Origin of the sequence: Winogradskyella sp. PC-19 (genome assembly GCF_002163855.1) — a bacterium.
Classification (GTDB): Bacteria; Bacteroidota; Bacteroidia; order Flavobacteriales; family Flavobacteriaceae; genus Winogradskyella.
On record NZ_CP019332.1, the window covers coordinates 1,415,203 to 1,472,873 of the forward strand.

Annotated in this window: 49 protein-coding genes and 1 riboswitch (2 of these 50 only partly in view); of the genes, 16 read left to right on the forward strand and 33 right to left on the reverse strand. The window is 32.6% G+C overall.

Annotated elements, in window-relative coordinates; translation table 11 throughout:
• Positions 1–1,795, reverse strand: partial view of a DNA primase gene (dnaG, locus tag BTO05_RS06615; RefSeq protein ID WP_087491899.1) — the 5' portion only. Its footprint begins 173 nt before the window's first position; the window shows 1,795 of its 1,968 coding nt (coding positions 1–1,795); the start codon lies at positions 1,793–1,795; the stop codon falls past the left edge of the window.
• Positions 1,796–2,121: 326 nt separating this feature from the next.
• Here dnaG and BTO05_RS06620 point away from each other — a divergent pair, with 326 nt between their 5' ends.
• From BTO05_RS06620 to BTO05_RS06625, 3 genes are read left to right on the forward strand one after another with little or no spacing between them, the layout of a single operon-like run.
• Positions 2,122–2,424 carry a hypothetical protein gene (locus tag BTO05_RS06620; RefSeq protein ID WP_087491900.1) on the forward strand — a complete coding sequence of 101 codons (303 nt, stop codon included), beginning with the start codon at positions 2,122–2,124 and terminating at the stop codon, positions 2,422–2,424.
• 9 nt (positions 2,425–2,433) lie between these two features.
• Positions 2,434–2,739: a hypothetical protein gene (locus tag BTO05_RS14190; RefSeq protein ID WP_232459792.1), complete on the forward strand. Its 306-nt coding sequence runs from the start codon at positions 2,434–2,436 to the stop codon at positions 2,737–2,739.
• Positions 2,740–2,748: 9 nt separating this feature from the next.
• A complete protein-coding gene (locus BTO05_RS06625) occupies positions 2,749–3,711 on the forward strand; it encodes a M20/M25/M40 family metallo-hydrolase (RefSeq protein ID WP_232459793.1) in 963 nt (320 codons plus the stop codon).
• 92 nt (positions 3,712–3,803) lie between these two features.
• Here the strand turns inward: BTO05_RS06625 and BTO05_RS06630 are convergent, their stop codons facing one another.
• The 4 genes from BTO05_RS06630 to BTO05_RS06645 form a co-directional block, all read right to left on the reverse strand.
• Positions 3,804–4,922, reverse strand: coding sequence for a hypothetical protein (locus tag BTO05_RS06630; RefSeq protein WP_087491901.1), 1,119 nt, complete (start codon positions 4,920–4,922; stop codon positions 3,804–3,806).
• 55 nt (positions 4,923–4,977) lie between these two features.
• Complete coding sequence (locus BTO05_RS06635; protein ID WP_087491902.1) at positions 4,978–5,772, reverse strand: hypothetical protein; 795 nt, start codon at positions 5,770–5,772, stop codon at positions 4,978–4,980.
• On the reverse strand, positions 5,759–6,322 hold the full coding sequence (locus BTO05_RS06640; RefSeq protein WP_087493304.1) for an RNA polymerase sigma factor: 564 nt from the start codon (positions 6,320–6,322) through the stop codon (positions 5,759–5,761). The genes BTO05_RS06635 and BTO05_RS06640 overlap by 14 nt, the downstream gene beginning before the upstream one ends.
• A 203-nt stretch (positions 6,323–6,525) precedes the next feature.
• Positions 6,526–7,503 (reverse strand): polyprenyl synthetase family protein, encoded by a 978-nt coding sequence (locus BTO05_RS06645; protein WP_087491903.1) that lies wholly within the window; start codon positions 7,501–7,503, stop codon positions 6,526–6,528.
• A gap of 242 nt (positions 7,504–7,745) precedes the next feature.
• Here BTO05_RS06645 and BTO05_RS06650 point away from each other — a divergent pair, with 242 nt between their 5' ends.
• Positions 7,746–9,182 (forward strand): T9SS type A sorting domain-containing protein, encoded by a 1,437-nt coding sequence (locus BTO05_RS06650; RefSeq protein ID WP_087491904.1) that lies wholly within the window; start codon positions 7,746–7,748, stop codon positions 9,180–9,182.
• A 46-nt stretch (positions 9,183–9,228) separates the two neighbouring features.
• On the opposite strand, the gene rlmN is transcribed toward BTO05_RS06650, so the two are convergent.
• The 8 genes from rlmN to rsgA form a co-directional block, all read right to left on the reverse strand.
• Complete coding sequence (gene rlmN / locus BTO05_RS06655; RefSeq protein WP_087491905.1) at positions 9,229–10,269, reverse strand: 23S rRNA (adenine(2503)-C(2))-methyltransferase RlmN; 1,041 nt, start codon at positions 10,267–10,269, stop codon at positions 9,229–9,231.
• A gap of 103 nt (positions 10,270–10,372) precedes the next feature.
• Positions 10,373–11,422 (reverse strand): tRNA preQ1(34) S-adenosylmethionine ribosyltransferase-isomerase QueA, encoded by a 1,050-nt coding sequence (gene queA / locus BTO05_RS06660; RefSeq protein ID WP_087491906.1) that lies wholly within the window; start codon positions 11,420–11,422, stop codon positions 10,373–10,375.
• Between the two features lie 69 nt (positions 11,423–11,491).
• Complete coding sequence (locus BTO05_RS06665) at positions 11,492–12,718, reverse strand: 3-phosphoshikimate 1-carboxyvinyltransferase (RefSeq protein ID WP_087491907.1); 1,227 nt, start codon at positions 12,716–12,718, stop codon at positions 11,492–11,494.
• 67 nt (positions 12,719–12,785) lie between these two features.
• Entirely contained in the window at positions 12,786–13,112 is a 327-nt protein-coding gene (locus tag BTO05_RS06670) for a nucleotide pyrophosphohydrolase (RefSeq protein ID WP_087491908.1), read from the reverse strand.
• Positions 13,113–13,118: 6 nt separating this feature from the next.
• Positions 13,119–15,134, reverse strand: coding sequence for a transglutaminase domain-containing protein (locus BTO05_RS06675; protein WP_087491909.1), 2,016 nt, complete (start codon positions 15,132–15,134; stop codon positions 13,119–13,121).
• A 21-nt stretch (positions 15,135–15,155) separates the two neighbouring features.
• The gene (locus tag BTO05_RS06680; protein ID WP_087491910.1) at positions 15,156–17,060 is read right to left on the reverse strand and encodes a DUF3857 domain-containing protein; all 1,905 of its coding nucleotides are present in this window, start codon (positions 17,058–17,060) and stop codon (positions 15,156–15,158) included.
• Positions 17,061–17,131: 71 nt separating this feature from the next.
• Positions 17,132–17,584, reverse strand: a complete 453-nt coding sequence (gene dtd, locus BTO05_RS06685; protein WP_087491911.1) for a D-aminoacyl-tRNA deacylase — start codon at positions 17,582–17,584, stop codon at positions 17,132–17,134.
• A gap of 16 nt (positions 17,585–17,600) precedes the next feature.
• A complete protein-coding gene (gene rsgA, locus BTO05_RS06690; protein ID WP_087491912.1) occupies positions 17,601–18,554 on the reverse strand; it encodes a ribosome small subunit-dependent GTPase A in 954 nt (317 codons plus the stop codon).
• Positions 18,555–18,647: 93 nt separating this feature from the next.
• Here rsgA and BTO05_RS06695 point away from each other — a divergent pair, with 93 nt between their 5' ends.
• The 5 genes from BTO05_RS06695 to BTO05_RS06715 all read left to right on the forward strand — a co-directional run bounded on the left by BTO05_RS06695 (position 18,648) and on the right by BTO05_RS06715 (position 26,568).
• Positions 18,648–19,103, forward strand: a complete 456-nt coding sequence (locus tag BTO05_RS06695; RefSeq protein ID WP_087491913.1) for a hypothetical protein — start codon at positions 18,648–18,650, stop codon at positions 19,101–19,103.
• A 212-nt stretch (positions 19,104–19,315) separates the two neighbouring features.
• Positions 19,316–21,655 (forward strand): TolC family protein, encoded by a 2,340-nt coding sequence (locus BTO05_RS06700; protein ID WP_087491914.1) that lies wholly within the window; start codon positions 19,316–19,318, stop codon positions 21,653–21,655.
• Between the two features lie 14 nt (positions 21,656–21,669).
• Positions 21,670–22,764, forward strand: coding sequence for an efflux RND transporter periplasmic adaptor subunit (locus BTO05_RS06705; RefSeq protein WP_087491915.1), 1,095 nt, complete (start codon positions 21,670–21,672; stop codon positions 22,762–22,764).
• 6 nt (positions 22,765–22,770) lie between these two features.
• Positions 22,771–25,884 (forward strand): efflux RND transporter permease subunit, encoded by a 3,114-nt coding sequence (locus BTO05_RS06710; protein WP_087491916.1) that lies wholly within the window; start codon positions 22,771–22,773, stop codon positions 25,882–25,884.
• A gap of 9 nt (positions 25,885–25,893) precedes the next feature.
• Positions 25,894–26,568 (forward strand): ion channel, encoded by a 675-nt coding sequence (locus tag BTO05_RS06715; RefSeq protein ID WP_087491917.1) that lies wholly within the window; start codon positions 25,894–25,896, stop codon positions 26,566–26,568.
• Positions 26,569–26,658: 90 nt separating this feature from the next.
• Here BTO05_RS06715 and BTO05_RS06720 read toward each other — a convergent pair whose 3' ends face one another.
• From BTO05_RS06720 to BTO05_RS06745, 6 genes are all read right to left on the reverse strand, one after another.
• Entirely contained in the window at positions 26,659–27,963 is a 1,305-nt protein-coding gene (locus BTO05_RS06720; protein ID WP_087491918.1) for an acetyl-CoA hydrolase/transferase family protein, read from the reverse strand.
• 24 nt (positions 27,964–27,987) lie between these two features.
• Positions 27,988–29,826: an SLC13 family permease gene (locus BTO05_RS06725; protein ID WP_087491919.1), complete on the reverse strand. Its 1,839-nt coding sequence runs from the start codon at positions 29,824–29,826 to the stop codon at positions 27,988–27,990.
• A gap of 171 nt (positions 29,827–29,997) precedes the next feature.
• A complete protein-coding gene (locus tag BTO05_RS06730) occupies positions 29,998–31,080 on the reverse strand; it encodes a bifunctional 3-deoxy-7-phosphoheptulonate synthase/chorismate mutase type II (protein ID WP_087491920.1) in 1,083 nt (360 codons plus the stop codon).
• An 18-nt stretch (positions 31,081–31,098) separates the two neighbouring features.
• Positions 31,099–31,950 carry a prephenate dehydrogenase gene (locus BTO05_RS06735; protein WP_087491921.1) on the reverse strand — a complete coding sequence of 284 codons (852 nt, stop codon included), beginning with the start codon at positions 31,948–31,950 and terminating at the stop codon, positions 31,099–31,101.
• Between the two features lies 1 nt (position 31,951).
• Positions 31,952–33,097: a pyridoxal phosphate-dependent aminotransferase gene (locus BTO05_RS06740; protein WP_087491922.1), complete on the reverse strand. Its 1,146-nt coding sequence runs from the start codon at positions 33,095–33,097 to the stop codon at positions 31,952–31,954.
• A complete protein-coding gene (locus BTO05_RS06745; protein ID WP_087491923.1) occupies positions 33,094–33,927 on the reverse strand; it encodes a prephenate dehydratase in 834 nt (277 codons plus the stop codon). The genes BTO05_RS06740 and BTO05_RS06745 overlap by 4 nt, the downstream gene beginning before the upstream one ends.
• Before the next feature lie 295 nt (positions 33,928–34,222).
• On the opposite strand from BTO05_RS06745, the gene gldA reads away from it, so the two are divergent.
• Both gldA and BTO05_RS06755 read left to right on the forward strand, forming a co-directional pair.
• Complete coding sequence (gldA, locus tag BTO05_RS06750; RefSeq protein WP_087491924.1) at positions 34,223–35,116, forward strand: gliding motility-associated ABC transporter ATP-binding subunit GldA; 894 nt, start codon at positions 34,223–34,225, stop codon at positions 35,114–35,116.
• Positions 35,117–35,119: 3 nt separating this feature from the next.
• Positions 35,120–35,329 (forward strand): hypothetical protein, encoded by a 210-nt coding sequence (locus BTO05_RS06755; protein ID WP_087491925.1) that lies wholly within the window; start codon positions 35,120–35,122, stop codon positions 35,327–35,329.
• Here the strand turns inward: BTO05_RS06755 and BTO05_RS06760 are convergent, their stop codons facing one another.
• The 8 genes from BTO05_RS06760 to BTO05_RS06795 form a co-directional block, all read right to left on the reverse strand.
• Positions 35,330–36,076: a head GIN domain-containing protein gene (locus BTO05_RS06760; protein WP_087491926.1), complete on the reverse strand. Its 747-nt coding sequence runs from the start codon at positions 36,074–36,076 to the stop codon at positions 35,330–35,332.
• Positions 36,073–37,164, reverse strand: a complete 1,092-nt coding sequence (locus BTO05_RS06765; protein ID WP_087491927.1) for an acyloxyacyl hydrolase — start codon at positions 37,162–37,164, stop codon at positions 36,073–36,075. The genes BTO05_RS06760 and BTO05_RS06765 overlap by 4 nt, the downstream gene beginning before the upstream one ends.
• A gap of 240 nt (positions 37,165–37,404) precedes the next feature.
• Positions 37,405–38,361, reverse strand: a complete 957-nt coding sequence (metF, locus tag BTO05_RS06770; protein WP_087491928.1) for a methylenetetrahydrofolate reductase [NAD(P)H] — start codon at positions 38,359–38,361, stop codon at positions 37,405–37,407.
• Between the two features lie 10 nt (positions 38,362–38,371).
• Positions 38,372–41,080 (reverse strand): methionine synthase, encoded by a 2,709-nt coding sequence (metH, locus tag BTO05_RS06775; protein WP_087491929.1) that lies wholly within the window; start codon positions 41,078–41,080, stop codon positions 38,372–38,374.
• The gene (locus tag BTO05_RS06780; protein ID WP_087491930.1) at positions 41,080–42,081 is read right to left on the reverse strand and encodes a homocysteine S-methyltransferase family protein; all 1,002 of its coding nucleotides are present in this window, start codon (positions 42,079–42,081) and stop codon (positions 41,080–41,082) included. Before BTO05_RS06780 ends, metH begins: the two co-directional genes overlap by 1 nt.
• Before the next feature lie 4 nt (positions 42,082–42,085).
• On the reverse strand, positions 42,086–43,153 hold the full coding sequence (locus BTO05_RS06785) for an aspartate kinase (RefSeq protein ID WP_087491931.1): 1,068 nt from the start codon (positions 43,151–43,153) through the stop codon (positions 42,086–42,088).
• The gene (locus BTO05_RS06790; RefSeq protein WP_087491932.1) at positions 43,116–44,132 is read right to left on the reverse strand and encodes an alpha/beta fold hydrolase; all 1,017 of its coding nucleotides are present in this window, start codon (positions 44,130–44,132) and stop codon (positions 43,116–43,118) included. Before BTO05_RS06790 ends, BTO05_RS06785 begins: the two co-directional genes overlap by 38 nt.
• Before the next feature lie 91 nt (positions 44,133–44,223).
• Positions 44,224–45,516, reverse strand: coding sequence for an O-acetylhomoserine aminocarboxypropyltransferase/cysteine synthase family protein (locus tag BTO05_RS06795; protein WP_087491933.1), 1,293 nt, complete (start codon positions 45,514–45,516; stop codon positions 44,224–44,226).
• A gap of 123 nt (positions 45,517–45,639) precedes the next feature.
• Positions 45,640–45,764: riboswitch (SAM riboswitch) on the reverse strand.
• Positions 45,765–46,052: 288 nt separating this feature from the next.
• Here BTO05_RS06795 and metK point away from each other — a divergent pair.
• Entirely contained in the window at positions 46,053–47,309 is a 1,257-nt protein-coding gene (gene metK / locus BTO05_RS06800) for a methionine adenosyltransferase (RefSeq protein ID WP_087491934.1), read from the forward strand.
• A gap of 69 nt (positions 47,310–47,378) precedes the next feature.
• Here metK and BTO05_RS06805 read toward each other — a convergent pair whose 3' ends face one another.
• From BTO05_RS06805 to BTO05_RS06825, 5 genes are all read right to left on the reverse strand, one after another.
• Positions 47,379–50,159 (reverse strand): TonB-dependent receptor, encoded by a 2,781-nt coding sequence (locus tag BTO05_RS06805; protein WP_087491935.1) that lies wholly within the window; start codon positions 50,157–50,159, stop codon positions 47,379–47,381.
• A gap of 42 nt (positions 50,160–50,201) precedes the next feature.
• Complete coding sequence (locus BTO05_RS06810; RefSeq protein ID WP_087491936.1) at positions 50,202–51,077, reverse strand: GLPGLI family protein; 876 nt, start codon at positions 51,075–51,077, stop codon at positions 50,202–50,204.
• A gap of 89 nt (positions 51,078–51,166) precedes the next feature.
• A complete protein-coding gene (locus tag BTO05_RS06815; RefSeq protein WP_087491937.1) occupies positions 51,167–51,997 on the reverse strand; it encodes a GLPGLI family protein in 831 nt (276 codons plus the stop codon).
• A gap of 94 nt (positions 51,998–52,091) precedes the next feature.
• Positions 52,092–52,970, reverse strand: coding sequence for a GLPGLI family protein (locus BTO05_RS06820; protein ID WP_087491938.1), 879 nt, complete (start codon positions 52,968–52,970; stop codon positions 52,092–52,094).
• A gap of 21 nt (positions 52,971–52,991) precedes the next feature.
• Positions 52,992–53,363, reverse strand: coding sequence for a hypothetical protein (locus BTO05_RS06825; RefSeq protein ID WP_087491939.1), 372 nt, complete (start codon positions 53,361–53,363; stop codon positions 52,992–52,994).
• A gap of 125 nt (positions 53,364–53,488) precedes the next feature.
• Here BTO05_RS06825 and BTO05_RS06830 point away from each other — a divergent pair, with 125 nt between their 5' ends.
• From BTO05_RS06830 to BTO05_RS06845, 4 genes are read left to right on the forward strand one after another with little or no spacing between them, the layout of a single operon-like run.
• Positions 53,489–55,027 carry a sensor histidine kinase gene (locus tag BTO05_RS06830; RefSeq protein ID WP_087491940.1) on the forward strand — a complete coding sequence of 513 codons (1,539 nt, stop codon included), beginning with the start codon at positions 53,489–53,491 and terminating at the stop codon, positions 55,025–55,027.
• The gene (locus tag BTO05_RS06835; protein WP_087491941.1) at positions 55,020–55,703 is read left to right on the forward strand and encodes a response regulator transcription factor; all 684 of its coding nucleotides are present in this window, start codon (positions 55,020–55,022) and stop codon (positions 55,701–55,703) included. Before BTO05_RS06830 ends, BTO05_RS06835 begins: the two co-directional genes overlap by 8 nt.
• A gap of 56 nt (positions 55,704–55,759) precedes the next feature.
• Positions 55,760–56,542 carry a hypothetical protein gene (locus BTO05_RS06840; protein ID WP_087491942.1) on the forward strand — a complete coding sequence of 261 codons (783 nt, stop codon included), beginning with the start codon at positions 55,760–55,762 and terminating at the stop codon, positions 56,540–56,542.
• Positions 56,543–56,545: 3 nt separating this feature from the next.
• Entirely contained in the window at positions 56,546–57,160 is a 615-nt protein-coding gene (locus BTO05_RS06845) for a deoxynucleoside kinase (RefSeq protein WP_087491943.1), read from the forward strand.
• On the opposite strand, the gene BTO05_RS06850 is transcribed toward BTO05_RS06845, so the two are convergent.
• Positions 57,157–57,671, reverse strand: partial view of an App1 family protein gene (locus BTO05_RS06850; RefSeq protein ID WP_087491944.1) — the 3' portion only. It continues 463 nt past the right edge of the window; 515 of the gene's 978 nt are visible here — the last part of the coding sequence; its start codon lies beyond the right edge, outside the window — the gene reads right to left on this strand; the stop codon is at positions 57,157–57,159. The genes BTO05_RS06845 and BTO05_RS06850 overlap by 4 nt on opposite strands.

Below are 57,671 nucleotides of genomic sequence, written 5' to 3' on the forward strand. Positions count from 1 at the left end.
TTACCAATTGCGGGACTGTATGACCTTTTTCTTTTGGTATAATTTGATTACGCTCCCAATCATGCAGACTGTACTTTTCATCATCCATTAAAATATTAGTCACCAAAGGCGCCATATTTTGGTCTAGGTTATTTATAAAGTCTTTTGCAGAAAACGCTTCGTTTTGATTTAAATTATCAATAATAGAATAGTATAAGGTTTTAAACTGAGCGTCACTAAATTGCATTTCATCTTCCTGAAGATCTAGATATACTTTTTCAAAAACCCGAGCTTCGTGTACAACAGGTTCTAAAATCAAATCACCTGAAGTTTCATCTTCTTTAAGTACTAAATCTTCAAATTTTTCGGTTTTGTTACCATACAGTAATAATATTTCGATGATTTTTCGCTCTAACTCGTACTGTATATCAACTTTTATTGTTGGTTTTGGCTCAGACTTTACAATATCAAACGCCTTACGTTCTTGCTTATAATTTTTATTAGCATCTTGAGCTTCCTTTTTATTAATCTGAGCCAAGGTGCTAAATAAAACAGACTCACTAATATCCATAATTCGAGCACACTCTTGGATATAAACTTCCTTTTTTATCTGATCAGGAATTTTTGCTATACTATTTACAATATCACGAATTGTCTCTGCCTTTTTTATGGGGTCGTTTTTAGTATCTTCAAATAAAAGTGATGCTTTAAACTGAATAAAATCTTTAGCATTTTCACTCAAATACTCAGTAACTTCTTGTAGTGTATTATTTTTAGCAAAACTGTCTGGGTCTTCGCCATCAGGAAATGTACAAACACGCACATTCATACCTTGCTCTAATATTAAGTCTATACCACGGATTGAAGCACGCATACCTGCTGCATCTCCATCAAAAAGAACAGTAATATTGTTTGTCAGACGTTTTATTAGTCTAATCTGATCTGGTGTTAAAGCTGTACCGGAAGACGATACTACGTTGGTAATACCACGTTGGTAAAACTGTATCACGTCTGTGTAACCTTCGACCAAATAACAGTTATCCTCTTTTGCAATGGTTTGCTTAGCAAAGTATAGACCATAAAGCACTTTACTTTTGTGGTAGATTTCACTTTCAGGAGAGTTAAGGTATTTAGCTGCCTTTTTATCGTTGCCCAAAATACGACCTCCAAACCCTAAAATACGACCACTCATACTATGAATCGGAAACATAACACGGCCTTTAAATCTATCAAAATGCTTCTCTGGCTTTACAATCGTTAAACCTGTACCTTTAAGAAATTCTATTTTATAACCATTTTTTAGAGCCTCATCTGTAAACGCTTGCCACTCATCAAGAGAATAGCCAAGCTGAAACTTTTTTATTGTTTCTATAGTAAAACCACGTTCTTTAAAATAGCTCAACCCAATGGCTTTACCTTTATCGGTTTTATGCATGGTTTTCTGAAAGTAATCATTAGCATATTCACTAACCATGTACAAACTCTCACGTGTGTCTGCCTTTGCTTTTTCTTCGTCAGTACGCTCAGTTTCTTCTATCTCAATGTTATACTTTTTGGCTAAGTATTTTATAGCTTCGGGATACGTAAAATGCTCATGCTCCATCAAAAAAGTCACAGCATTACCGCCTTTACCAGTCGAAAAATCTTTCCAGATTTGTTTAACAGGAGACACCATAAAACTTGGTGTACGTTCTTCGCTAAATGGGCTTAAACCTTTAAAGTTACTTCCAGATTTTTTGAGTTGTACAAAATCGCCAATAACCTCTTCTACTCGAGCGGTTTCAAAAACTTGGGCTATGGAATTTTGTGATATCAAGGTTAAAATCTAATAAGACAGTAAATTTAAGACAAAGTCTAAGTTTAAAAAATTAATGTTTATAAAGTTATTTTTAAGTTGTTGTAAAGCCAATTTTTAAAGCTGAAATAATAGCTATATATTTAGATTAGAAATCAATAAACACTACCAAAAGGTAGTATTATGACTAGCTGGTAATAAATACGAACAAAAACGAAACTAAACGAAACGAAATAATTTAGTAGAATTTTACCATTGCAAACTGAAAAAATAAAAACCATTTCAATAATAGCTACTAGTAATTTTCTTAGAGGTTACCATGACTACGTTGATTAATTAAATTATTTATGTATTTATTACTATTCATTGCTTTTATATTAATCGTAAGAATAGATAAAATCATGAAATATTTTCGTGATAAAAATTTAGGTTGGAAAGCCTATAAAAAAAACTACAAAGAAATAACCTACTCAGAAAAAATTGATGAGAAATGGTATCACATAAAAATTGATGCTGATATAAATATTGGAACATTTGAACCAAAATTCAAGAGCGAATCGGAGTGGTTGAGTTATCCTGAATGGGCTCATCATAGGGAAAAAGTAATAGAAAGAGTTAAGATGAGATATCCATTAAAAGATGAAGACTAACAACTGTATATGACATTAAAAAAACACCTTATTTTATTATTTTTAGGATTTAGTTTTTTATTCTCCTGCAAATCTTCAGATGAACAAAACGTTCACCTTAATATAGAAAAACAAACAAACGAAATTTTTGATAGAATAGTAAAAATCAGAAGAGATATTCATAAATATCCTGAATTAGCTGGAAACGAAAAAAGAACTTCAAAAATCATTGTAGACTATTTATCAAGTTTAGGGTTAGAAGTCAAAACAAGAGTAGCAGGCTATGGTGTCGTCGGTATACTAAAAGGTGAAAAAGAGGGAAAAAACATAGCTTAGAGAGCTGATATGGATGCTATACCTAGTGATCTCACTGACGACGTATCTTTTAGGTCAAAAAACGAAGGAATACAACACGGTTGCGGTCACGATATACATGTGGCTATTGGACTTGGAATAGCCGAAGTATTATCAAAAAACAAGGCATCTATTAAAGGCACAATCTATTTTATATTTCAACCTGAAGAGGAGACTTTTGTTGGTGCAAAAAATATGACAAATAGCAATCTGTTTTCAGAAATGAATATTGATGAAATATACACCTTACATGTGACAGCATTACCCGTGGGTCAGATAATGACTAAACCGAACGAACTATATGCTTACCAAAAATGGATGGAGATAAAATTTAATGATAAATTTTTAGAAGAAGATGCAGAAATCCTGTACAAGCAAATAAGAAATAAGACCCTACAAAAAAAAGAAGGTGTAAATCCTTGGGAAATTCCAATGGCGTTTGATTCTGTTGTTGGATTAAATAATCCTAATACTGTTTTTAAAGATTATCATTTCATGGAAGAAAACTTTATAATGAAACAAGATAATAACCAACTTGTGATAAAAGCATTTGCCTATGATACCAAAAAATCAAATCTAACTAATATTTTACCAAAAATAGAGCAAATAATTAGCGAATCAGAATACAAAGATAAGTTTATATCATTTATTCAAGAAAATCCTACGGTATTCAATGATAAGTTATTGACAGAAAATACCATTAATACGCTAAAAGATATTTATGGAAATAATTCTGTCGTAATGAATTATGGACAGATACCTTATTTCAATGATGACTTTATTTACTTTCAACAAAAAACTCCTGGTGTTTATTTTTTGCTTGGTGGTTCTAATCCTAAAAAGGGAATTAATGCAATGAATCAAGCACCAAATTTTAGGGTGGACGAAGAATGCATAAGAATAGTAGTTAAATCTTTTTCTTCATTGATTTTGGAAAGAGCTAATAGTAATTAAAGTAATATATAATACTTAGGCTGTTTTACAGACATAAAAAACCTTAATCTGTAAACAGATTAAGGCTTAATCAACTCAAAAACTTAATTGATTTAGTCTAAGTCCCAACGTAGACCTAATGAAATATTATTCTGATCAAAAGCTTGGTCTTTGAATAGTGGGTTTAAATCATACTTAGCATAGATAGCTAAATCTCCCCAACCAATATAACCGCTTAAACCATAAACAAAATTTGAAGCATTAAAGTTTCTTTTTTCTTTGTTTTTTACACGGTCACCATCAGCATCATCATAAACTAACTTCTGCATAGAACCCAACCTTACACCACCGTAACCACCAAGTCCTATTCTGAATTTATTATCCGTAAAGTAGCGTATACGATTTCCGTAGTCTTTTTTACGTGACGGTCCAAATTCAAAATGAACTGGTAAAACTAAGTTGGTAACCCTAAATTTTGCGCTTTTTAAATTACCCGAAAAATTTTGCAGCGTAGTCTGACTTCCATTTTCTACAAAAAACTGGTTATTTTTAATATCGAGTTTATTCCATTGGAAAGAGAAACCATAATTAATCCTAGCAAAATTAGATTCTTTAAAAATACGTGTTTGCCAAACCCAACCTAATTCTACAAATCCAGAACCTCCTAATTTGTATGGCGAATCATCTAAACCTTGCCCATCTCCAATGGCATTGTTAAAACCTAAAGCAAACACCATTCTGTTACTTGTACGGATGTCATATTTGGGTGGTTTTCTAGTATTTGATTTAATTGACAACCCAATACGTCCTCCGCCTTCAGTGTCTGTAACAAAACCGATATAAGAAGTATTATCGCGATCTAGATTTTCGGCATAAGGGTTTCTCTTAACAAGCTCAATTTTTTTGTCTATGATAGCCATACGGTCTGCTATATTAGCTGCTCTTTTTTTTGCCGCTTCCTTTTTTAGCTCTTCAGCTTCACCAGCGGTAATCTTACCTTCGTCTAATTGTCTATTGATGCCTTCGATATCGGCTTTCAGAAAATCGCGTTCTTGAGTTTCTACTCGCTTTTTTTGAGCCTCTAATTTATCAATCTGCATTTGTTTGTAGGAATGATTAATCCTATTTTTTGTTGAGTCTTGATCAACTTCTTTAGTTTCTTCTTGTGCACCTAAATCTGCTACAAATAAGCATAAGATTAGTGCTACAACATACTTAGTAATTGTTGTCATTGTTCGTTTTTTTAAAATTAATGATTGTTTTTTGTTCGTTTTTTGATGAATTGACTTAGTCGTTATTTCGCTGAACCACAGCTTCCTTAACTTCCTTGTAACCGCTTTTTAATGTTTCATAAATTCGGGTTCTAAAGGATTGTCCCATATCTTCTTCAACGTCTTGAAGCAGTTTATCTGCATCAACCACAGTAATTCCTTTTTTTATGGTCTTTTCCATTAGCAACTCGCGATTTGCTAATTTTAATAGAGAATCTATTTGTTGATCGGTTACTGCACTCTTATTACTAGACTTGACATTTTGTAAGACATCTACAACAGAGTTAAACTCTACTTCCAGTTTTGGGGTTAGTAAATCCTCAGGTTTATTTTTTAGTTGTATTGAACTTGTTTTTGGTAATTGTTGTTCTTTACTATTCTTTGCTATCACTTTTTCTGATTTTACCCCAACTGATTTTTGTAGAATTATTGATTTTTGAACTTCAATTTTTTCATCTAGAATTTTTGTTTCTTCTGTCTTCTTAGTTGCTGCAAGTTCTTCTTGCTGAAGTATCTGATTTTTGTTTAAGGTTTTATCTTCAGCTTTAGGTAAGATAGCATCCTCTACTTTATCTTTGACAATAATATTCTCTTCAGTAGTTTTGTCTTGTCCTCCAAAATAAGAGATAGATACAAAAACTAATGCTGCAATACTTGCCGCAATACCAAACCACCAAAATGATGATTTTTTATTACGCTTCTCATCTGCATCTAACTGCTGAGAGAGCTTAGACCAAGCATCTGCAGACGGCGTGACTTTACGCCGCTCTAGCTTGTCTTTTATTTGTTCTTCAAATTTAATTGGTGCCATAATTGGTCTTATTTAAGTCTTTTATTTTTTGCTGTAGCAATTGTCTTGCTTTGTATAATTGCGATTTTGATGTGCCTTCAGAAATCTGAAGCATCTCTGCAATTTCATAATGTTTATAACCTTCTATGGCATACATAACAAATACCATTTTGTAACCTTCTGGCAAACTATCTATTAAACGTTGAATCTCGGCAACTTCGATATTAGAGTTTATACTGTCTGTAGAATTTTGTTTAAAATCAACTTCTTCAACAGGAAACTCTAATCTTTTTTTACCTCGTAAATATGAAATAGATTCTCTAACCATAATACGACGTATCCAACCTTCAAAACTACCTTCACTTTTAAAACTTTTTAGATGCTTAAAGACTTTAAAAAAACCATTAAGCATTACTTCTTCTGCCTGATGTACATCCTTAACATAATAACGACAAACGCTAAGCATCTTTGGTGCATGTAACTCATATAATATATGCTGCGCTTCGCGATTATTTTTCGCAGCTTTTGCTATAAGTTTTTTTTCGTTATTGTGAAGTTGAATGACTTTCATTCTGTTTTTAATAGTGATGGTTTGCACTTCTATTTATAAAGACGCAAAAGGTTTTGTTTTGGTTGCCTAAAGATTGAAATTTTTTCATTTTTTATTCTAAAACGAATATGCATACAGTAAATATAAGGGTTTTAAGAGGAGTGATTTTTTGATTTATTTTTTTAAAAAACCTCTCAAGAGTTCGCAGAGATATTCTTTGGGATTTATTTCTTACGCTCAATAACGTAATTAACCATTAATATTAACGAAGCTTTAAATTCTGACTCTGGATAGTCTGCTAATAGTGCCAAAGCTTCTTTTTGGAAAGCTACCATTTTGGTTTCAGCATAATGCAAACCACCTTTTGCAATAACAAAACTGATAACCTCTTTAACACGTTTTTTATCTTTATTATGCTTTTTTACAGAGTTAATTAGCCAAGACTTTTCCTTTTTTGTTGAGTTATTGAGCGCGTAAATTAAAGGCAAGGTCATTTTCTGCTCTTTGATATCGATACCTGTTGGCTTTCCAATTTTAGTTTCGCCATAATCAAATAAATCGTCTTTAATCTGAAATGCCATTCCGATAAGCTCTCCAAATTTTCGCATTTTTTCGACGTCATCAGAATTTGGTTTTACAGAAGCAGCGCCAAGACTACAACATGCTGCAATAAGCGTTGCGGTTTTTTGACGTATAATTTCGTAATATACATCTTCAGTAATATCTAATTGACGTGCCTTTTCAATCTGCAATAATTCTCCTTCAGACATTTCACGAACTGCAACAGAAATAATTTTTAGTAGATCAAAGTCATTATTATCAATAGATAACAACAAACCTTTGGACAGCAAATAGTCACCAATAAGAACTGCTATTTTGTTTTTCCAAAGTGCATTTATAGAGAAGAAACCTCTGCGACGGTTGCTATCGTCGACAACATCATCATGTACCAAAGTTGCTGTATGAATCAACTCGATAACAGAAGCACCACGATATGTACGTTCACTAACTTCACCGTTATTCATCATTTTGGCTACCAAAAATACGAACATAGGTCGCATTTGCTTGCCTTTTCTATTAACAATATAATGAGTAATCCTATTAAGAAGAGCAACCTTACTTGACATAGCGAGTCTAAACTTTTGTTCAAAAAGTTCCATCTCGTAAGCGATTGGTTGCTTTATTTGTTCCGTTATTTTCAATCTAGTATGTAAACAACAAATTTACTAAAAAGCATGCTAAAACGATTACATTAAAAATTAAACTATTCTTAATCAAAATCTTAAAATAATTAAAATTTCTTGGATAATAACTCTTTAATATAATAATTCATGTTAATTATCCAAAATAATATGCAGTTAATCTATTTATTTAACAAAACGTCATAATGAAACCACCGTCTTTTATATATTGAAAGTCCTATTAATTAATCAACAACACATTTATGAAAAAAATTACTTTAACTCTTGCATTAATTTTATCCTCAGGATTAATGTTTGGACAAGTTGTCTTCACTGAAGATTTTGAGGCACCTGGTGCTCCAGGAACACCATCAGGCTGGTCAATTACTGATGATTTAGAAAATACACCACCAGAAATTTGGACGATAGAAAATACAGGTGAAGCTGGAGGTTTTACTACAGGAAACACTGCTGTTTATGACAATGGTGGTGATGGTTCTTATGCTACTTTTAATAGTGATGGCTATGGTAATACCGGAACCTTAGAACAATCTACATTAACAAGTCCCGTATTTAACGCATCATCATTAACGACCGCTGTCACCCTAAGTTTTGCAACTTTTTATAACGGTAGCTTTGGAGGTCAAGGTGTTGTACAAGTCTCTAACAATAGCGGAATAACTTGGACGACTATACAGACCTATTCTACAGCTGCTGATGGTTCTGCTCCAACAGTTTCGGGTATTCAATCTTTAGATGCTCCGCAATTAATTGGTGCTGCAACTGCTCAAATACGTTTTGTTTGGACAGGAAACTGGTCTCTTTCATGGTCTATAGATAATATTTCTATTTTTCAATGTACAGAGACCCTAGCTCCAAGTTGCGTCACTGAAATAGGTCCAACCAACAACAACAACAATGTAACATTAGGTCCAGATAATTCTATAACTTTTGAATGGAATACTGACCCTCTAGCTACTACTTATGAATTATTCATTAACGGATTCTCTCAAGGTAATCGTACTTCTGGAATTACATTTGTGGGATTTGATTTTAACACCGCATATAGTTGGTCTGTAGTTCCTTCCAATTGCTTTGGAATAGCCACTAGTTGTCCTACCTGGAATTTTACAACTGAATCTTGTACAGAGACTGCAGCTCCAGCCTGCCCTGTAACCATATCTCCAACTCAGAACCAAACTAACGTCGCTACAACAGAAGCTACAGATGGTTCTAGACAAGTTGAGTTATCATGGAATACTTCTGCTACAGCAGTAGACTATACAGTGATTTTTGACGGCAATGAATTAGGAAATTTAGCAGACACATCGGTAAATATTACTGGTTTATCTTTAGACACAACTTATACGTATTCTATTCTTGCAAATAATTGTTTTGGACAATCAACTACCTGTACTACTGTAACGTTCACAACAGAAACCACACTTGGAACCCAAGAAGATGATATACTAAATGTAAATTTATCACCAAATCCAGCTAAAGATATACTAAATATTAATACATCATCACAAATTGATAATGTCGAAATCTTTGATTTGTTAGGTAAAAAAGTAAATTCTTACAGTAAAGAATCAATTTACGATAATTCAATTAATATTGCTTCTTTACCAACTGGTGTTTACTTGGTTTTAATTTCTTCTGAAAATTTAACCAAAACAGTTAGGATTGTTAAAGAATAATAACTAGGTAGAACTTTAGAAAAAGCTCCTTAAAAAGGAGCTTTTTTTATGTCTTATTTGCTAACTGACCACAAGCTGCATCTATATCTTTTCCGCGACTGCGGCGAACTGTTACCGTAATGTTGTTAGCTTCTAAAACTTTTACATACATATCTATCGCTTTTGAGTTTGCCTGCTGAAACATACCGTCATCAATAGGATTGTACTCTATAAGATTCACTTTACTTGGTGCAAATTTGCAGAATTGAACCAGTGCATCTACATCTTTCCGTTGGTCATTTATTCCATCCCAAACAACATACTCGTAAGTGATTCTATTTTTGGTTTTTGAATACCAATACTCTAATGCCTCACGTAAATCATTTAAAGGAAACGTTGCATTAAATGGCATTATTGAGGTCCTAACCTCATCTATTGCAGAATGAAGCGATACAGCTAATTTAAACTTGACCTCATCATCAGCCATTTTTTTTATCATTTTTGGAACACCAGAAGTTGAAACTACAATTCGTTTTGGAGACATCCCTAAACCTTCATCAGAAGTGATTTTATCAATGGCTTTAATAACGTTTTTATAATTCATCAATGGCTCACCCATACCCATAAAAACAATATTACTTAAAGGTCTGTCATGATACAAACGACTTTCGTTATCAATAGCAACAACTTGGTCATAAATTTCGTCTGGATTAAGGTTACGCATACGCTTTAACCGTGCTGTTGCACAAAACTTACAATCTAAACTACAACCAACTTGAGAAGAAACACAAGCTGTTGTACGTGTTGCAGTAGGAATTAAAACAGACTCTACAATTAAATCATCGTGAAGTCTTACCGCGTTTTTAATGGTACCGTCTTCGCTACGTTGCATTTGGTCCACACGAATATGATTAATCACAAAATTAGCTTCGAGCATTTCTCGTGTTTTAAGAGAAACATTGGTCATATCCTCAAAACTATGTGCTGATTTTTGCCATAGCCACTCGTAAACCTGATTACCACGAAAAGCTTTATCTCCGTTACTTACAAAAAAATCGCGAAGTTGTTCTTTTGTTAATGCGCGTATGTCTTTTTTCTTTATCTCCATTGTAGTGCAAAAGTAGTAAAAAGCAAATAAGTGTTTTCAGCAAAAAAGCCTCTTAAACATTAACTTAAACGCTTAAGAGACTTTTAAATTTATTTTATTTTGACTAGATGATTAACATCGCATCACCATAAGAATAAAATTTATATTTTTCTTTTACAGCTTCAGCATAAGCTTCTTTCATAAAATCATGACCAGCAAAGGCAGAAACCATCATCAATAAAGTTGATTTTGGTGTATGAAAATTTGTAATCATACAGTTAGCTATACTAAAATCATATGGTGGAAAAATAAACTTATTTGTCCAACCTTCATATGGATTTAAGGTTCCACTAGAAGACACAGAACTCTCAATAGTTCGCATTGATGTTGTACCTACAGCACAAATACGTTTTTTGTTTTTTTGAGCAGTGTTAATTATATCAGCTGCAGATTGTTTAATCTCTATCTCTTCACTATCCATTTTGTGCTTCGATAAATCCTCTACTTCTACTGGATTAAAAGTACCTAAACCAACATGTAAAGTCACTTCTGCTCTTTCAATACCTTTTATTTCCAATCGCTTTAACAAGTGCTTAGAAAAGTGGAGTCCTGCAGTTGGTGCAGCAACAGCACCTTCGTTAGTTGCGTATATAGTCTGATATCGTTCCTCGTCTTCTGGCTCTACATCTCTATTGATGTACTTAGGCAATGGTGTTTGTCCAAGCTCAGTTAATTTTGTTCTAAAATCACTATATGAACCATCATAAAGAAAACGTAATGTACGTCCTCTTGAGGTTGTGTTATCAATAACTTCAGCAACTAAAGTTTCGTCTTCACCGAAATATAATTTATTTCCGATTCTGATTTTACGAGCTGGGTCTACTAATACATCCCATAGACGTTGGTCTTGATTTAATTCTCTTAGCAAGAATACCTCGATACGCGCACCAGTTTTTTCTTTATTACCATAAAGTCTAGCTGGAAAAACTTTTGTGTTATTTAAGATCATCACATCTCCTTCGTCAAAATAATCGATAATGTCTTTAAACATTTTGTGCTCGATGGTTTGATTTGCTCTGTCCAATACCATTAAACGAGACTCGTCTCTGTGCTCTGCAGGATGCTCGGCTAATAATTCTTCTGGAAGTTCAAAACTAAAGTGTGATAATTTCATGTATGTGTTTTATTTTTTGAAGTTGCAAATATACAATCTCGAGATAGGCGTTGTCAAGTAAACAGTCAATTATTTAATGCTAAATCCAATATGAGCTAAATCTTTCCAAAAATCAGGATATGATTTAGAAACAACATTAGCATCTTTAATTAAAATTGAAGTCCTCAAAGCTAAGGGCGCAAATGCCATTGCCATACGATGGTCGTTGTAGGTTTCTATTTCAACTCCGGGATTAATTACATCAGATGCCTCTAGAGATAAAGCATCATTAGTTACAGAAATACTAGCTCCTAGTTTAGTCAATTCGTTCTGTAAAGCTAATAACCTATCTGTCTCTTTAATTTTTAATGTATGAAGCCCCCTTAAATTACATTTTAATCGCAATCCAAAAGCAGTTACACAAATGGTCTGAGCAATATCAGGCGCATTACTTAAATCTAACTCTATTGATGTTTTTTCATTGACAACTGATGACTTCTCTAGTATTATTTTGTTATCTAGATAGATAGTTTCGACACCAAATTGTTTGTAAATTTCTGCTAAAACAGAGTCGCCTTGCAGCGAATCTTTTTTATATGACGACAGCTGTACCTGGGTACCTACTTTACTCAATGCAGCAATACTATAAAAATAAGAAGCAGATGACCAATCGGACTCTACTACTAGAACCTGTGGCTCTATATCATCTTGTTTGGGTTTTACGGTGATGCTATTATTTTCGAATGAATTTTCTACACCTATTTGATCTAGCAAGCTCAATGTCATTTTTATATATGGGACAGAAGTTATTTTTCCTTCTAGAGTTAACTTTAATCCATTTTTTAAACCTGAAGCAATAAGTAATAATGCCGAGATATATTGGCTACTTACATTTGCCTTTAGGGTAACTTCGTAGTTTGTTAGTTTTTTTCCTTTAATTATTATTGGAGGAAAACCTTTATTTTCAGCATATGAGATATCAGCTCCTAAAACATTCAACGCATCTACTAAAATGCCAATTGGACGCTCTTTCATTCGTTTTGAACCTGTCAAAGTCGTCTGGCGACCTTCTTGAACTGAAAAATAAGCAGTCAAAAATCGCATAGCTGTACCTGCATGATGAATATCAATTATTTCTTCTTTTGAAGCTAATGCCTTTTGCATCAACTGAGAATCATCTGAATTTGATAAATTATCAATTTGGATATTTGAATACAAAGCTTGGAGAATAAGTATTCTGTTTGCTTCGCTTTTCGAACCAGTAATTGCAATTTTTGAAGATTGCTTAATATTTGACTTCTGTAAGTGTAATTTCATAAAAATAAATTCCTGCCGAAGCAGGAACAAATTTAAGCGATAATCGAGATTAATCTATAACTTAAAGCTACTTTAATTTCTCGTTATTATGATGTCTATCGTGGTCACGTTTGGTTTTTTTATCCATCTTTTTATCAAAAGCAGTTTGTAAATCAATACCTGTTTGATTTGCTAAACACAAAACTACAAATACAACATCAGCTAGCTCTTCCCCTAGGTCTTTATCTTTATCGCTTTCTTTTTCACTTTGTTCGCCATAACGCCTAGCAATAATACGTGCGACCTCACCTACTTCTTCAGTGAGTTGTGCCATATTAGTAAGCTCGTTAAAATAACGAACACCGTGTTCTTGTATCCAACTATCTACTGCTTTTTGCGCATCTTGAATATTCATAATCTATTATTTTGATAAGACAATTTGCTCTGCTTGTTTAGCAACAACTTTTCCAAAGAATTCTTTAAAGACTACATAATCTGCAGAACCAACAAAAGGTGTTTGCAAATCAAATTCAGTACTTAACTGAATAAAATTACCGTTTTCCTTGAGAATAAAAGAATATTTAATTTTTCCACCAGCGAATTCCATAACCTCACTTTGAGGTAAACTTTCTACCTGGTAGCCTTCTGGCAGCATTATATTAACTATATTTTTTTGCTTTAACGGCACCGAAAAATCAATAGGATATTGACGCTCATCTAATTTGAAAGGATTCTCTTTTTCCGCTAAAAACAGTAAGGGACTAAAATATAACTTTCCACCTATATCCTCTACTGCATCATTTAAAACATAATCGTAAGATCCTGAAAATGTGTTACCATCTTTATCTTCTAATTCTAAATTTGAAACCTCAATGGCACCTTTGTTTCTCTCAATAGCTTTGACTTGGTCGTCTTTACTTAATCCAATGTACTTTTTCTTGTAGCTAAGTGACATATTAGATTTAACAATCTGTCTTACTTTACCTGAAACACTTAAATCCTCTGCCATTTTTACATTTAATGATGTTGACTCTAATGATTGTTGGCTTGACATTAAAGACACCCAACTCGATGAACCATCATCTTTAATTAAACGTCCCTGCCAGTTTAGTGCTCTTTCTGGAAGTACGTTTACTGAACTAAATCGTTCAGAAGCGTCTAATAGAATATACTTTCCTTGATCTTCAACCATACAAATTACATAGTTAAATCCTTTTTGTGTTGGGTATAACGGAATTCCATTATTTCTAGTACTCACTAAGACAGGGTTTGCCTCTACACCTTGAGATTTGAGCATTGCGATTAATAATAAATTGATATCTGCCACATTACCTTCTCCTTCTTTGTATGCATCCTTCGTTCCTTTATACGCAGAAACACCATAATAACCATTCCACTTTACTTTAGATTTTACAAATGCTGATAGAATTGCAGCTTTCTGAAAATCATTTTCGGCACTAGCAGTTACTGATGTTATATCATCTTCAAAAAAGTTTGTTCTTTTGAGTTGCCCACCAAAACTTGCTAGTTTATTAATGGTTTTTGAAACACCTTCCCAAGTAGAAGAAAAAGATTTGGTCTCTGACCCATACTCATTAAGGATTGCTGCTAATTCCATACTCATTTTAGAAACATAATTATTCATACTACCGGCAAAAGCTTCAGCTTTTAAAGCAGGAACATTACTTTCTGAAATAGTTAGTACATCTTGATAATATGAATTGTTAGAATTATTATATGTTGACGTGTTTTCTGTAGCTGAAGTTCCTAAAAATGAAGCCTTTTTTGTAGGCAGTGTTTTCTTTTCTCTTGACTCTTTAATTCTTGGGAAATATGAAGCTTTTGTATTATTAAACTTATTATATCTATAAAATTGAGGCGTAATAATCTTGACATCTAATTTATTGATTGGGATATCATATTGAAACGTAAAATCATCAATAGCAATAAATGGAGACACTATCTTATATGTATATTCTATAACACATCCATCTTGAACATTAGGCATCGTAATTGTGTTTACTTCTGTATAATCATTAATGTCTTCTTCAAAAATGCCGTCTTTTTTAAGCTTTGTTTTTTCAACTTTGTCCCCTTTTAGATTATATGTATATCCTTTAACACTAGACACTTTTTCTTTAGTGGCGCCAGAGCTTCCCTCGTATAAGTAGATTTTTTTTGTAGCCCAATCATAACCCTCTTTATTATATATCTTTATGCGCTCAGTAACTTCTCTGTGTTGCATAAAACCGTCATAATTTGTGAAAATAAAGTAAACGTCTTCTTTTTTTGATAACACTGCTGCATTTGCAGAAGAGTCAATCGGATGTACATTTTCTTGCAATTCTTCTTTTGAGACTTTTCCAAATTTAAAATCTTGAGCCTGCCCAAATGATACCGATACTACTAAAGTGATTAATGCTAAAATTTTTTTCATTCTATAATTATTGATTGGTTGTTAGTTTATTTTAAGTACTATTTTACTCTTATCTAGCTTTACGATTTGCTTTTTAAAATCTCTGAAGGCTTCATAGTCTTTCTTATCATAATTACCTTTTTTCATCAAACAAATTCTAGAATACTTAAGCTTATTGTCTTCTATTTTTTCTAGCTTAAAAGTATATGTGCCAAATTTGGTTTCAATAGTTTCGCCTTCACTCATAGCTTCGACCTCAACACCTTCTGGGAAATTAATAATAAATTCGTCTATATCCTCGTAAGCACGCTGTACTTTAAAATCTAGGTTTCGCTTGTCGTATCGTGGCGGAATATTAGTCACGCGATTGAACATATTTGGCATTAAAATCAATCTATTACCACTTTTTGACGCATAATTAGAAGCGTTAACTTTGATATTCTCTGTAAGTATAACATCTTCTTTGTTATTATCAATATTTATAGAAAGTATATCGAGATTATTGACATTATCCCAATATTCTTTGTAGCCTAATTTTTGATCTCGTAAAGATTTATTTACAATCTCTTCGTGAAGCGCATACTGATACCCTGTTGTTTTTATAGTTATGTCTGCTTCAAGATTTCCTGTTTTTCCAAGACTAATATTTGCAGTCGTTATTTGCTGACTATCCTTAGCATTATAGATTTTTGTATGAACAATTTTTCCGCCTTCTGGAGTCACTAAAAGCACATCTCTATCGTCTGTAAACCCAGCGGTAAACCCAAAAGGATTGGTCTGGCTTGTGCACTCGAGAAAGATATTTTCATCCTCGTTTGGTACGCATAAAATCACATGATTTCCTTCAGTAACCGAAAAATCCTTATCTATACTTTTTAAATCTGAATCTCCCCAAACTACTGTGTAATAAGACGGCACACCAACAGCTTCTAATAACGCCTTTGTATAATTGGTTAAACCTTTACAATCCGAATAACCTAATTTATCTACGTCTGTAGCGTCCATAGGCTTCCAACCTCCTATACCTACCTGCACGCTGATATAACGTGTTTTGTCTTGCATATATTGGTATACTTGCTTGGCTTTTTCTATATCATCAGTTGTATTAGCTGTAAGCGCTTTGACCTCATCAATTGCAGATTGCGGTATTTGGTCAGTACCAGTTATAAGTTTATTATACATCCATTTACCAAAATCTTCCCAATTAGTATTTTCTCCTTTAACACCTTCCATATTAAAAGTATTTAATGCAGCTTTTAATTGTGGAACAATATTAATTATGCCTGGATTGTATGCCTCGAACTTAATCCCTTTTAAATTTGAAGCCTTTAGATGTAAATCAGATATTGATTCTATTTCATAACCTTCAAAATTTTCGGATTTGATTCGAACTTTTATATCTGAATTATTAATGATTTTATACTCTGAATTTTCGACTGAAACGTAATAATCGTCAATTGGATACCACTTTGGTACAAAAGCAGTACTCTTCATTTGCACTTCCGAATTATATTCTAAGGTATATGGATATTTTACTGGCGTGTAGTTTAAATATTTTACACGATTATCAGAATACAAAGTTCCTCCACTTACGGCACTTTCATCATTAAAATCTCTGAGTCTAAATTTTTTTATTTCTTTACCAAATTTGTCATAAATCCGAGCTTCCATTTTCTTAATCTTACTATTACTATCATAGCCTTCATATGCATTTAGATGGCGGTTTCCGTATTCATTAAATACAGTTACAACACGCTTAGTAGTAACATACATATCATCAAAATCATTGATTTCAATCGTTTGGTTATCAAATCTAACCACAGCATTTGCCTTAATCTTTAGTTCAAACGGAATTGTATTTGCCTTGTAATCAGACTCTGACTGAGCCGTCGCATGTATTGATAATAAAGAAAAAAGAAAAAGTAGTGGTATTTTTATAAAGTTCATTCAATCAATTCTTTAGGAATACAATATAACAAGTGTAGATTAATTTACAAATGTAAGTTGTCAATTTATTCTTACACTTTATCTTTACTATCCACGATAATAGTAACAGGACCATCATTTAGAAGTGATACTTTCATATCTGCTCCAAATTCTCCCGATTGAATAACTTTACCTAATTGCAACTGTAGATTTCTTTTAAATTCTTCATATAAAGGAATTGCAACTTCTGGCTTTGCAGCCTTAATATAACTTGGACGATTGCCCTTTTTTGTACTCGCGTGAAGTGTAAACTGACTGACAACAATAATGTTTCCATCAATATCCTGAATAGATTTATTCATCACTCCATTTTCAACAGGAAAGATTCTCATACCTATTATCTTTCGGCATAACCATTCGATATCATCTTTAGTATCCTCATCTATTATACCCAATAAAACCAATAAACCCGTTTTGATAGACGCAACAACCTTATTATCGATTGTAACTGAAGCTTCTGTAACACGCTGAACAACTATTCTCATTTCAAATACATACTACTTACTGAATCTCGTCCCAATTATCTGTTCGGTAATGTTCGTCTTCGCCTTCTAAAATTTGGAGGTAACTTCGGTAACGAGAATAAGATATTTCATCATTTTCTAATGCATCTTTTACCGCACATTTTGGCTCCTTTAAATGCAAACAATTATTGAATTTGCAATCTTGCTTTAACTCAAAAAATTCAGGAAAATAATCGCCGACTTCTTCTTTTTCCATATCAACGACTCCAAAACCTTTAATACCTGGTGTGTCAATGATTTGAGCATCAAAACTTAAATCAAACATCTCTGCAAAAGTAGTTGTGTGCTGCCCTTGCATATGCTGATTTGATATTTCTTTAGTTTTTAAATCTAATGAAGGCTCAATAGCGTTAACTAAAGTCGACTTCCCAACACCAGAATGGCCAGCGAACATACTTATTTTGCCTAACATTAGTTCTTTGACTTTGTCTATATTCTTACCAGTCGTTGCCGATATACCGATACACTCATAACCAATTTTTCGGTAAATACTCGCCAAATACTTTACTTCTAATATTGTTTCTTCATCATAAGCATCAATCTTATTAAATAAAATTACTGTATTAATGCTATATGCTTCTGCAGTGACTAAAAAACGATCAATAAAACTTGTAAATGTTGGAGGATTATTGATGGTTACTAATAGGAATACTTGATCTACATTTGATGCAATTATATGCGTTTGTTTCGAAAGATTTACTGACTTTCTAACTATATAATTTTTTCGTTCTTCAATACGTTTTATAACACCTGTTTCGGTGTTATTCTTTGTTTCTACATCAAATTCTACTATATCGCCAACAGCAATTGGGTTTGTACTCTTTATGCCTTGTATTCGGAATTTACCCTTAATACGGCATTCGTAGAACTTACCGTTAGGTGTTTTCACAGTATACCAGCTTCCTGTTGATTTGTAAACGATTCCAATCATAATATAAGATTACAAAGAAACAACATTTCGCAAAAAGTAAGGTTGTTTAATAATTGTATATTTAATATTGAAAAATTAAAACAATTACATTTTATGAAAAAATTCTTACTAGTAGTAGCCTTCATTGGCTTATCATTCGCAGAAATCAGTGCTCAAGTAGAGTATAAAGTTATTACAAGTGTCGAATCTATTGTACCAAGTGGTCTTGGACGAAGCCGAATTGTATCAGCATCAGAAGACAGAAACTACCAAGATTTTACTTCTCAAAGAAGTAGCGACAAGAAAGAAGACAAGAGAAATAAGTCAGACCGAGGAGAAATTCGAGTGAAAAACTTTGAAGAGACAAAACTTTTAAACTTCTATAATATTGGAGGTATTCGTTTTCAGAATATTGCTGCGAACGATGCTGTAATATCTTCAAAAATTAATACTATGATTTCTGAAGGATGGGAATTAGCTTTTGTTAATACAGGTGTAGAAAGTGTTGGAGGAAAAGGTGATAACAATGGAATATTTATTACAAGGTATATTTTTAAAAGAAGCCTGTAATAAAATACATTACACAAATACAGACTCGTAATTGGGGAATCTATATTATTTTAGGTTCTACTTTTAAAATGCCTCCATAAGTTGTTTTAAAAGCATCTATTTATTAAACTCTAAAAATTAAGATTATTCCTAAGTCATCAATAATGTGAAAGATTGTTAATCAATCAAATTATAGTTATTTTTACTTTTAATGATATAATACTACCATACAAATGCGCTATATCCTCAGTTTTTTTCTGTCTTTTTTTATAACGACTTTAACTTTTTCTCAAGACAAGACTTTTAAGATTGGATTCTTATTAGATAAAAACTCAGTTGAAATTAATGAGTTATTAAAGGAACTTTCTGATGAAATATCTGCTGTTGTCGGAGAAGATGCAGTATTAGAATTCCCAGAAGTAAGTAAATTGGTCAATAATTTTGACTCATCTACAGCTCTAAATAACTATAATGTATTAGTTAAAAACAATACAGATATTATTATTGCTTTTGGTGTTGTTAATAATGCTGTAATATCTAAAATCGGCACTTACCAAAAACCAACAATTGTCTTTGGAGCATTAAGTGAAGAGTTATTGACTGATGAGTCATTAGTTTCTAATATCACAAATTACACATCTATAGTTACATCACAGTCTTACATTGAAGATATTAAACTACTCCAAAAATTAGCTAGTCCAAAAACAATAGGTGTTGTTGTTGAAAAAGCATTCATAGATAACTTACCCATTGCATCTACTTTTAATGATATAAGTAAAGATTTAAACATTGAAATAAAACTAATTCCTTTTGACTCATTATCAGACATTACTAGTAATTTAGATAATATTGATGCTGTTTATTTGGCTGGTGGTTTTTACTTGTCTGATTCGGAAATGCAAGAATTAGCAAATGTACTTATCGAGAAACGGTTACCATCTTTTACTAGTAACCCAGTAAAGGATGTAATAAATGGTATTCTTGCAACAAGTCATGATCAATCAGAACTCAACCAGTTTTTTAGACGAATTGCATTAACTGTCGAGTCCATTTTAAATGGAAATGCTTTGTCAACATTAAGTACAAAGTTAGAATCTAAAAGTACTTTAACCGTTAATTATAATACCGCTGAAAAAATTGGATTACCACTTAAATATAGTTTAATAGCAAGCACAAGTTTTGTTGGTAACCCTAAAGAAATTGTAGCAGATAAAACATATACGCTTGTTAGCGTAATGCAAGAAGCTATTACTGAAAACTTAGAACTTCAGACTATTGATAAAGATATTAGCTTAACTAAAAAAGATTTAGAGTTAGCAAAAAGCGATTATTTACCAAATATTACAGCTGGTGTCACAGGAACTTATGTTGATCCGCAATTGGCTGAAGTTAGCAATGGTCAAAGCCCTGAGATAACAACTTCTGGAAATATAACCCTACAACAAACCATATTTTCTGAAGCGGCTAATGCGAATATTAGTATACAAAAATCTCTGAGAGATGCACAGCAAGAAAACTATAATAGTGAAGCTCTAAATACTGTTTTTAATACGGCTACAGCCTATTTTACAGCATTAATTCTTAAGGCGAACTTGTCTATTCAAAATCAGAATTTAGAACTTACTAAGTATAACCTAAAGATAGCTACTGAAAATTATGAAGCTGGTCAAGCTGGTAAATCTGATGTATTACGTTTTAAATCGGAAATGGCTCAAAATACACAGCAAATGGTTGAGGCCATAAATAAATTAGAACAAGGTTATTATGTATTGAATCAATTATTAAACAATCCTATTGATACTAAAATAGATGTTGAAGAAGCAGAATTAAAAAAAGGAGTTTTTAGTAATTATAATTATGAACAATTAGGACAATTTTTAGATGACCCAACTTTAAGATTTCCTTTTATAAAATTCTTAGTTCAAGAGGCGATTAACAATGCACCAGAGTTAAAGGCTTTAGATTATAATGTAAAAGCCACGGAAAGAAGTGAGCGGTTATATGGAGCTGGTCGCTTTCTACCAACATTTGCGTTACAAGGTCAATACAATTATGAATTTTCAAGATCCGGGACTGGCTCAAGTTTTCCTTCGGGATTCCCTGTTATACCAGACGGGTATTATACTGTAGGATTAAATGTTTCCTTACCGATATTCAATCAGAATAGACAAAATATTAACAAACAAATAGCTACATTACAAAAAGAGCAGCTAGAAATCTCTAGAGATAACATAACTCTAAATATCGAAAAGAATATAAATGATGCCGTCTTACAGTTGATTAATCAGATTTCAAATATTCAGTTATCAAAAGTTTTTGAAGATACTGCTAAGGAGGCTTTAGACCTAACCCAAACATCTTATGCTAATGGAGCGGTGAATATTGTTCAGCTTTTAGATGCTCAGAATAATTATTTGCAAGCGCAGCTTGCAAGTGCTAATGCCACATATAATTACTTACAAAGTTCTATGCAATTAGAGCGCTCGTTGGGTCTGTTCTTTTTATTACAAGATGAAAGTGAAAGAACCGCTTTTATTCAACGCTTTTTAAAATTTACTCAAAATAACGATTAACAACAAACACAATTATGATAAAACTATCAAATCAAATTTTTAAAATCAGCTGTTCACTCGCAGTACTTTTTATGATGAGTTGTGGTGAAAAAGAAGTTAAAGAAGAAGTGATTTTAAGACCTGTTAAATATAGTGAAGTTACTTATTTAGGTGGTGAAAAAGCAAGACAATTTAGCGGAACTGCAAAAACAGAGAAAATTGTAAATCTCAGTTTTAGAAGTAGTGGAATTATAACAAAGCTAGATATGAATTTAGGGCAAAAAGTAAAAAAAGGTACTCTTCTGGGAACTTTAGATAATGTAGCTGCAAGGCTAAATTATGAATCAGCTATAGAATCAAAAAATAGCACTGAGTCTCAAATGAATACTGCTAAACTTGCGTTAAACCGTATGAGAACATTGTATGAAAAGGGTAGTTCCTCATTAAGTGATTATGAAGCAGCAAAGAATTCTTACAGAACTGCCTTAGCAAGTTTTGAATCTTCTAAACGGAGTGTTGCTATTCAACAAGATCAAATACGATTTGGGTATCTATATGCGCCAGAGGATGGTGTTATAGCTTCTGTTACTTCAGAAGTTGATGAAAACGTTTCTCCTGGGCAAGTAGTTGGCGTACTAAATGCTGGTACAGCAATAGAAATTAGTTTAGGTCTGCCAGAGTCAGTTATTAATGCTGTAAAAAAAGATATGGAAGTTAAAGTATCATTTACAGCAATAGAAGGGGAAACATTTAATGCCGTTATTACTGAAGTAGCACCAGCCTTAAATGCCAATACTTCTACATATCCAATCACCGTAATGGTAACTGATAGTAATGAACGTATCAAAAGTGGTATGGCAGCTAATGTCCTATTTGAATTTGTATATGAAGACATGGCAAAAAATATTATCGTTGTACCTGCAAATGCGGTTGGCGAAGATGGTAATGGAAGATTTGTTTTCTTAGTTGAAGGTGAGCAAAATAAGGCAACTGTAAAAAAACAATCAATTACTATAGGAAATCTAACATCAGAAGGATTTGAAGTTAAAACGGGATTAAAAGCCGGTCAAAAGATAGCTACAGCTGGTTTACAAACTTTACTAGATGGACAAGACGTAAAACTAAACTAATCTTAGATGAACTTAACAGCCTTTTCCATTAATAGAAACCGTATTACCTTTACGGTTCTTACCACCATATTAATCTTAGGTATGGTTTTCTATCAATCTTTATCAAGAGATAGTATGCCTCCTTACACTGTTAGAGTAGCAACTGTAGTATCTTCATTTCCTGGCTCAAGTCCTGAGCGTGTAGAACAATTGGTAACTGATAAAGTTGAAAAAATAGTTCAAGAACTGCCAGAATTAAAAGAAGTCAGTAGTACATCTAGGTCTGGTCTATCTGTTGTTACTGTTGAATTAAAAGATCAAGTTAAACCAGAAGATCTTCAAGCTGTTTGGGACAGGTTAAGAAGAAAGTTAACTCAGATTCAAGGTTTACCATCAGGTGTTAATCCAAACTTAAATGATGATGGTATTGGTGAAGTTTTTGGAATTGCTGTCGGATTAGTAATAGACGGTTTTTCTTATGCAGAAGCTAAGGACTATGTTGACGATATTAAAGATGATTTTATAAAATTAGATTTAGCGGCAAAAGTAGAGGTTGGAGGTGTACAAGATGAACGTGTTTTTATTGAATTTGACAATGCTAGATTAAAAGAATATGGGTTAACTGCTTCTAAATTGCAAAGCATTATAAGTTCTACAAATATATTAAGTTCTGGAGGGCAAATTAATCTCGGTGATGAACGTATTATTTTAGAACCATCGGGAAATTTCAACTCTGTAAAAGATATTGAGCAAACTTTAATTCCTGTTGGTGATGGCTCTCAATTAGTATATCTAGGTGACATCACAACAATTAAACAAGATTATATAGATCCGCCAAGCCAATTAGTTACTGTTAATGGACAGAAGGCTATTTCAATGCATATTAATCTTAAAGAGGATGCCAATATTATACAATTAGGTGCAGACTTAGATGTCGTTATTAAAGAATGGGAAAATAATCTACCTGTAGGATTAGAGTTAAAGCGTCTGTCTTCTTTAGACACTTATATAGACAATAAGATTAGTGATTTTATTATCAATTTAATTCAATCTATAAGTATCGTGCTTATTGTAATGCTTGTATTCTTAGGATTTAGAACTGGTGGTATTATTGCAAGTTTAATACCTATGGTAACCATAATGACGCTAATGCTAATGGGTGTTATTGATATGGGATTAAATCAAGTGACTCTGGCTGCATTAATTATGGCTTTGGGTATGATGGTAGATAATGCAATAGTTGTTGCCGAAACGATTTTGGTAAAGATGGAAAATGGGATTGATGCTAAGAAAGCGGCTATTGATGCTTGTAGTGAATTGTTTACACCTTTACTAATTTCTACGCTTACGACTTCAGCAGCATTCCTAGCATTTTACATGGCAGAATCTACTATGGGTGATATTGTAGGGCCAATATTTGTCGTAATTTCTTTAGCACTACTTTCATCTTGGATTTTGGCTTTAACAGTAATTACACTATTATGTTATCTCTTCCTTAAAGTAATTCCAAAGTCAGAAAAGAAAGTAAGCTTTATTGATAAAATCATTAACAAACTAAAACTTTACTATAAAGACTTAATATTAATAGCATTATCATACAAAAGGTTGGTTCTCTTCGGAATTATTGCTGCTTTCTTTTTATCACTTTTAGGCTTCGGGAAAATTGCATTTGTATTTTTTCCAGATAGTGATAGAAATATGATTACTGTAGATATTAATTTACCTCAAGGAACAAGAATCGAAGCTACAGAGCAAGTTGTAAAAGATATTGAAAACTTCATGAAAACCAACCTATTAGTCAATGACAGTAAGCCTAATGGAGTTATAGATTGGTCAGCCTACGTTGGTAAGGGTCCAGAATCTTATGATTTAGGGTATTCTACAGATGAACCAGACGCGAGTTATGCCCACATATTAATAAACACCTCTGATTTTATTTACAACAATGATCTAGTTGAAAAATTGGACAAGCACTGTTTCAACAATTTTCCTAATGCAGATATTAAAGTAGGTCTATTAGGATCTGGAGGCGGTGGCATTCCTATTGAAATTAAGATCTCTGGTGATAATCCAGATATACTTGCTGAACTATCAGAACAAACCAAACAAAAATTAAAAACAGTTTCAGGAACCAAAAATATTAAAGACGATTGGGGACCAAAAACGAAAAAATTTGTAGTTAATATTGACCAAAACAAAGCCCAGTTGGCTGGTATTACAAGTGCTGATATAGCGACATCATTACAAACGGTTTTAGATGGCTTTCAAACTGGAGAATATCGCGAAGACAATAAATCAATTCCCATTTTAATGAGAAGTAATGAAAGCCAACAACAGACATTAGCCTCCATTGAGACGTTAAATATTTTTGCCCAGAACTCCGGTAAAAGTGTGCCTTTATTACAAGTTGCATCTATTGATCCACAATGGCAATATGCTAAGATTAAGCGTTTAGATATTGATAGAACAATAAATGTAAGTAGTGAGTTAAATGCAACTGGAAATGCTTCTTCGATAATGAAAATAATGACACCATACATGGAGAAAACCTCTGCAAATTGGCCAGAAGGTTATACTTATAAATTTGGTGGTGATGCTGAAAATACTGCAGAAAATATGGGAGCTGTAATTAGTTATTTACCTTTATCTGGCTTTATAATTCTTCTTCTTTTAATTATTATGTTCAATTCGATTAGAAAAACGATTATGGTAGCTGCAACTATCCCATTAGGTATCATTGGAGTTGTAATTGGTTTACTAATTTTTCAGGAACCATTTGGATTTATGCCATTTTTAGGTGTAATATCTTTGGCAGGAATTGTAATTAATAATGCAATTGTACTGATAGATAGAATTCAAATTGAGGAAAGTGAAATTAAACGTCCAATACAGGATGCAATTATAGCTGCTTGCTTACAACGATTTAGACCAATTTTGTTGGCAACATTTACAACCGTTTTAGGGTTAATCCCATTGTATTTAAGTGGTGGTGAAATGTGGGAAGGTATGGCAGTAAGTATTATGATTGGGCTATTATTTGGTACTGTAATCACCTTATTATTTATACCTTCATTCTATAGTATATTATTTAAAGTAAATTATAAAGATTATGAGTTTAATGAATCTATACTTGATGATTAATTTAATATAATGCTAGATAAGTTTTACTCATATCGATTTGAATTATTTTTATTTACTCAATTAATAATACTTTTCGGATCTTTATTTATTCCTATTGATTTATTTGAAAATTGGATAATGCCTCTTTTCTTACTAATTAATATCGCTTCTGGAATTATTTTACTTTCTAAAAAAAGATTGGTCTCTAAATTGTTGGTTATTTTTCTGGCTATTTCAACAACTTTTGTAGTGTTTACATTCTTTGATTCAACTTTGAATGAAAATTACAACTACATTAAACTTGCGTCATACTTCATTTTTTATGGATTCGTAACTATTGAAATTGTTAAACAAGTTTGGAATGCTAAAGATGTTGGTAAAAATGTCATTCTAGGCCTTATAAGCGGTTATATTTCCTTGGGTTTATTATCATTTTTTTTGTGCCTGACTATCGAAATTATTTACCCAAATTCATTTTCAGGAATTACAACACACGCTATAAATATAGGGCCTTCAGAAATGTCAGATAGTCTTATGTATTATAGTTACATTACATTAATGACTATTGGATATGGAGATATTCTTCCTATTACACCAATTGCTCAAAAAGCTGCGATATTTATTGGCTTAATTGGCCAATTTTATCTTGTTGTTTTAACTGCTATAGTTGTCGGAAAATATATTAATCAATCTTCTAAAAATTAATTTCAACTACGTAATTAAATGTTTCACTAGTCTTTTTGGACACTTTAGTAGTTAAATAAGAATCAGTCACAAATATATTGTACTTTTAAACTATAATTTAAAAGATAAATAATCATGAAAACCATTAAATCGATTATACATTTCTTTTAGTAAATGTTCTTGATGGTCAGGATGTGCAATCTCAATTAATGCCTTTGCACGTTGTTTCAAGCTTTTCCCAAAAAGATTTACCACACCATATTCTGTAGCTATATAGTGTACGTGTGCTCTTGTAGTAGTCACACCTGCTCCTGTTTTTAGAAATGGTACAATTTTAGTATCGCCACGTTTTGTTATTGACGGCATTGCAATGATAGCCTTACCACCTTTAGATAAAGATGCACCTCTAATAAAATCCATTTGACCACCGACACCAGAATATTGGTAAGCTCCGATAGTATCTGCACAAACTTGACCTGTAAAATCGATTTCAATAGCACTATTAATTGCCGTGACTTTAGGGTTCAATTTTATTATTGATGTATCATTGGTATAAGATGCCTCTTTAAAATCTACAGCTGGATTATCATCAACAAAATCGTAGAGTTTTTGAGAACCTACAGCAAAAGTAGTTAAGATTTTTCCTGGCTTTACTTTTTTGTCTTCACCTGTAATAATGCCTTTTTCTATTAAAGGTAATACCCCATCAGAAAACATCTCGGTGTGTATCCCTAAGCGCTTATGATTGGTCAAATTATTTAATACCGCATTAGGAATATTACCAATTCCCATTTGTAAAGTTGCACCATCTTCGACCAAAGCAGCCACGTGTTTTCCTATTTGCACTTCTATATCTGAAGGTGCAGAAACTATAGATTGATGTATTGGTGAGTCTACCTCAACAGCATAATTAATATGACTGATATGAATAATACCATCACCATGAGTTCTTGGTACTTTTGGGTTAACCATAGCAACAACAGTTTTTGCTGTTTCAATTGCTGGCAAAGTCACGTCTACTGATACACCTAAAGAACAATAACCGTGCTTATCTGGTGGTGAAACTTGAATAAAAGCTACGTCTATTGGTAATATATTACGTCTGAATAACAAATTAATTTCACTTAAGAAAACCGGAATATAATCGCCATTATTGGTATTAACACCTTTTCTAACATTTCCACCAACAAAACAAGTAGATAAACTAAAAGCTTTGCTGTAAGGTGCTTCTAAATACTTTGCTTCTCCGTCTGTATGAATTTGAATGATATCTATGTCACTTAACTCTTCATAGCGCTCACATAAGGCGTCAATTAAAAGATTTGGTGTCATTGCTGCACCTTGAAAGAATACTCTGTTTCCAGATTTAACAACTGATACTGCTGTTTGTAAATCGACTATCTTTAAGTTACTCATAACTAATGTTTTATTTATTAAAATTTAATAAGGCCAAATTAAAGGCACTAACACCATAGCCATTGCAAAAAACAACAACAGTAATGGTGACCCAACTTTTACATAATCCATAAACTTATAATCACCAGCAGACATGACCATTGCATTTGTAGTCGTTCCAACTGGTGTTAAAAAAGCTGTTGATGCTGCAATTGCAACAACAATCATAAATGGTTCTGGCGAAATATTTAATGTAGTAGCTGCTAAAATAGCTATGGGTGCCATCAAAACAGCCGTAGCAGAATTGTTAATCGCCTGACTAAATCCAGTAGTCAATAAAAAAATTCCACCAAGTAAAATCGTTGGATGTATATTTCCTAAACTTGTAACCAGGCTATTTGCCGCAAGCTCTGCAACACCTGTTTTTTGAAGTGCTAATCCCATTGGAATCATAGCTGCAATCATTACAACACTTATCCAACTAATACCTTTATAAGCCTTAGAAATTGGCACACAACCTGTTAATAAAATGACACCTGCAGAAATCATAGCAGCTATGGCTCCTGGCACAACTTTAAAAACTAAAAGAGCTATCATTAACAACAACATTGCCAAGGCTATATACGATTTATAAGTCAACTTATTAACGTCCTTTGCCATACTTTCTGGACTTCCAGAAATCACTAGATTTTTATACACACTTTTTAAATGCTCAATACGCTGCCAAGTACCTCTAATGATAAAAGCATCACCTGCTTTTACCGCAATATTTTTATCCTTTAGTGGTTTATTATTTCTTGAAGCAGCAACAAGTTGAATACCTGCTTGTTTTAAATACAACCCCATTGGTATATTATGTCCTAGAAACATGGAGTTAGGTGTAATAATCATCTCTGCCAAACCAACTTCTTGATTTATAAATTCTTCCTTTAAATCCTCGTTGCTGTTTTTGAAAGGAATAACATTCAGCTTAAATTTTAGAATTAATTTATCTACATCTTCTGTTTTTCCTTTTACAGTAATTATATCGTGATATTGCAATATGGTATCTGGCGTAGGGAACTCGACGTAAGGCTTCACGCCTTTTACAATATTTGGAAATCGTCTTCGTAGTCTAATTATTGATACATTATACTTATTATCAAAATCCCAATCGCCGATAGCGGTGTTGAGTAATGGCGACATAGACCTCACACGAAGACGGTAAATGTTTTCGCCTATACTATAGTTCTCTATCCACTCATGCATTTCTGAATCAATATTAATAGGCTGGTTTTCGGATGTGTTTTTTGGCAATAATTTATAACCTAAAAACCTGAAATATAAGATTGAAATTATAAGTAGTGGAAATCCAATAAGAGTGAATTCAAAAAATGAAAAAGCTTCAAAACCGTTTTCGATTAATGCATTACTTGCAATAATATTTGGTGGTGTGCCTGTTAACGTCAATAGGCCTCCAGTATTTGATCCAAAGGCAACTGGCATTAATAATTTTGAAGGTACTGTACCCATTTTAAAAGCTGAAGAAACTGTAACAGGTAATAATGTTGCAACAGTACCTGTATTACTTACAAAACCTGATAAAATTCCTGAACCAAAAGTGACTAAAACCAGTAACTTAGGGATACTTTTTTCTGCCCACTTTACAAATCTTTGACCAGCCAAAGCTGTCCAACCTGTTTGAGATAATCCTTCTCCAATAATAAAGAGAGAGGCAATCATTATAACTGTCGGATTACTAAAACCACTTAGCGTTTCGTTTAAATCCAATATGCCAAATAAAAACAAACTAAGCATTGAGACTAAAGCAACAATATCTGGCGTGAATTTTCCCCAAACGAATAAAGCGATAGTTATGGTTAAAATAATGAGAAGTGTGGTCATTAATATATTCTATTTTGAAGTTTTTTCTTCTAAAATAAGCTAAAACAAAATTACTATCAGAAAACTCAAAAGATAATGACTTATGTCATAATTTTATAATTATTATAAAGTTTTGAGTTCATATAAAAAGGCTTGCCAATGGCAAGCCTTTTTATATTTAGAGGATAACTATTAGTTATTTATAATCTTCTCTTGATGATTAATTGATTCTTGGTGAATGGCTTTAAATACACGAAGAATAAACTCTTCGCTTAAACTTTTCTCTTCACCTTGAAGAATCATCTTACCCAAAATTTCGTTCCAACGTTTAGATTGTAATACAGCTACATTATGGTCTTTTTTGAGTTGACCGATAGCATCGGCAATATTCATTCGCTTACCAAGCATCTCAATGAGTTGGTGATCCACAACATCAATCTGAGTTCTTAGAGTATTAATCTTATTTTTGAATTCAGCGGCTTCTCCTACCTCTTTACGGATACGTAAATCTTCAGTATACTTTGTTAGAGTATCTGGTGTAATTTGTTGTGCAGCATCACTCCACGCTTTGTCTGGATTATGATGTGTCTCTATCATTAAGCCATCGTAGTTTAAATCTAATGCTGTTTGACTTAGCTCAAAAATAATATCACGACGTCCAGCAATGTGCGATGGATCTAGGATTATTGGTAAATCTGGAAACCGATCCTGTAAATCTACAGCTATCTGCCACTCTGGATTATTTCTATATCTCGTTTTTTCATATGTAGAAAACCCTCTATGAATTACTCCCAAATTCTTTACATCGGCAGTATAAAAGCGCTCTACAGCTCCTAACCATAAGGCTAAATCTGGGTTTACAGGATTCTTGATTAAAACAGTTTTATCAGTTCCTTTTAAAGCATCTGCAATATCTTGGACGATAAAAGGACTAACTGTTGTTCTTGCACCTATCCAAAGAATATCAATATCATGTTTTAAGGCTAAATCTACGTGATTAGCATTTGCTACTTCTGTTGTGGTTAACAATCCTGTTTCTTCTTTTGCACGTTGCATCCACTTGAGTCCAAGAGCTCCAACACCTTCAAAATTTCCTGGTCGTGTTCTAGGTTTCCAAATTCCTGCTCTAAAAACCGTTGCATCACTATCTTTTAATTGGTGAGCAATTTTTAGTACTTGCTCTTCTGTTTCTGCGCTACATGGCCCAGCAATAACTAGTGGATGATCTAATCCAAAAGCGTCTAGCCAATTTCTAAGTTCCTTTTTATTTTCCATTTTTTCTTTTTCTTATCTCTATTTAATTCCGTTAAGAATTTGCTTTATATAGTTTGTGTTTTCCATTTCTTGGTATACAGAGTCAAAATTGTCTTGCTCCATCAAGCTTTTGAAATGTTTTAAGTTGTTTATGTATTCGTCTAATGTTTCTATAACATTGGTTTTATTTTGTTCAAAAATTGGTGTCCACATCGCTGGACTACTTTTTGCTAAACGTACTGTACTTTCAAAACCACTGCCCGCCATATCAAAAATATCACGTTCGTTTTTTTCTTTTTCGATAACTGTTTTTCCTAACATAAATGCACTAATATGTGACAGATGCGACATGTAAGCAATGTGCCTATCATGTGCTTTAGGGTTCATATAGCGTATGCGCATACCTAAGTCTCTAAAAAGCTCTAAAGCTTTCTCCTGAAGTTTAAAAGCTGTTTCTTCGACCTCACAAATAATGTTAGTTTTATCTTGAAATAAACCTTTTACCGCTGCTTTTGGACCTGAAAATTCTGTACCTGCAATTGGGTGTGCAGACAGATAATGTCGTCTGTTTGGATGATATTTTACTTTATCACAAATATCTTCTTTGGTAGAACCAACATCAAAAACAATGGTGTTCTCTCCAATATTATCAAGAACTTCTGGCAAATAATTAAGAGTTGCGTCTACAGGAATTGCAACAATAACCATATCGGTTTCTTTAAGCTGATTTATAGTTGCTGATTTATCGATAATCCCAAGCGAAATAGCTTCATCTAAATGTGCTTTATTCTTATCGATACCATAAATAATTGACTTTGGATATTTTGTCTTGATATCTAAAGCAAAACTGCCACCTATTAACCCAACTCCTATGATTGCTACACTCTTCATTTTACTTTACTCTAGCTATAGCTTCTTTGATTACTGACTCTTCTTCACAAATAGAAAACCTAACATAACCTTCGCCATTACTTCCAAAAACGGTTCCTGGAGCCACAAAAATACTGTGCTCTTTTAGTACTAAATCAGTAAACTCTTCACTCTTTATATGTTCAGGTAATTTTGCCCAGACAAATAATCCAGATACATCATCATTACAAGTACAGTTTAGTGATTCAGCTAATTCCCATACTAATTCACGTCTTTTTCTGTAAATACTATTTAAACTTTCGAACCACATCTCAGAACTCTTAAGTGCTTCTACTGCTCCTTTTTGTATGCCATAAAACATTCCAGAATCCATATTACTCTTAACTTTTAAAACTGCATTTACATAATCGTAATTACCAACAACCATTCCTGCACGCCAACCTGCCATATTGAATGTTTTACTGATTGAATTCAATTCTAAACATACATCTTTCGCTTGCCTATATTGTAATATACTTTTTGGCTTATCGTTTAGAATAAAGCTATATGGATTATCATTTACAATTAAGATATCATGGCGCTTTCCAAAAGCGATAACATCGTCATAAAATTTGTGAGACGCATTATTTCCTGTTGGCATATTTGGATAATTAATCCACATGATTTTTACCTTACTTAAATCCATACGCTCTAAAGTCACAAAATCTGGTAACCAGTTATTTTCTTCTTTTAAATCATAAAAAACAGGCTCAGCTTCTAATAATTTTGCAACACTAGCATAAGTTGGATATCCTGGATTTGGAATTAAAACACCATCACCTTTATTTAAAAAAGCCATAGAAATATGCATGACACCTTCTTTACTTCCCATTAATGGCAAAACTTCGGTTTTTGCGCTTAATGAGACTCTATAATGCCTTTTGTAGAAATCCGCAACAGCATCTCTAAACTCAGGAATACCTTGGTAACTTTGATACTTGTGCGCTCCTGCATGATGAAGACTTTCCTCTAAAGCCATAATAGCTTTTAATGGTGGATCTAAATCTGGGCTACCAATACCAAGGTTAATAATAGGCTTACCTTGAGACTTTAAAAAAGCCACTTCTTTAAGTTTTACAGAAAAGTAGTATTCTTCTACCTGCTTAAGTCGTTCTGCTACTTCTATCATGATTTTGCGTTTTTATATTCCCCTAAAATCTTAAAATTTTCTGCCATAATATTTACAATAGATTTTGCTTTTTTGTAATCTGTGTACTCATCAAAGGTAACATCTATAAAGAAAGCATACTTCCAAGGCATATCAATCTTTGGTAAAGATTGAATTTTAGTTAGGTTTAGTTTACAATCACTTAACACATTAAGTATCGCTGCCAAACTACCACGTTTGTGGTCTAACTCAAATTTTAATGATGCTTTATTGATATCAGTATCATTGATATTTGCTTTCTCACTCTTAACAATAACAAAACGTGTTTCGTTGTGTTTAATAGTCTGAATACTTTGTGCCAAAATATCTAAGCCATACAAACTAGAAGCCGTTTTACTAGCTATTGCTGCAATACCTTTAATATTATTCTCTGAAATCGATTTAGCAACATCGGCAGTATCTTTTGCTTCAACCAATTTTATTTTTGGATACAATTTAAAGAACGCTTTACATTGTAATAATGCCATTGGGTGAGAGTGCACTTCTTTTATATCTTCTATTTTTTGACCAGGAAACGCTATTAAATTATGCTGAATATCTAAATAATACTCGCCAATAATATTTAAATCATGAGTATCAATTAATGCATAATTTGGAATAATCGAACCTGCAATAGAATTTTCGATGGCCATCACTGCCACGTCTGAAGTTTTATCTAAAACACTCTCTACCAACACATCAAAGCTTAAACACTCTACCAATGACTGTGTGCCATCAAAAAACTTTTCTACCACACTGTGATGAAAAGATCCTTTGATGCCCTGAATGGCTATCGTGCTTATTGTACTCATTATTAAAAATAATCTTTAAAACTACTGCAAAAAAAAATCCCGATTTTCATCGAGACTTAGTTCAAATATATGTTATAAATTACACACACAACGTCTCGATCTTTTTGTCAAAAAAGAAATAAAGCCAGTTGTAATATGTATGATTTGTAGTTTTCATTGGTGCTAATGTATATAATAAAATCGCAAAACAAAATACTAAAGCCTAATTTTTAATGTTTTATCTGAAAAATTAAAGATTAGCCTGTAATTTAGTCTTTACATTACATATTGTTTATTTTTGAAAAAAGATATTAAGATGTCAATAAAAGTTGAGAATATCACCAAGGTATACGGCGAACAAAAAGCTTTAAATAATATTTCTTTCTCAGTAAATGCTGCCGAAATTGTTGGTTTTTTAGGCCCAAATGGAGCTGGAAAATCTACTATGATGAAAATATTGACAACTTATATAAATCCATCTGGAGGTGAGGCCAAAGTCAATGGATATGATATCGACAGTGATAAAAAGTCTGTTCAAAGTTCCGTAGGTTATTTACCTGAGCACAACCCTTTATATACCGAACTTTACGTTAGAGAATATCTAAAGTTTAATGCAGATGTATACGGCGTTAACAAAACACGCATCGAAGAAGTTATTGACCTAACAGGATTAACACCAGAATCTCAGAAAAAAATAGGGCAACTCTCCAAAGGTTATCGTCAACGTGTTGGCTTAGCAAATGCGATGCTTCACAATCCTGAAGTACTAATTTTAGATGAGCCTACAACTGGATTAGACCCAAATCAGTTGGTCGATATCAGAAATCTTATTAAAAATATCGGCAAAGAAAAGACGGTATTTCTATCCACACATATTATGCAAGAAGTCGAAGCTATGTGTGATCGTGTAATTATAATTAATAAAGGTGAAATTGTTGCAGACAAGTATTTAGCAGAGATGCGACAAGGACAAGAACAAGTTGTTGTTGTAGAATTTGACTATCGCGTAGAGGATACTTTTTTATTAAAATTACCGAATGTTAGCTCTGTAAAAAATACACATGATTTTATTTATGAAATCACATTTTCTACTACAGAGGATATGCGCTCTCATGTTTTTGATTTTGCTCATGACAATGAGTTAAAGATTCTTCAGCTTAATCAAAAAAATGAAAGTTTAGAAAGTTTGTTTAGAGAATTGACTAATTAAATTATGGCTGATTTTATAGGTGAATTTTTAGGCCAACTTATGATTGAAATACTACCAAGTTTATTTAAACGTATTGGAGTCAGTGTAAAATGGTTATTCTATTTGGGAAGAAAAAAATTCAAAATTCTGATAAAAGAAGAATGGAACAAGAGAATTGGGTTTGGAGTATTTATACTTTTAGCTTACGTTGCAGTTCGTTTAATATTTAATTAATTACTCGAAAATTAATCTCCCATTAAAGACTTCCTCGACATCAACGATTGGAGGTTGGTTAACTGAAATGACATTTCCCGTAGATAAAATTCTTCCCGTTATAGATTGTTGTGGATTGACAATCATGTCGTTTGTCCCACGATGAAATACGGATACGTTTTGAGCTATTAAGTTTTCGCCTTCAAAACGACTATTTCCTCCTACAAAATTGATGTTCAAATCTTCTACATCTCCAGATAGGTAGAAAAAAGATAAATTATTTGAAGTAATTTGTAAGTCAACTACGTCTAGTTCTAATCTGAAATCTCCAATAGCAAAATTATCAGATGATGAAAAGTCTTCAGAGATTAGCGTCATATTATTAAAATCTAAAATACCGTCAGATTTAATTTCAAATTGTGTAGAACATCTTATCTCTGTAAGATTTGGTGTAGTTACAAACACTTTAGTTATCCCAAAATCACGTACATAATTACAATTATTATTGTCGGTTAATACTAATAGATTACCAATGACTTCGACTATAACATCATTTAATAAATTTTCTCCAGTTTCGACAATAACTTCTTGAGTAGCGCCTTGTTTTATAATTAGCTCTACATCTCTATTGACTAAGATTCTTTCAAAATTAGCGACAGAAAACTCTTGTTGAATACTATTTCCTGCAGTTTGAAAACAATCTGGCGCACTGTCGCTATCACAACCTAAAAAGAGTAATAATCCAAATATGTAAATTATCTTTTTCATAATCGTAATCCAATTCCTAATTCAACGGCTTCTGCTCTAAATCCATGTGATTTAAGCGTTAAAGCAGCGAACCATTTATTATCAAAATATCGTTTTAATCCAGCTCTAATATATGTACGACTTTCAAAATTAAAAGGGTAATAAATATAATACCCAAATTGGGTTTCTAAAGAAAAATTATTTACAAACAACTCATGTCCAGCAAAAATTCCAATACGTTTGTAATCTTCATCTCCAGTGACCCCATTACCTAATGCTGCTGTACTTTCATAACGAATTAACTCTTTTAAAAAATTAGAAAAAAACACATCTGCTCCAAATTGAATAGCGCTTTTACGATTAATTCTTTTATCAACATATGCAGAAAAAATATAGAAAGGATATTGTCCGCTACCAATAATATCACTCTGGTTAATACCTGACCTAAAAGCAAAATTATATTTTATGGGTTCAGTAAATTTCTCATCTTTCAAATCATGAATATATTCAGGATTTTCTTCATCTAAGTCATAAGTAACTCCAACATTCAATGCTATAGTATTTACACTTGTATTTGGTGCTTTAACATTTGCGTTAGAATAGTGTATTAATGAAAATCCTGCTTGTAGACCAAAATGGTCAAAAATGCGTTCTTTTTTGTAATTGAGCATTACATAAGTACTGCTTAATAGACTTGAGCCAAAGGCAATATTTTTAGGGTTTGATTCTCTGTCATAAGGATTACTGGTGTAGCCAATACCTTGGCCAATACGGAACATTAGATTACGGTTAAAAAAGTAAAAGTTATAATGCCCATAAACCCCAAAATTATCCCCTAGTTCTCTACTCTTTAAATCTTGATATATAAAAGAAGCACCATAATCTGGATAATTATAGCGCTGTTCCCAATTCTCTTGCCCAAAGGTTTTTTTGTTCCAACTTAGTATTACACCGTCTGGTCTTCCGTTAATTAAACCTAAAAGATTATTATCATGAAGTGCTATGTAACCCTTAAAGTAATTGGCGTCAAAATAAGATTCAGTATCTTCCTCTTGAGCGGTCAAGACTATCGATAAAAACAAAAATAAACTTACTAATCTTATTTGCATTTTATATTTTTCAGTAGCAAATGTAAGTAAAAATGTATCGTTATCTTTAATAACTTATTGGATTAAAAAAGAAGATATGCCGCAAACAAAGAGCCAATAGCTAAGATTAAAACCTGAAAGGCAAATCTAAATTCTAATTTATACTTTTTGATAGTTTTCATTATATTATTTTTTTCAAATTTCAGGATGAAATCTATTATAAATGTTAAGGCAAATAAAAACTACTGTTAAATAAATAATCTAAAAAACTGCTTTGGCAACTTCTTTTATGTTACTACTTTTTCCCATAGAGTAATAATGTAGTACTGGTATCCCAGCATCTTGTAACTCTTTAGATTGCGCAATACACCATTCAATACCGACTTCTCTTACTTGACTATTATTCTTACATTTAATCACCTCTATTACTAAATCTTCTGGTAGGTCTACATAAAAACGATGCGGTAATAAATTAAGTTGTTTTTTTGTTGAAATAGGTTTCAATCCCGGGATAATTGGCACTTCAATACCTGCTTTTCTACATTTATCCACAAAATCAAAATACTTCTGATTATCAAAAAACATTTGAGTAACTACATATTCGGCACCATTTTTTATTTTCTTTTTTAAGAAATGTATATCACTTTCTAGACTTGGTGCTTCCATATGCTTTTCTGGGTATGCACCAACGCCAACACAGAAATTAGTTTTACTACAATTTTGAAGTTCATCATCTAAATAAATACCATTATTTAAATCTGAAATTTGACTGACCAACTCACTAGCATAAGCATGACCTTCTGGCTCTGGTTTGAAGTAAGTTTCTGTTTTAACCGCATCTCCACGCAGCGCTACTACATTGTCTATACCTAAAAAGTCAAGATCTATTAAAAAATTTTCTGTGTCTTCTTTTGTAAAACCACCGCATAGAATGTGTGGTATTGCATCTACACCATATTTATTTTGAATGGCAGCACAAATACCTACTGTACCTGGACGTTTTTTTACAATCTGTTTCTTTAACAAACCATTACCTACATCTTTAAACGTATACTCTTCTCTATGGTAAGTAACATCAATAAATGGCGGTTTAAATTCCATTAACGGGTCTATATTATCGAATATTGATTGAATGTCTTGACCTTTTAAAGGTGGTAAAATCTCAAACGAAAATTGTGAATCTCCATTTCCGTTATTTATATGTTCAGTTACTTTCATAATCTTTTTTTTAGTCAGCAAGATTTGGGTTTAACCATTTTTGAGCTTCTTCTTTTGTAATATTTCTTCGTTTTGAGTAATCTATTAATTGGTCTTCAGTAATTTTTCCAAGGCCAAAATATTTGGCTTCTTTGTTACCAAAGTAATAACCACTAACACTTGCAGCTGGCCACATCGCTAAACTTTCAGTAAGTTTTACACCTATCTGATTTTCTACATCCAACAACTTCCAAATAGTTGTTTTTTCTAAATGGTCAGGACAAGCTGGATACCCAGGTGCAGGACGAATACCTTTGTAATCTTCTTTTATTAATTCTTGATTACTTAAATTTTCACTTGATGCATATCCCCAATAATTAGTTCTAACTTCTTTGTGCAAATATTCAGCAAAAGCTTCAGCCAAACGATCCGCTAATGCCTTAATCATAATTGAATTATAATCGTCATTATCAACTTCAAATTGCTCTGCCAGTACTTTCGTTCCAAAACCTGTAGTAACACAAAAAGCACCTATATAATCTTGATACCCTTTTTCTTTTGGCGCAATAAAATCCGCAAGAGCATGATTAGGAACGCATTCTCGTTTTTTGAGTTGTTGGCGAAGTGTAAGAAATTTATATACTTCTTGATGAGATGCTGAATCAAGTTCAGCATGACAATCTTTTATTGTCACCTCAATATCATCATCATTTACAGTGTTTGCAGGGAACAAACCAAAAATAGCTTTAGCTTCTAAGAGTTTCTTATCAAAAACTTTTTGCAATAACTCTTGCGCATCAGCAAATAATTCAGTTGCTTGTTCACCAACTATTTCATCATTTAAAATAGCGGGATACTTACCGTGTAAATCCCAACTTCTGAAAAATGGAGACCAATCGATATAAGCTTCCAATTTTTTAATATCAAAATCGTCAATAATTTGCACACCTAATTCTTTAGGCTTTACAATTTCTGTAGTTTTCCAATCAATTTGATACTTGTTTTTTCGAGCATCAGTGATTGATAAATACTCTTTTTGTTTTCCTCTAGTTAAAAACTGTTCACGGAATTTATCATACTCTTCTCGTATTTGATTTTTATAAACAGAACTATCTTTTTGAAGTAAATCGCCGACAACAGTAACTGCTCTAGATGCATCATTAATATGAATCACTGTATTTTGATAATGCGGTGCAATTTTTACGGCGGTGTGTGCCTTACTAGTTGTAGCACCACCAATAATTAAAGGTATTTCAATATTCTGTTTTTCTAACTCTTTAGAAACATATACCATTTCGTCTAAAGATGGTGTGATCAAGCCACTTAAACCAATAACATCGACTTGCTCTTTTACAGCAGTTTCTATAATTTTTTCTGGAGGCACCATAACACCTAAATCTATTATCTCGTAATTATTACAGCCTAAAACAACACTTACAATATTCTTCCCAATATCATGCACATCGCCTTTTACAGTTGCCATTAATATTTTACCTGCAAACTCTTGCTTACCATCTTTTTCTGCTTCAATAAATGGCTGTAAATAAGCCACTGCTTTTTTCATAACGCGAGCCGATTTTACAACTTGTGGCAAAAACATTTTTCCGCTTCCAAATAAATCCCCAACTACATTCATTCCTGTCATTAAATGACCTTCAATAACTTCAATTGGTTTTGAAACAGACAGTCTTGCTTTTTCTACATCTTCAACAATAAAACTGTCAATCCCTTTTACTAAAGCATGTGTTATCCTATCCTGTAATTCTCCATTTCGCCATTCTAAAACGGTTTCTGTTGTTTCTTTTTTATTCCCTTTAACAGTTTCTGCAAAGTCTAATAAACGCTCTGTAGCATCATCTCTTTTATCAAATAAAACATCTTCAACACGTTCTAAAAGATCACTATCAATCTCATCATAAATCTCTAGCATTGTTGGGTTTACAATCCCTAAATTCATCCCGTTTTTTATAGCATGATATAAAAATGAAGAGTGCATGGCTTCACGTACCGCATTATTCCCTCGGAAGCTAAACGAGACATTACTTACACCTCCAGAAACGTTAGCATGTGGTAAGTTTTCTCTAATCCATTTTGTAGCATTAAAAAAATCAAGAGCATTTTTTCTATGCTCTTCCATACCTGTAGCCACAGGAAAAATATTTGGATCAAAGATGATGTCCTGAGCAGGAAATCCTACTTCGTTTACTAAAATATTGTAGGAACGCTTGCAAATTTCAATCCGTCTTTCGTAAGTGTCTGCTTGACCTTTTTCGTCAAATGCCATTACTATTACAGCAGCTCCGTAACGTTTTACTAGTTTTGCTTGATGCTTAAACTGTTCTTCACCTTCTTTTAAGCTTATAGAGTTTACAACACTTTTTCCTTGTACGACTTGTAATCCAGCTTCAATGATTTCCCATTTTGAACTATCAATCATAATTGGCACTCGAGCAATATCTGGCTCTGATGCAATAAGATTTAAAAATGTTGTCATGGCTTCTACACCATCGAGCATACCTTCGTCCATATTAACATCGATGATTTGGGCACCACCTTCAACCTGATCTCTTGCAACACTTAAAGCCTCTTCAAATTTTTCTTCTTTAATCAACCGAAGAAATTTACGTGAACCCGTAACATTTGTACGTTCACCAACATTGATAAAGTTAGATTCTGGTGTAACTACAAGAGGTTCTAATCCAGATAAGGTTAAATATTTTTTAGAATCACTGCTTGCCATTATGCTTCAACTTGTATTTGTCTGGGTTTATATTTTGATGCTACTTCTGCAATCGCTTTTATATGGTCTGGGTTTGTACCACAACATCCACCGATGATATTTATCAAATCGTCTTTAAGGTAATCTTCAATATAACCTTGCATTTCTTCAGCTGTCTCGTCATATTCTCCAAATGCATTAGGTAAGCCTGCATTTGGATGTGCAGAAGTATAAAATTCTGTTTCGTTAGAGAGCCGTTGTAAATACGGTTGTAATTGTTCTGCTCCTAAGGCACAATTAAAACCAACACTTAATAATGGGATATGAGATATTGATGTTAAAAAAGCTTCGACTGTTTGACCAGATAATGTGCGCCCCGAAGCATCAGTTATTGTTCCTGACACCATAATTGGTATATCAATATTGCGTTCTTCCTTGACTTCTTCAATCGCAAATAAAGCCGCTTTGGCATTTAGCGTGTCAAATATAGTTTCTACTAAAAGCACATCGACACCACCATCAAGTAAGGCTTCAACTTGCTGCTTATATGCTTTTCGTAATTCTTCAAAAGTAACGGCGCGAAATTCAGGCTTATTTACATCTGGAGATAAACTAGCCGTTCTGTTAGTTGGTCCAATACTACCAGCTACAAATCGAGGCTTATTTGGATTATGACTTGTAAATTCTTCTGCTACTGCTTTTGCAATTTTTGCAGATTCGTAATTTAGTTCGTAAACCAAATCTTCCATATTATAATCGGCCATAGCAATTGTAGTCCCTGAAAAAGTATTGGTTTCTACGATATCTGCACCAGCTTCAAAATACTGCCTATGAACATTTGCAATAGCTTCTGGCTGTGTCAACGATAATAAATCGTTATTACCTTGTAATGGTGTTGGATAATCTTTAAAACGTTCGCCACGAAAATCAGACTCAGTAAAACTATGGCGCTGAAGCATTGTACCCATTGCACCATCTAAAACTAATATTCTCTTTTGAATTTCTTCCTTAATTCTACTCATATATTTATAAAGTATTAGCAATCTTAACGATATCAGAAAATAAACCTCTAGCGGTAACTTCTTTTCCAGCACCAGCACCTTGAATAACCAATGGTGTTTCTTGATAAGAATCCGTGTAAATTTCAAATAAGTTATCAGCACCTTTAAGCTGGCCAAGTGGAGTTTTTAAAGATTCTGAAACTAATTTAACTTCTAATATTTCGTTTTCTAAATTTAATTCACCTATATAACGCAAAACATTATTTCCAGTTTGATTTTTCTTGTCATTTTCAAAAACAGAATTTAATTCATCTCTTCTTTTATTGAATTGCGATATTGTCGTTTTTCCATTTAGTGATTTAGGCACTAATGATTGTACGTTAACTTCTTCTAAATTCTTTTTTAAACCTAATTCTCTTGCTAAAACAAGAAGTTTTCTAGCTACATCCTTTCCAGACAAATCATCCCTAGCATCAGGCTCTGTATAACCTTTATTTGATGCGCTTTCTAGAACTTCAGAAAACAAAATATCTTCTTCAGAAAAACGATTGAAAATATAACTGAGTGACCCTGAAAAAACACCTCTAATCTTTTTTACACTGTCACCAGATTGTGACAAGTTTCTAATAGTCTCAATAATAGGAAGGCCTGCACCCACATTAGTTTCGTAGTAAAAGATTTTTTTCTTTTTTTGGAGTGTTTGTCTTATCAGTTTATATAATTCAAAGTCGAGGGTATTTGCAACTTTATTTGCGACAACAAGATGAAAATTATTCTGAATTAATTCTATATATTTTTGAACGATTTCTTCATTAGCCGTAGCATCTACGGCAATTAAATTCTGAAGCTTATTTTTTTGAACGTATTTTATAACATCTTCATAGTTATAGTCTTCAGAATTTTCTTTAAAATTTACCCTCCAATTTTCATCTAAATCATCTTTAAAAAGAGCCTTTGTCGAATTACAAATTACCGGAATTTTTAAATCTATTTTTTGATTGAGTTTTAATTTGGGTTTAAAAGAAATAATCTGATCTATCAAAGTAGAACCTACATTACCTATGCCCAATATAACTAAGCTGACTTGTCTCATTTTCTTTTTCTTTTTTATTAAATATAGGGTTAAGGAATTTTGAAATTTGTGAAAATTCTATCAAAAAAGCGTCATGACCATCAATAGATTTTATTTCATTAATTGTTACATTTTCCTTAACTGTTTTTAGTTCAACATAAGTTTCCCAATTCTCATTTGGAACAAAAAAAACATCTGAATTTATTGTAATAATATGAATATTGCCTTTTATGTTTTTAGCCTTATTTAGAAATTCATTTTTGTTTTCAGCTACATTTATACTTTTTAAAATTTGATTCATCATTTTGTAGGTCGAGAGTTGAAAACGCTGTGATAGTTTTTCACCATGATGATTCAACCAACTTTCCATATTAAATAATAAAGCTGATGCTTTTGTTCTATTAAATTTTTGTTTAAAGGATAGGGAATTTCTGTAAAATGTCATCGCATGAATACGAGCATCTGCAATTGGATTTCTTGAATTTTCCAAAATCCGTTCTTGCACATAACAATTGGCGATAAGCCAATCTGTAGCTTTCCAATCTGTAGCAATTGGTATGATGTTTTCAATCAAATTTGGTTTCAAAATTGAAAGCTCCCAAGCAATTCCACCACCAACAGAACCACCAATTACAGCAAACAGTTTGTGTATCGATAAACGTTGTAAACCTTCAACAAAAATTCTGGCAATGTCTTTTGCTGTAAAGTCTTTATAATATTTTACAAAATCCTCGTTAATGTTACCAAAACCATTACCAGGAATGTTAAATGACAAAACCGAATAATTATTGGTATCAATGACTTTATCTTCGCCAATAATCCCGTTCCACCACCCTTTTTCACCAATAACTTGAGAATTTCCTGTTAACGCATGATTAACTAAAACAACAGGTGCAGAATTTAAAGGTAGACCGAAGTGTTGATAACTTAATTTGAGGCTGAAATTGAGCCCTGAAGCTAATTCAAAATGGTCTATTTCTATGTACTTTAATTGTGACATTACTTCCGATTAATATTGGTATTGAAAATCTTGAAAGGTGCTTAAAAAACACCCATCAAGATTCTCAGAACACAAATTATTAAGACTATAATTAAGCTTGCACAGGCTTTAAAACAGCTGCGAAAGCTTCTTTTAAATCTGTCTTTAAATCTTCAACATCCTCTAAACCAACTGATAGACGAATTAAATCTTTGGTTACACCTGTACTCTGTTGTTCAGTGTCCGTAAGTTGTTGATGCGTTGTACTTGCTGGATGAATTATTAGAGACTTGGTATCTCCAATATTTGCCAATAAAGAGAATAATTCTGTTGTATCTGCTACTTTCTTTGCAGCTTCAAAACCTCCTTTAAGTCCAAAAGTAACAATGCCACTTTTGCCGTTTGGTAAATATTTGTCGGCTAAATCTTTATAATTACTCGTTTCTAAGCCTGGATAATTTACCCAAGAAACTTCGTCTTGTTGCTGTAACCATTGTGCTAATTCTAATGCGTTTTCGCTATGCTTCTTTATCCTTAACTCTAAAGTTTCTAAACCTTGAATAATTTGAAACGCATTAAAAGGACTCAATGCACCACCATAATCTCTTAAACCTTCGATTCTTACTTTGGCGATAAATGCTGCCTCTTCTAGCGCTTCACTATATACTAAACCATGATAACCTTCTGATGGCTCTGTAAATTCAGGGAATTTTCCGTTTGTCCAATCAAATGTCCCAGCGTCAATAATTATTCCACCTAATGCTGTACCATTACCATTGATATATTTTGTAAGCGAATGAATTACAATATTAGCACCATGAGCAATAGGATTAAGTAAATACGGTGTAGCAACAGTATTGTCAACAACTAAAGGCACTTTATGTGCTTTTGCTTGCGCCGAAATACTTTCAACATCTAAAACATCTAATTTTGGATTTCCTAAAGACTCAATAAAAAATAACCTTGTGTTTTCTTGTGCAGTGTTCTTAAAGTTTTCAGCTTCTGAAGGGTCGACAAAAGTTGTTGTAATTCCATGTCTTGGTAGTGTTACTTTTAACAAATTATAGGTTCCTCCGTACAAACTACTAGAAGCTACAATATGGTCGCCAGCTCTAAGAAGCGTTAATAAAGTTGTAGAAATAGCAGAAGTTCCTGATGCTGTTGCCACAGCTGCAATACCTCCTTCAAGTGTAGCTAGACGTTGCTCTAAAACGTCTGTTGTAGGGTTGTTAATCCTTGTATAAATATTTCCAGGTTCAGCTAATGAAAATAAATTAGCTGCATGATCTGAATCATTAAACACATAAGCTGTTGATTGGTAAATAGGAACAGCTCTTGTTCCTCCATTTTGATTGACATTGTGTCCTGCATGCAACGCTTTAGTTGCAAATTTTTGTGTACTCATTTTTCTGTTTTTTTTGAGTTAATACATAATTAAACCAAAAGTCAAATAGGCTTCTCAGAAGCATACCTAATAGAAAAATGTTATAAAGAAAAATTATATAAATACAGATGAGTATTTATATGTTGGTTATCTATCTAGAATAAGCGAGAAATGATTCGCTAATCAAGTAGAATTTAGCACCTTCTTAGTAAGTCTAAGGGTTGCTAAGGCTTCATCGGGTCTATTCCCTCTGCCTTTCTTGATAACATTTCAGTAAGTTTTTGAACTTTGTGAATACAAATATTCGATTATAAAAATTTAATATCCAAATCTTTTTTTGATTTTATCAATTTTTAACAGATTAACTACATCGAACTTATCTTTTAGGAATTAGTTATGATAACTATCTTCGTTTATTATTATAAATGTGTATTTTTGCACCGAAATTAATTAAGAGGAAAGATTTGACTGATTGCAACCTCTGGAAAAAATTGCTAAAGACAGTGTTAGACTTTCCTTGTTATTACGTCAAATCTTCAAAATAAAAATCTTAGAATATGGCGTATTTATTTACTTCAGAAAGTGTTTCTGAAGGACATCCAGACAAAGTAGCAGATCAAATTAGCGATGCATTAATTGACAACTTTTTAGCGTTTGACAAAGACTCTAAAGTAGCTTGTGAAACCCTTGTAACAACGGGACAAGTTGTATTAGCGGGAGAAGTAAAATCCGATACTTATTTAGACGTACAGCAAATCGCTAGAGATGTCATTAACAAAATTGGCTATACCAAAGGAGAATATATGTTTGACGGTAGTTCTTGTGGCGTTTTATCTGCAATACATGAACAATCTCCAGACATTAATCAAGGTGTAGACCGTGCAAAACCTGAAGATCAAGGTGCAGGTGACCAAGGAATGATGTTCGGTTATGCTACTGACGAAACTGAAAACTATATGCCATTAGCTTTAGAGCTTTCACATCGTCTTTTAAAAGAATTAGCAGAATTACGTCGTGAAAATAAAGACATTACCTATTTACGTCCTGATGCAAAATCTCAGGTAACTATTGAGTATAGTGATGACAATGTACCTCAACGCATTGATGCGATTGTATTATCTACACAACACGATGATTTTGATGCTAGTGATGATGTAATGTTAGCACAAATCAAAAAAGACATTGTAGAAATTTTAATACCTCGTGTGGTTGCCAAATTACCAGCACATATCCAAAAATTATTTACAGATAGTATTACGTATCACATTAACCCAACTGGTGTTTTTGTAATTGGTGGACCTCACGGTGACACTGGATTAACAGGTCGTAAGATTATTGTTGACACTTATGGTGGTAAAGGTGCACATGGTGGTGGTGCTTTTTCAGGAAAAGACCCAAGTAAGGTAGACCGTTCTGGCGCTTATGCAACACGACATATTGCAAAAAACCTAGTAGCAGCAGGTTTATGTAAAGAAGTATTAGTACAGGTAAGTTATGCCATTGGTGTAGCAAAACCAACTAGTATTAATGTTGAAACTTACGGTACAGCAACAATTGATAAAACTGATGGAGAGATTAGTAAAAACGTCGAATCTATTTTTGATATGCGTCCATACTTTATCGAACAACGCTTAAAGTTAAGAACGCCTATATATTCTGAAACTGCAGCATACGGTCATATGGGACGTACGCCAGAAGTAAAAACATTAACTTTCAAAAATCCGATGGGTCAAGAAGTTACCGAAACTGTTGAAACATTTACATGGGAAAAATTAGACTATGTGGATAAAGTGAAAGCAGCTTTTGGATTGTAATATTAATACATAGCATTAAAAAAAAGCCTTCTCATTTGAGAAGGCTTTTTTTAGTTAAAATATGAGAGTTTATAAGGTATATATTGCCCTAAACGTTATAAAACGTGGTTGTAAGAATGTTGCTGAATTAGACACCGAGAAATTACCAACATTATTATTAATGTTTGCATCAATATTTAAAATGTTATTAGCTCTTATCTCGTATTCCCATTTTGCATCACGATCTTTACGATAACCTAATCTTGCACTCCATGTTGTGAAAGATTCTGATTCGCCTTCTACCTCTTGATTATTATATGCATAATCAGTTACAAAAGTTACTGAATCCCATATGTAAGCATCAAAACGTATTGATGGTGCGTTTGTAACAATCTTAGTTGTTCTTGTCCCTTGCGTGTTGTTACTAATACTGTAGTTGTATCTAAGTCTAACATTTGGTGCTTCTCTAAAGTTTGTTCTAAATTCTGGGGTATAAGATTGGACAAAACTTTCGTTTACAGACTGTCTTCCATCAATAAATTGATTCCTCAAACTATAATTGAAATTAGCGCGCAAGCCTGTTCTTATTTTTCCAAATCTTTTGTTCCAAGAACCGAATGCTGATAATGTTTCATCAGCAAATTGTGAGTTAAAAAAAGTACTCGTCGAAATAACATTATCAAAATTTGCAATAGATCTAATTTGGTCAATATTTTTATTGTAAGCTACTCTGGCAAAAACATTAGTGTTATTAAACAAATTAAAACTTCTGTAAAATAAACTAAGGCTGTGAGACAGTCCATTCTGTAGTTCAGCGTTACCAAAAGATAAACGGTCAAAATTATTTAGCACTAATCCTTCGGCAAGGTTGGTTACATCTGTAAATTGGTTATTCATTCGATAATTAAAAGTCAAACTTTCAGACTTCTTGAATTGAACACGTGCTTCAAACTCTGGTAAGATTCTAAAGAAATTATCTTTATACTTTTCTCCAAATTGGATGTTCTGGTTTCCGTAAGCATGAACAGAAACTCCTGGTCTAAATGTGAATTTACCTGTTCTTACATTATATCTAGTAGACAAATAAACGTCACTAAAATTATACTGAATATCATTTGTAGCACCTAACTGATTATCGTTAGAGTCATTAATTATAGGATTTGCATCTTGTGTAACACTAGAGTCATTTACATCTAAAAATTGAAAGATATTAGAATTAAAATCTTGGCGACTAAAAATAGTTCCAAATGTGAAACTGATGTTACTCTTAGCATTAAGGATATTGTAGTAATCTACTTTGGCATCTAATTGATTTGATTTTACTTGGCGATTTTGCCCCAATCCATAAAAATCTAAACTACGATCTAATCCTAATTGCTCAGCTGTCTCATCATAAGCATCCTCATCAATAGTATTTGGATCATTATCAATACCATTATCATTATTAGTAGGATCATTGTTTAAAAACGCATTATAAAAAGGGTCTTCGTCACGGATTAAATGTGCAGCTTCAAGTGCAAAAATATTATTCTCATTTAGTGTGTAGTAATAATTTAGGTTTTGATTAATACTAAATGGTGTAACCTCATCTAATTGTTTAGTTGCACCTATGACAGATGAAATTTCTATTTGTTGCTCTGAATCTTTGGATAATCTTGCTAACACATCATAATCCAATTGATTGTTTACATTTGGTTTGTAAGATGCACTCAGTTTTGCTAGACCTTGATCAGAGGCTTCACGACCAGTATTGATGGTTTCTTCGTCTGGTATACCCAAATCTGGATCGGTATAACGGATAAAACTTTCTTGTCTGGTATTTAGTCTCGTGGTATTGTATATTAAGAATCCACTTAAATCCAAAGCACTATTAGGTGAATAGCTAAAGTTAGTCGCTAATAATTTAGACTCGACACGCTGTGCATTTTGTGCATTTGTAAGACCGTTCAAGCCATTATTTCCTAAATTTAGATTTGTTCCACTATCTCTACTTGGTGACTTGAATCCACCACCAAAATTACGGACATCTCTATTGGATAAAGCAGGTTCTCCGATATTATTCATATCGCCAATAACATTAACACTATACTTTGGACTGTAATAAAAGAGTTTTGGTTGCACCAAATACAATTCGTCATTTGGTGACGGTGCTGTACCTACACCAACAGTAACATCTCCAAACCAAAAGTTTTCCTTTCCTTCTTTAAGTTTGATATTTATTGCTACACTATTTTGATTATTAGTCACACTTCTTAATTGACCAACTTCAGAGAAATTTCTTAATACTTCTATCTTATCTACAGCATTTGAAGGAATGTTTTCTGTTGCTAGTTTAGAATCCCCATCAAAAAAATCTTTTCCGTTAACCGTTATTTTCTGTACGGCATTACCTTCGACTTCTATTTGACCATTCTCATTTATTTCTACACCTGGTAGTTTTTCTAAGACGTCACCTAGTTTTCGTTCTGAACCATTTTTAAATGAGTCTGCGTTGTAAACAATAGTATCTCCTTTAATGGTTACTGGCATTTCATAGGTTAATTCAATAGTATCTAATGCATTATCAAAATTTAATGTGAAATCTTTTCTGATATCTGTTTCCTTGGTTTCTACAACTATATTAACGGTTTTCATACCTATGTAAGTAACTTGTACATTGTACTTGCCATTTTTACCCAGCGCTAGTTTATATTCACCTTTGGAATCGGTAATTCCATAAGATTCTAGTGCTTTTGTTTCTTGATTTATAGCAATAACATTTGCAAGCTCTAAAGGTCCGCCTATACTGTCTTTTACGACTCCAGACATTCTAACTTGTGAATAGGACTTTAGTGCTACTATTATGGTTAGTAGAGTAAATATTTTTTTCATTTATTTAAATTGTTATTTTGATTGACAATTAGTTGAAAATCTTTAATTACGCTTGCCACCTCGACCTCTTCCGCGCCAGTTACTTCTCATCTCCTCCATTTTTTTGGTGGTAATTTCAGTATATTCTTCTTGGGTGACAATTTCACCTTTCTCTGGCTTTTTTATATTATCTTTTTCTTTAGGATTCATTACAATCTTAGTACATAACATTGTAGTACGATCGAAACTTACTTCTAGTATTAATCCTGGTAATCCCCAAAAGTCGTCTGGACCCTGATTAATAGGTATTTGTGGTGTATACCAGGCTATGACTTCGGTTGTTTTTGGTATTTCCATTTCATCCATTGGATCTTCGGATTTATTTTCTACTAAATCTTTTTTCTTTTTATTTTTATTATCTCCGCGTCTTTTTATACTCCTCCAGTCAAAACCAATCACAGGCTTTACTGCTACAGCTTTAAATACAGTATAATTGCCGATTTGTTTAGTCTCATTAGCCATTTTCCATTCTAAATTCCTTAACTCATCTTTTATTAAGAATTTTTTTCCAAAAAATTCTTGATCCTGTATAACCTCTTTGGATTTTACATTTTTATATTTTGGACCACCTGTAAAACTACTAGCAAATCCTCCCCAGCCCTTGTTAGAACCACCTGCTTCTAGGCGTTCTTCTTCTTTATATATTGATTCTTGCTTATTGAATATGAGCGTATATTGCTTTTCTAGGAAACTCTTCATTCTCTTTTCCATAAACTTCATTTGGTCCGGAGTAATTTTACGGCCTCCCATAAACTGACTCATATCTATTGTTGTCTTTGTTTGGTAATATGCTTTACCCTGAAAATCTTGAGCAAATGAGGTAGTGCTTAAACATATTACTAGTGCTAGGATAAGTGATTTAAAAAATGATAATTTCATACAAAACTATTTAACTTATTGTTTCTTTCTTTTAGACTATCGAAATAACAAAAAGTTATATCGCCGGATGTTAAACTTGCGTTAAAGAATTAACCGCGTCGTCGGCCTCTATTATTTCTGAAATCCTGCATTTTTTCTATAACAGTAGCTTGATAATCTTCTTTATTGATTTCTTCTCCTTTTTTTGGCGCTAATATTTCAATTGTTTCTTTAGGATTAATCACAATTTTAGAACATAACATTGTGGTATCATCTGCACTGACTTCTAAAATTAAACCAGGCAATCCCCAGAATTCTGAAGGTCCGTGACTTACAGGTACTTGTACTGTATACCAAGCTTCAATTTGTGTCATTTTAATTTCTGGAATTATTTCTGCTCCTGTTGAATCTGTTTGTGGTGTGTTTCTTCTCATCATATCCCATGAAAAATTATACCAACTCAATTCATCAGATGGTATTAAAGCCATCGCTTTAAAACAAGTATAATTACCTATTTGCTTTGTCTCAGATCCCATTTTCCAATCAATTTTTTGCAGTTTGTCTTTTACCAAAAACTTTTTTCCGTAAAATTCTTGACTTTGTACTAACTGATTATCTTTCACGTTTTTGTATTGGTCACCTTGAGCAAAATTCTTTCCCCAACTATCCGTAGCTCCAGACATAGCATCAAGTTTTTCATCTTCTTTAAAAAACGATTCTGTTTTATTGAAAGTCAGTACATATGTTTTCTCTAACCTGTTTTTCATTCTGGAAGCAACTTGTTTTTTTTGCGCTTCACTAAGTCGAGCGCCCCATCGTCCTAGGTCCATTCTGGATTTAGAAAAATAATAGGCTTTTCCTTGAAATTCTTGGGCTTCTGCTTGAAAAGAAAAAGTAATTAAGAATGAAAGTAGTCCGAGTTTGTAAAATATTGGTTTCATGATTATAGTATAAAAATGTTAATTGTGTCCAACAAAATTAGATAATCATTAAACAGAACAATATTGTTTATCAAAACATTAACAGAAATTTTACTTATCCTCCAATCCTAATTTCAATACTTTCACCGCTTCTACGGCCGTTTCGAGGTGCAAATCGTTCTAACATCTCTTTCCTCTTCTTATCCATGATTTTGTCATATTCCTCGCGATTGACCTCTTTTCCTTTAGAAGGCTCGACGATTTCAATTTTACTCTCAGGGTTAATTACAACTTTGCTACAAACGATATTTAGTTTACCATCGTGGATTTCTAAAATTAAACCTGGCAAGCCTTGATACATTGCAGGTCCATTATTAACTGGCACCTGTAAGGTATACCAGGCCGTTACAGTTCGCTCTATCATTTCTGGTTCTTCTTCCTTTTTATTCTCTTCATCTTCAGTTTCTTCATTAACACTAAAGCTAGAGAATGAACGTGGCTTTGGCACCATCTTTACATAAGTAGCTTTAAAGCATTGGTACTGTCCAATAAATTTGGTTTCTTTTTCTAATTTCCAGTCTATTGTTTCAATATCGTCTTTTACTAAAAACACTTTTCCCATGGTATCTTTTTGGTCTGTGTAAGTACTATTTTTTGTGTTTTTGTATAACACATCAGAACCTCCACCAGAACCAATAACCATAACTTGCATATCACTTCCTCCAACTTGAGGTGGTGCTAAAGATTCTTCCTCTTTATATATTGAAGCCTCTTTATTAAATGAAAGTGTAAATGTTTTTTGAAACTGCTTTTTAAGCATTGCTTGCATTTGCTTTTGTAAATCAGAAGTCATACCTGGATTGCTCGTACTGTCTAACTTAATATCTACAGAACGTTGCGTTTTATAGGTTGCCTCGCCTTGAAATTCTTGAGCATTAGCACTAGTAAAAACTAGCGCTAAACCCAAAAACAAAACTCTTATAACTGTTTTCATTTTATGATTGTTTTGAAATTTTTATCTTTTTGAATTGTAATATTTTATCGCAGCAGCTCTTACTTTTTTGATACTTTCAATAAATTTTTCTTTCTCGTTTGTATTTCCTTTAATCTCATATTTGATATGGGATTTTACTTCATCTCCTATTTTTTTGTCATTACACTTTATACTAAATATAATGTTTTCATTTTCTCCTGTTTCCTTTAATATCTCTCTAAAATCTTCTACTGTAAACGTAGATTCAATTTCTTCTACAGAATCAACTTCAACATCTATTTTAAAACTTTCTACTTTTACTTTGTTAAAGGTAATATTTCCTTTTAAATCTTTTTTCTGAGCAAACATTAGGGAAGTTAAACAGATTGCTGATACTAAAAATAATTTTTTCATGATTTTGATTTTTAATGATTAATACACTGCAAATATCACGAGTCTTTTTAGTAATGATAGTTAACCAACGTTAACGTGTGTTAACCGATTAGTGATGGTTGAGAATAAACCTATACTTTTGAAGTATGAATGATAAACGCTATAGATATATATTATATGTAATTACAGTAGTAATTATTGCCACCATAGGTATTCAAATCTATTGGAATTACAAAAACTACCTCACTAATAAGCAACAACTTATTAATGATGTACAAGTAAGTTTGGACAAGGCTGTAGATGATTATTATGCAAACCTCGCTGAAGAAACGACTATGGCATTGTCATTTGATGAAACTCCCACTTCAAAGTTTTTTGAAGAAGAAAGTGCCTTCAATAAAATTCTTGAAAACATTGATCAGAAAAATGGAAAACTGAAAGCAATAGATTCTAATAAAGTATCAGACATTAAAGGACTTTCAATCTTTAGAGGCTTTGAAGCTGACTCTATAATGGATGAACAAAGAAACAAGAATAATCACTTAAATGCAGATTCCTTTAAACTTAAGGTGAAAGAATTAAAACAAGCCAATCCAAATATTAAAATTGGTGATTTTAAAATGCTTACCACTCAAGTAATGATATCGATTTCGAATGACACATTAAACCTAAAGGTTATTGATACACTTTTGAAAAACGAATTAAACAGAAAGAAAATAGATATCGATTATAACCTTGATTATGAGAAACCAAAAAATAAAATACCTTTTAGTAAAGATATTATTATCGTTGAAGCAGACACCACATATTTTAAAGACGATTTACATTTAAGTGTTTTTTCTGAGTCTACATTTTTACCCAAAGAAGGTGACCTAAAAGTTGATTTTGCTAATGAAACTAAAGTCATTTTAAGACGAATGCTTGGCGGCATTGGCATTTCTGGTTTACTAGTCTTAAGCGTTATCGCTTGCTTATTCTATTTACTAAAAATCATAAACCAACAGAAGCAATTAGCAGAAGTAAAAAATGACTTAATTAGCAATATCACGCATGAGTTTAAAACTCCCATTGCTACCATTGGTGCTGCTCTAGAAGGCATTAATAGTTTTAATATTATCGACGATAAAGAAAAGACCAAAAAGTATATTGATATGTCAAGTGGACAACTATCAAAACTGAACCTAATGGTCGAAAAACTTTTAGAGACTGCTACTTTGGATAGTGAAAGTTTAGAACTAAATAAAGAGGAAATTGATATTATTGCACTTCTTACATCACTGTCATCAAGATACCAAACTCATAATGCAGATAAAACTATTCAGACTAGTTTTAAGGTTGAAAGTTTAGTGACTAAGGTTGATATATTTCATTTTGAAAATGCCATAAATAACATTTTAGATAACGCAATAAAATATGGCGGTGATATTATTATAATAGATTTAACTCCAAGTAAAAATAGTTTTAATATCAACATTTCAGACAATGGAACAAGTTTAACTAAAGCTAGTAATGAACGTGTTTTCGAGAAATTTTATCGTGTTCCTAAAGGTAATAAGCATGATGTTAAAGGTTTTGGAATAGGCCTATATTACACAAAAAGTATCATAGAAAAACATGATGGAACAATAACACTAGACCTCAATAATAAACTCACAACTTTTAAAATAGAACTCCCAAATGGCTAATCCGATAAAAATAGTATTGGCGGAAGATGAAGCCGCTTTAGGACAGATTATAAAAGAAAGTTTAGAAACTCGAGACTTTGAGGTTATTCTTTGCCTAGACGGCGAAAAAGCTTTTAGAGCCTATAAATCCGAAAGTCCTGAAATTCTAGTTTTAGATGTTATGATGCCTAAGAAAGATGGCTTTACACTAGCTAAAGAGGTTAGAGAAATTGATGATACAATCCCTATTATTTTCTTGACTGCAAAATCGCAAACACAAGACGTTGTAGAAGGCTTTACTATTGGAGGTAACGATTATCTCAAAAAGCCCTTTAGCATGGAAGAACTTATCGTTAGAATTCATAATCTAATTAGTCGTACTAGACTTCAAAAAACAGCTGATATACTAGAAATCGGCGACTATACTTTTGATTTTCCTAAGCAATTATTGACCTATAAAACTGAAGAAACTGTTCAATTAACACATCGTGAAGCACATCTATTATTTCATTTGATTAAAAATAAAAACAATGTTTTAGATCGTTCTCTAATCTTAAACAAACTTTGGGGCACGGATGATTTTTTCTCAGCTAGAAGCATGGATGTTTTTATCTCTAAACTCAGAAAAAAACTAAAACAAGACGACCGCATTCAAATTTTAAATGTCCGTGGATTTGGATATAAATTGACGGTCTAAAATTCTAAATAGCAATAAGAGATTAGTGGCGTAATTTTTGTACTTTTCAAATTAGTATGAAGCGTTTGCTATATATATTTTTCTGTTTCTCACTTTTTGGTTTTACCCAAGAGGCTATTAAAGCCGAACTAAAAGAAACTACAGACATAAAAGCTGAAACATTATTTGGCGTTGATACTTTTGGTACACTTTATTACTCAGATGAAGGTGGTAGTTTTTATAAAAAAACTACCGACACTATTATTAGTTATGCCAATTTTCAGTTAGGAAAAATCACATCTGCAAATCCTTTTAATCCACTTAAAATTAATTTGTTTTATCAAGACTTTAATACTGTTATTGTTTTGGACAATCGTCTTGCAGAAATTACTAAGATTGACTTCAATACCATTGAAGATTATAAAAATGTATCTCTAGTATCAACTGGCTATGATAATACCATTTGGATTTTTAATCAAGACCTACAAAGGCTAGAATTATACGACTACCTTAATAATAAAACACGAGTAAAAACAGTACCTATTCAATCTGATGTTATTTCGCTTAAGAGTGACTATAATTATTGCTACTTGCTTACTGATTCGTTTCTGTATGTCTATAATTATTCTGGGAGTTTGTTGCGTAAAATCACCAATTCAGGATTGACAGAAATGGCATTTAGTAAAGCTAATTTAGTTTTAAAATCTAAAAATGAATTATTTCTCCTTCCAAAAAACGATGATAAATTAAAATCTATATCTGGTATAGATTTGTTAATAAATCAGTTTTTAGTAACCAATGAAACCTTGTATATTTACGACGACGAAAAGCTACGTCGCTACCAACTAAAATCTCAATAAACTATGCATGTTGCTATTGCGGGAAATATAGGCGCAGGGAAAACTACGCTTACAAAATTACTAGCCAAACATTACAAATGGGAAGCTCAACTCGAGGATGTTGTAGACAATCCTTATTTGGATGATTTTTACAATCAAATGGAACGTTGGAGTTTCAATTTACAAGTATATTTTTTAAATAGCCGTTTTCGTCAAGTAAACCAAATTCAACAAGGGGAAAAAGATATTATTCAAGACAGAACTATATACGAGGATGCTTATATTTTTGCACCAAACCTTCATGCAATGGGTTTAATGACAAATCGTGATTTTGAAAATTATTCATCACTTTTTGAATTAATGGAATCGTTTGTTAAAGGTCCTGATTTGTTAATCTATCTACGTAGTTCAATACCAAATTTAGTAGCGCAAATACATAAACGTGGTCGTGATTATGAAAACACAATAAGCATTGACTATCTAAGTCGACTTAATGAACGTTACGAAGCCTGGATTACTAAATATACCAAAGGAAATCTACTAATTATTGATGTAGACAATTTAGATTTTGTTGCTAATCCTGAAGATTTAGGCGGTATTATTAATAAAATTGATGCTGAAATTAACGGCTTATTTTAATTAATAAATCCATGAGCTTTTGCGTGAGCAATTGCCTCATTACTATTATCTACAATTAAAACCGGCAACTCTTTGTAATCTTTAAAAAGACTCTGAATACGTCTCATCCTTTTTTTGTGTTCTACACTTCTTAAATAAATTGCTGCTATTCTATTTGGAAATTTTTGAACTACATCTAAATATATATCTGCATCTTTTTCGCCACAATCACCGATAAGGATAAATTGTAAATTTGGATAAGTGTCTAGGATATTAAATACCTCATGATACTTATGTGCTAGTTCTGGCTTTGGCGTTTTATCAAATGGTGTTCTAAAATCTCGAAGCAAAATTGGTCCTTTTGGAAAGTTATTTGACTTCAAGAAAAACTCTAAGTAGCGATACAAATTCCAAGGACTATTACTCACATAAAAAATTGGATTTACTGTATTATGAAGCAACTCATAAAAGTCTGCAGTACCTTCTAAGGCCTTTCTTTTTAATGGTGTTTTAAAAAACGTGTTTACAACTA

What these genes read in the sequence shown, in the direction of transcription:
- BTO05_RS06620 (WP_087491900.1), top strand. Translation starts at nt 2,122, where the DNA reads ATGTATTTATTACTATTCATTGCTTTTATATTAATCGTAAGAATAGAT.
- BTO05_RS14190 (WP_232459792.1), top strand. Translation starts at nt 2,434, where the DNA reads ATGACATTAAAAAAACACCTTATTTTATTATTTTTAGGATTTAGTTTT.
- BTO05_RS06625 (WP_232459793.1), top strand. Translation starts at nt 2,749, where the DNA reads ATGGATGCTATACCTAGTGATCTCACTGACGACGTATCTTTTAGGTCA.
- BTO05_RS06630 (WP_087491901.1), bottom strand. Translation starts at nt 4,922, where the DNA reads ATGACAACAATTACTAAGTATGTTGTAGCACTAATCTTATGCTTATTT.
- BTO05_RS06635 (WP_087491902.1), bottom strand. Translation starts at nt 5,772, where the DNA reads ATGGCACCAATTAAATTTGAAGAACAAATAAAAGACAAGCTAGAGCGG.
- BTO05_RS06640 (WP_087493304.1), bottom strand. Translation starts at nt 6,322, where the DNA reads ATGAAAGTCATTCAACTTCACAATAACGAAAAAAAACTTATAGCAAAA.
- BTO05_RS06650 (WP_087491904.1), top strand. Translation starts at nt 7,746, where the DNA reads ATGAAAAAAATTACTTTAACTCTTGCATTAATTTTATCCTCAGGATTA.
- rlmN (WP_087491905.1), bottom strand. Translation starts at nt 10,269, where the DNA reads ATGGAGATAAAGAAAAAAGACATACGCGCATTAACAAAAGAACAACTT.
- queA (WP_087491906.1), bottom strand. Translation starts at nt 11,422, where the DNA reads ATGAAATTATCACACTTTAGTTTTGAACTTCCAGAAGAATTATTAGCC.
- BTO05_RS06665 (WP_087491907.1), bottom strand. Translation starts at nt 12,718, where the DNA reads ATGAAATTACACTTACAGAAGTCAAATATTAAGCAATCTTCAAAAATT.
- BTO05_RS06670 (WP_087491908.1), bottom strand. Translation starts at nt 13,112, where the DNA reads ATGAATATTCAAGATGCGCAAAAAGCAGTAGATAGTTGGATACAAGAA.
- BTO05_RS06675 (WP_087491909.1), bottom strand. Translation starts at nt 15,134, where the DNA reads ATGAAAAAAATTTTAGCATTAATCACTTTAGTAGTATCGGTATCATTT.
- BTO05_RS06680 (WP_087491910.1), bottom strand. Translation starts at nt 17,060, where the DNA reads ATGAACTTTATAAAAATACCACTACTTTTTCTTTTTTCTTTATTATCA.
- dtd (WP_087491911.1), bottom strand. Translation starts at nt 17,584, where the DNA reads ATGAGAATAGTTGTTCAGCGTGTTACAGAAGCTTCAGTTACAATCGAT.
- rsgA (WP_087491912.1), bottom strand. Translation starts at nt 18,554, where the DNA reads ATGATTGGAATCGTTTACAAATCAACAGGAAGCTGGTATACTGTGAAA.
- BTO05_RS06695 (WP_087491913.1), top strand. Translation starts at nt 18,648, where the DNA reads ATGAAAAAATTCTTACTAGTAGTAGCCTTCATTGGCTTATCATTCGCA.
- BTO05_RS06700 (WP_087491914.1), top strand. Translation starts at nt 19,316, where the DNA reads ATGCGCTATATCCTCAGTTTTTTTCTGTCTTTTTTTATAACGACTTTA.
- BTO05_RS06705 (WP_087491915.1), top strand. Translation starts at nt 21,670, where the DNA reads ATGATAAAACTATCAAATCAAATTTTTAAAATCAGCTGTTCACTCGCA.
- BTO05_RS06710 (WP_087491916.1), top strand. Translation starts at nt 22,771, where the DNA reads ATGAACTTAACAGCCTTTTCCATTAATAGAAACCGTATTACCTTTACG.
- BTO05_RS06715 (WP_087491917.1), top strand. Translation starts at nt 25,894, where the DNA reads ATGCTAGATAAGTTTTACTCATATCGATTTGAATTATTTTTATTTACT.
- BTO05_RS06720 (WP_087491918.1), bottom strand. Translation starts at nt 27,963, where the DNA reads ATGAGTAACTTAAAGATAGTCGATTTACAAACAGCAGTATCAGTTGTT.
- BTO05_RS06725 (WP_087491919.1), bottom strand. Translation starts at nt 29,826, where the DNA reads ATGACCACACTTCTCATTATTTTAACCATAACTATCGCTTTATTCGTT.
- BTO05_RS06730 (WP_087491920.1), bottom strand. Translation starts at nt 31,080, where the DNA reads ATGGAAAATAAAAAGGAACTTAGAAATTGGCTAGACGCTTTTGGATTA.
- BTO05_RS06735 (WP_087491921.1), bottom strand. Translation starts at nt 31,950, where the DNA reads ATGAAGAGTGTAGCAATCATAGGAGTTGGGTTAATAGGTGGCAGTTTT.
- BTO05_RS06740 (WP_087491922.1), bottom strand. Translation starts at nt 33,097, where the DNA reads ATGATAGAAGTAGCAGAACGACTTAAGCAGGTAGAAGAATACTACTTT.
- BTO05_RS06745 (WP_087491923.1), bottom strand. Translation starts at nt 33,927, where the DNA reads ATGAGTACAATAAGCACGATAGCCATTCAGGGCATCAAAGGATCTTTT.
- gldA (WP_087491924.1), top strand. Translation starts at nt 34,223, where the DNA reads ATGTCAATAAAAGTTGAGAATATCACCAAGGTATACGGCGAACAAAAA.
- BTO05_RS06755 (WP_087491925.1), top strand. Translation starts at nt 35,120, where the DNA reads ATGGCTGATTTTATAGGTGAATTTTTAGGCCAACTTATGATTGAAATA.
- BTO05_RS06760 (WP_087491926.1), bottom strand. Translation starts at nt 36,076, where the DNA reads ATGAAAAAGATAATTTACATATTTGGATTATTACTCTTTTTAGGTTGT.
- BTO05_RS06765 (WP_087491927.1), bottom strand. Translation starts at nt 37,164, where the DNA reads ATGCAAATAAGATTAGTAAGTTTATTTTTGTTTTTATCGATAGTCTTG.
- metF (WP_087491928.1), bottom strand. Translation starts at nt 38,361, where the DNA reads ATGAAAGTAACTGAACATATAAATAACGGAAATGGAGATTCACAATTT.
- metH (WP_087491929.1), bottom strand. Translation starts at nt 41,080, where the DNA reads ATGGCAAGCAGTGATTCTAAAAAATATTTAACCTTATCTGGATTAGAA.
- BTO05_RS06780 (WP_087491930.1), bottom strand. Translation starts at nt 42,081, where the DNA reads ATGAGTAGAATTAAGGAAGAAATTCAAAAGAGAATATTAGTTTTAGAT.
- BTO05_RS06785 (WP_087491931.1), bottom strand. Translation starts at nt 43,153, where the DNA reads ATGAGACAAGTCAGCTTAGTTATATTGGGCATAGGTAATGTAGGTTCT.
- BTO05_RS06790 (WP_087491932.1), bottom strand. Translation starts at nt 44,132, where the DNA reads ATGTCACAATTAAAGTACATAGAAATAGACCATTTTGAATTAGCTTCA.
- BTO05_RS06795 (WP_087491933.1), bottom strand. Translation starts at nt 45,516, where the DNA reads ATGAGTACACAAAAATTTGCAACTAAAGCGTTGCATGCAGGACACAAT.
- metK (WP_087491934.1), top strand. Translation starts at nt 46,053, where the DNA reads ATGGCGTATTTATTTACTTCAGAAAGTGTTTCTGAAGGACATCCAGAC.
- BTO05_RS06805 (WP_087491935.1), bottom strand. Translation starts at nt 50,159, where the DNA reads ATGAAAAAAATATTTACTCTACTAACCATAATAGTAGCACTAAAGTCC.
- BTO05_RS06810 (WP_087491936.1), bottom strand. Translation starts at nt 51,077, where the DNA reads ATGAAATTATCATTTTTTAAATCACTTATCCTAGCACTAGTAATATGT.
- BTO05_RS06815 (WP_087491937.1), bottom strand. Translation starts at nt 51,997, where the DNA reads ATGAAACCAATATTTTACAAACTCGGACTACTTTCATTCTTAATTACT.
- BTO05_RS06820 (WP_087491938.1), bottom strand. Translation starts at nt 52,970, where the DNA reads ATGAAAACAGTTATAAGAGTTTTGTTTTTGGGTTTAGCGCTAGTTTTT.
- BTO05_RS06825 (WP_087491939.1), bottom strand. Translation starts at nt 53,363, where the DNA reads ATGAAAAAATTATTTTTAGTATCAGCAATCTGTTTAACTTCCCTAATG.
- BTO05_RS06830 (WP_087491940.1), top strand. Translation starts at nt 53,489, where the DNA reads ATGAATGATAAACGCTATAGATATATATTATATGTAATTACAGTAGTA.
- BTO05_RS06835 (WP_087491941.1), top strand. Translation starts at nt 55,020, where the DNA reads ATGGCTAATCCGATAAAAATAGTATTGGCGGAAGATGAAGCCGCTTTA.
- BTO05_RS06840 (WP_087491942.1), top strand. Translation starts at nt 55,760, where the DNA reads ATGAAGCGTTTGCTATATATATTTTTCTGTTTCTCACTTTTTGGTTTT.
- BTO05_RS06845 (WP_087491943.1), top strand. Translation starts at nt 56,546, where the DNA reads ATGCATGTTGCTATTGCGGGAAATATAGGCGCAGGGAAAACTACGCTT.